Source organism: Streptomyces sp. JLSY215, from assembly GCF_059682825.1.
Genome location: NZ_CM185022.1, coordinates 2983696 through 3041366, shown reverse-complemented (window position 1 = coordinate 3041366; position 57671 = coordinate 2983696). Strand labels below are relative to the sequence as shown.

Annotated in this window: 43 protein-coding genes, 1 tRNA gene and 1 pseudogene (2 of these 45 only partly in view); 21 read left to right on the top strand and 24 right to left on the bottom strand. The window is 72.4% G+C overall.

Annotation, left to right across the window (positions count from 1 at the left end; genetic code table 11):
• Positions 1 to 1529, top strand: partial view of a tetratricopeptide repeat protein gene (locus tag AC5677_RS13600; RefSeq protein WP_497195297.1) — the 3' portion only. 715 nt of this gene lie to the left of the window's left edge; only the last 1529 of its 2244 coding nucleotides appear in the window; the start codon falls outside the window, past its left edge; the stop codon is at positions 1527 to 1529.
• Here the strand turns inward: AC5677_RS13600 and AC5677_RS13595 are convergent.
• Both AC5677_RS13595 and AC5677_RS13590 read right to left on the bottom strand, forming a co-directional pair.
• A complete protein-coding gene (locus AC5677_RS13595) occupies positions 1486 to 3378 on the bottom strand; it encodes a hypothetical protein (RefSeq protein WP_497195296.1) in 1893 nt (630 codons plus the stop codon). The genes AC5677_RS13600 and AC5677_RS13595 overlap by 44 nt on opposite strands.
• Positions 3379 to 3598: 220 nt before the next feature.
• Positions 3599 to 3674: transfer RNA gene (locus AC5677_RS13590), tRNA-Arg, on the bottom strand.
• A gap of 303 nt (positions 3675 to 3977) precedes the next feature.
• Between AC5677_RS13590 and AC5677_RS13585 the strand changes: the two genes are divergently transcribed.
• The 7 genes from AC5677_RS13585 to AC5677_RS13555 all read left to right on the top strand — a co-directional run bounded on the left by AC5677_RS13585 (position 3978) and on the right by AC5677_RS13555 (position 13300).
• Complete coding sequence (locus tag AC5677_RS13585; RefSeq protein ID WP_497195295.1) at positions 3978 to 5711, top strand: dynamin family protein; 1734 nt, start codon at positions 3978 to 3980, stop codon at positions 5709 to 5711.
• Positions 5712 to 5890: 179 nt separating this feature from the next.
• Positions 5891 to 7855 (top strand): GTPase, encoded by a 1965-nt coding sequence (locus AC5677_RS13580; RefSeq protein ID WP_497195294.1) that lies wholly within the window; start codon positions 5891 to 5893, stop codon positions 7853 to 7855.
• A 184-nt stretch (positions 7856 to 8039) separates the two neighbouring features.
• A complete protein-coding gene (locus tag AC5677_RS13575; RefSeq protein ID WP_497195293.1) occupies positions 8040 to 8516 on the top strand; it encodes a single-stranded DNA-binding protein in 477 nt (158 codons plus the stop codon).
• Positions 8517 to 8816: 300 nt separating this feature from the next.
• Positions 8817 to 10202, top strand: coding sequence for a Cys-Gln thioester bond-forming surface protein (locus AC5677_RS13570; RefSeq protein ID WP_497195292.1), 1386 nt, complete (start codon positions 8817 to 8819; stop codon positions 10200 to 10202).
• A gap of 262 nt (positions 10203 to 10464) precedes the next feature.
• Positions 10465 to 12129 (top strand): energy-dependent translational throttle protein EttA, encoded by a 1665-nt coding sequence (ettA, locus tag AC5677_RS13565; protein ID WP_497195291.1) that lies wholly within the window; start codon positions 10465 to 10467, stop codon positions 12127 to 12129.
• A gap of 5 nt (positions 12130 to 12134) precedes the next feature.
• Positions 12135 to 12569 carry an acyl-CoA thioesterase gene (locus AC5677_RS13560; protein WP_497195290.1) on the top strand — a complete coding sequence of 145 codons (435 nt, stop codon included), beginning with the start codon at positions 12135 to 12137 and terminating at the stop codon, positions 12567 to 12569.
• The gene (locus AC5677_RS13555; protein WP_497195289.1) at positions 12566 to 13300 is read left to right on the top strand and encodes a DUF8010 domain-containing protein; all 735 of its coding nucleotides are present in this window, start codon (positions 12566 to 12568) and stop codon (positions 13298 to 13300) included. Before AC5677_RS13560 ends, AC5677_RS13555 begins: the two co-directional genes overlap by 4 nt.
• Positions 13301 to 13360: 60 nt before the next feature.
• On the opposite strand, the gene AC5677_RS13550 is transcribed toward AC5677_RS13555, so the two are convergent.
• From AC5677_RS13550 to AC5677_RS13505, 10 genes and pseudogenes are all read right to left on the bottom strand, one after another.
• Entirely contained in the window at positions 13361 to 13765 is a 405-nt protein-coding gene (locus AC5677_RS13550) for a globin (RefSeq protein ID WP_497195288.1), read from the bottom strand.
• Between the two features lie 108 nt (positions 13766 to 13873).
• Positions 13874 to 15394: an FHA domain-containing protein gene (locus AC5677_RS13545; protein ID WP_497195287.1), complete on the bottom strand. Its 1521-nt coding sequence runs from the start codon at positions 15392 to 15394 to the stop codon at positions 13874 to 13876.
• A 103-nt stretch (positions 15395 to 15497) separates the two neighbouring features.
• Positions 15498 to 15660: pseudogene (locus tag AC5677_RS13540) on the bottom strand (hypothetical protein); the annotation flags it as partial.
• A gap of 91 nt (positions 15661 to 15751) precedes the next feature.
• Positions 15752 to 17458, bottom strand: a complete 1707-nt coding sequence (locus AC5677_RS13535) for an outer membrane protein assembly factor BamB family protein (protein ID WP_497195286.1) — start codon at positions 17456 to 17458, stop codon at positions 15752 to 15754.
• The gene (locus AC5677_RS13530; protein WP_497195285.1) at positions 17455 to 18867 is read right to left on the bottom strand and encodes a hypothetical protein; all 1413 of its coding nucleotides are present in this window, start codon (positions 18865 to 18867) and stop codon (positions 17455 to 17457) included. Before AC5677_RS13530 ends, AC5677_RS13535 begins: the two co-directional genes overlap by 4 nt.
• 544 nt (positions 18868 to 19411) lie before the next feature.
• Complete coding sequence (locus AC5677_RS13525) at positions 19412 to 20923, bottom strand: PP2C family protein-serine/threonine phosphatase (protein ID WP_497195284.1); 1512 nt, start codon at positions 20921 to 20923, stop codon at positions 19412 to 19414.
• A gap of 1 nt (position 20924) precedes the next feature.
• Positions 20925 to 23504: a serine/threonine-protein kinase gene (locus AC5677_RS13520; RefSeq protein WP_497195283.1), complete on the bottom strand. Its 2580-nt coding sequence runs from the start codon at positions 23502 to 23504 to the stop codon at positions 20925 to 20927.
• Positions 23501 to 24865, bottom strand: coding sequence for a hypothetical protein (locus AC5677_RS13515; RefSeq protein ID WP_497195282.1), 1365 nt, complete (start codon positions 24863 to 24865; stop codon positions 23501 to 23503). Before AC5677_RS13515 ends, AC5677_RS13520 begins: the two co-directional genes overlap by 4 nt.
• A 206-nt stretch (positions 24866 to 25071) precedes the next feature.
• Complete coding sequence (locus AC5677_RS13510; protein WP_497195281.1) at positions 25072 to 26109, bottom strand: glutamate ABC transporter substrate-binding protein; 1038 nt, start codon at positions 26107 to 26109, stop codon at positions 25072 to 25074.
• A 32-nt stretch (positions 26110 to 26141) separates the two neighbouring features.
• Positions 26142 to 27572: a GlnX family signal transduction membrane protein gene (locus AC5677_RS13505; protein WP_497195280.1), complete on the bottom strand. Its 1431-nt coding sequence runs from the start codon at positions 27570 to 27572 to the stop codon at positions 26142 to 26144.
• 478 nt (positions 27573 to 28050) lie between these two features.
• Here AC5677_RS13505 and AC5677_RS13500 point away from each other — a divergent pair, with 478 nt between their 5' ends.
• The 3 genes from AC5677_RS13500 (at position 28051) to AC5677_RS13490 (ending at position 30108) form a co-directional block, all read left to right on the top strand.
• On the top strand, positions 28051 to 28758 hold the full coding sequence (locus AC5677_RS13500; RefSeq protein ID WP_497195279.1) for a FadR/GntR family transcriptional regulator: 708 nt from the start codon (positions 28051 to 28053) through the stop codon (positions 28756 to 28758).
• A 158-nt stretch (positions 28759 to 28916) separates the two neighbouring features.
• Entirely contained in the window at positions 28917 to 29264 is a 348-nt protein-coding gene (locus AC5677_RS13495) for a hypothetical protein (protein ID WP_497195278.1), read from the top strand.
• A gap of 553 nt (positions 29265 to 29817) precedes the next feature.
• Complete coding sequence (locus tag AC5677_RS13490) at positions 29818 to 30108, top strand: hypothetical protein (protein ID WP_497195277.1); 291 nt, start codon at positions 29818 to 29820, stop codon at positions 30106 to 30108.
• A gap of 329 nt (positions 30109 to 30437) precedes the next feature.
• On the opposite strand, the gene AC5677_RS13485 is transcribed toward AC5677_RS13490, so the two are convergent.
• The 8 genes from AC5677_RS13485 to AC5677_RS13450 form a co-directional block, all read right to left on the bottom strand.
• Positions 30438 to 31430, bottom strand: a complete 993-nt coding sequence (locus tag AC5677_RS13485) for an N-acetylglucosamine kinase (protein ID WP_497195276.1) — start codon at positions 31428 to 31430, stop codon at positions 30438 to 30440.
• A complete protein-coding gene (locus tag AC5677_RS13480) occupies positions 31421 to 32674 on the bottom strand; it encodes a 6-phospho-beta-glucosidase (RefSeq protein ID WP_497195275.1) in 1254 nt (417 codons plus the stop codon). Before AC5677_RS13480 ends, AC5677_RS13485 begins: the two co-directional genes overlap by 10 nt.
• Positions 32675 to 32683: 9 nt before the next feature.
• A complete protein-coding gene (locus AC5677_RS13475; protein WP_497195274.1) occupies positions 32684 to 33586 on the bottom strand; it encodes a carbohydrate ABC transporter permease in 903 nt (300 codons plus the stop codon).
• Between the two features lie 6 nt (positions 33587 to 33592).
• Positions 33593 to 34549 (bottom strand): carbohydrate ABC transporter permease, encoded by a 957-nt coding sequence (locus tag AC5677_RS13470; protein ID WP_497195273.1) that lies wholly within the window; start codon positions 34547 to 34549, stop codon positions 33593 to 33595.
• A 12-nt stretch (positions 34550 to 34561) separates the two neighbouring features.
• A complete protein-coding gene (locus tag AC5677_RS13465; protein WP_497195272.1) occupies positions 34562 to 35902 on the bottom strand; it encodes an ABC transporter substrate-binding protein in 1341 nt (446 codons plus the stop codon).
• Between the two features lie 79 nt (positions 35903 to 35981).
• Positions 35982 to 37178 (bottom strand): ROK family transcriptional regulator, encoded by a 1197-nt coding sequence (locus tag AC5677_RS13460; RefSeq protein WP_497195271.1) that lies wholly within the window; start codon positions 37176 to 37178, stop codon positions 35982 to 35984.
• Positions 37179 to 37326: 148 nt separating this feature from the next.
• Positions 37327 to 37791, bottom strand: coding sequence for a hypothetical protein (locus tag AC5677_RS13455; RefSeq protein WP_497195270.1), 465 nt, complete (start codon positions 37789 to 37791; stop codon positions 37327 to 37329).
• A gap of 140 nt (positions 37792 to 37931) precedes the next feature.
• Entirely contained in the window at positions 37932 to 39017 is a 1086-nt protein-coding gene (locus AC5677_RS13450; protein WP_497195269.1) for a mechanosensitive ion channel family protein, read from the bottom strand.
• Positions 39018 to 39307: 290 nt separating this feature from the next.
• Between AC5677_RS13450 and AC5677_RS13445 the strand changes: the two genes are divergently transcribed.
• Positions 39308 to 39844 carry an HNH endonuclease gene (locus AC5677_RS13445; protein ID WP_018088296.1) on the top strand — a complete coding sequence of 179 codons (537 nt, stop codon included), beginning with the start codon at positions 39308 to 39310 and terminating at the stop codon, positions 39842 to 39844.
• A gap of 79 nt (positions 39845 to 39923) precedes the next feature.
• On the opposite strand, the gene AC5677_RS13440 is transcribed toward AC5677_RS13445, so the two are convergent.
• The gene (locus AC5677_RS13440) at positions 39924 to 42884 is read right to left on the bottom strand and encodes a glycoside hydrolase family 84 protein (protein ID WP_497195268.1); all 2961 of its coding nucleotides are present in this window, start codon (positions 42882 to 42884) and stop codon (positions 39924 to 39926) included.
• Between the two features lie 498 nt (positions 42885 to 43382).
• On the opposite strand from AC5677_RS13440, the gene AC5677_RS13435 reads away from it, so the two are divergent.
• The 7 genes from AC5677_RS13435 to alc all read left to right on the top strand — a co-directional run bounded on the left by AC5677_RS13435 (position 43383) and on the right by alc (position 50709).
• A complete protein-coding gene (locus tag AC5677_RS13435; RefSeq protein WP_497195267.1) occupies positions 43383 to 43652 on the top strand; it encodes a hypothetical protein in 270 nt (89 codons plus the stop codon).
• Between the two features lie 6 nt (positions 43653 to 43658).
• Positions 43659 to 45797 carry a 4-alpha-glucanotransferase gene (gene malQ, locus AC5677_RS13430; protein ID WP_497195266.1) on the top strand — a complete coding sequence of 713 codons (2139 nt, stop codon included), beginning with the start codon at positions 43659 to 43661 and terminating at the stop codon, positions 45795 to 45797.
• A gap of 126 nt (positions 45798 to 45923) precedes the next feature.
• On the top strand, positions 45924 to 46166 hold the full coding sequence (locus AC5677_RS13425) for a hypothetical protein (protein WP_497195265.1): 243 nt from the start codon (positions 45924 to 45926) through the stop codon (positions 46164 to 46166).
• Between the two features lie 272 nt (positions 46167 to 46438).
• Positions 46439 to 47419 (top strand): acyl-ACP desaturase, encoded by a 981-nt coding sequence (locus AC5677_RS13420; protein ID WP_497195264.1) that lies wholly within the window; start codon positions 46439 to 46441, stop codon positions 47417 to 47419.
• A 115-nt stretch (positions 47420 to 47534) separates the two neighbouring features.
• Entirely contained in the window at positions 47535 to 48467 is a 933-nt protein-coding gene (locus AC5677_RS13415) for a DMT family transporter (RefSeq protein ID WP_497195263.1), read from the top strand.
• 23 nt (positions 48468 to 48490) lie between these two features.
• Positions 48491 to 49438 carry a LysR family transcriptional regulator gene (locus AC5677_RS13410; RefSeq protein ID WP_497195262.1) on the top strand — a complete coding sequence of 316 codons (948 nt, stop codon included), beginning with the start codon at positions 48491 to 48493 and terminating at the stop codon, positions 49436 to 49438.
• 125 nt (positions 49439 to 49563) lie between these two features.
• Positions 49564 to 50709, top strand: coding sequence for an allantoicase (gene alc / locus AC5677_RS13405; RefSeq protein WP_497195261.1), 1146 nt, complete (start codon positions 49564 to 49566; stop codon positions 50707 to 50709).
• A gap of 145 nt (positions 50710 to 50854) precedes the next feature.
• Here the strand turns inward: alc and pepN are convergent, their stop codons facing one another.
• A complete protein-coding gene (gene pepN / locus AC5677_RS13400; protein WP_497195260.1) occupies positions 50855 to 53428 on the bottom strand; it encodes an aminopeptidase N in 2574 nt (857 codons plus the stop codon).
• A gap of 198 nt (positions 53429 to 53626) precedes the next feature.
• On the opposite strand from pepN, the gene AC5677_RS13395 reads away from it, so the two are divergent.
• Positions 53627 to 54172 carry a DUF1203 domain-containing protein gene (locus tag AC5677_RS13395; protein ID WP_497195259.1) on the top strand — a complete coding sequence of 182 codons (546 nt, stop codon included), beginning with the start codon at positions 53627 to 53629 and terminating at the stop codon, positions 54170 to 54172.
• A 144-nt stretch (positions 54173 to 54316) separates the two neighbouring features.
• Here AC5677_RS13395 and AC5677_RS13390 read toward each other — a convergent pair whose 3' ends face one another.
• A complete protein-coding gene (locus tag AC5677_RS13390; protein WP_497195258.1) occupies positions 54317 to 55348 on the bottom strand; it encodes an aspartate-semialdehyde dehydrogenase in 1032 nt (343 codons plus the stop codon).
• Positions 55349 to 55801: 453 nt separating this feature from the next.
• Here AC5677_RS13390 and AC5677_RS13385 point away from each other — a divergent pair, with 453 nt between their 5' ends.
• On the top strand, positions 55802 to 57544 hold the full coding sequence (locus AC5677_RS13385) for a TIGR03767 family metallophosphoesterase (protein ID WP_497195257.1): 1743 nt from the start codon (positions 55802 to 55804) through the stop codon (positions 57542 to 57544).
• Between the two features lie 20 nt (positions 57545 to 57564).
• Here the strand turns inward: AC5677_RS13385 and AC5677_RS13380 are convergent, their stop codons facing one another.
• Positions 57565 to 57671, bottom strand: partial view of a hypothetical protein gene (locus tag AC5677_RS13380; protein ID WP_497195256.1) — the 3' portion only. 913 nt of this gene lie beyond the right edge of the window; 107 of the gene's 1020 nt are visible here — the last part of the coding sequence; the start codon falls outside the window, past its right edge; the stop codon is at positions 57565 to 57567.

Genomic DNA, 57671 nt, shown 5'->3' with positions numbered 1-57671 from the left:
CCCGGCGGCCGCTGAGCGGTCTGGATGCGGTGCCGGTCGCCGTCGGTCCGCTGGCCGACAAGGATGCCCGCGCTCTGCTGGGCCGGCTCGCCGGGAAGGAAGCCCTGGCCGCGGCGAGGGCGGAGCTACCACGGGTGCTGACCAGGTGTGCCGGCTCCCCGTTCGCCCTGCGCGCCGCCGCCGTGCGGCTGACCGAGCCTCCCCGCCCGGCCCAGGAGCCCGCCATGCCTCCCCACAGCCCCGCCAACAACCCCGCCACCGCCCGCGACAGCGACCCCGCCACCGCTCCGGCCACCGACCCCACCAACGATCCGGCCACCGACCCGGCCAACGACCCTGTACGGAACGCCGCCGACGACGCCTACCAACAGCTGGAGGCCGGGGCCGCGCGGCTCTACCGGCTGCTGGCGCTGCGTCCGTGGCCCGCCATCGGTGCGGCATCGGCGGCCGCCATCGGCGGGCTCGGCGAACGGGAAGCCGAGGCACTGCTGGCCGAGTTGGCCGAGCGCCGGCTGCTGGAGACCACGGACACCGGCCGCTACCGCTTCCGTCCCTCCGTGCGACGGCACGCCGAAACGGCCGCCACCCGCGAGCACGGCATCGCCGCCTGCTCCGCCGCGGTATCGCGCGGCGTGGCCTGGGCCCTGCGCTTCGCGGTACGCGCCGACCGCGCCGTGCTCCCGCAGCGCTGGCACCTCGGCCCGCTGTACGCCCAGCTGGAGCAGGGCCCGTACGCGGGCCCCGGCGAGGCGCTGGCCGCACTCGGCGGCGAGCTGGGCCAGATCCTCGAAGCCGTCCGTGCGGCCGAGGAGTTCGAGGACCACGACGTGGTGGTCCAGCTGTGCGAGGCGCTGTGGTCGGTACAGCTCAAGGCGGGACGCCACGACGAGCTGCTGCCCGCACTGCGGGCCGGTACGCGCGCCGCCGACGCCCTCACCGACACCGCCGCGGACATCGCCTCGCCCGCCGCCTTCCGGATGGCCGGCCGGATGCACACCCAACTCGCGCTGGCCCTGGTGGAAGTGCGCCGGTACGAAGAAGCGGAATCGGAGCTGCTGGCCGCGGGCCGGGCCGAGGAGCGCGCCGGGCATCTCCGCGGCCGGGCCACCACCGTGGAGACCCTGGGCCTGCTACGGCTGCGCCAGTGGCGCTTCCAGGATGCCCATGAGCGGTTCGACGAGGCCGACGCCCTGCTGGCGGCCATCGGCGCGGAAGGTGAAGGGGCCGCCGATGTCCCGCGCGCCCGCGCGCTCCTGGAGCGCCATCGGGGCCGGGCCCTCCGGGGCCTGGGCCGCTGGACCGACTCCCAGGAGCGGCTGGAGCGGGCGCTGCGCTTCTTCCGCGACAGCGCCGAGGCGTACAACACCGCGCGTACCCTCACCGACCTCGCCGAGATGCATCTCGACGCCGGTGATCCTTCTGCCGCGCGCCCGCTGATCGATGAGGCGCTCTCCCTGCTCCGGGACGAGCGGGCGAGCTTCCACTTCAGCCATCTGGAGGGGTTGCGCCGGCGATGTGAAGCGGGGTGACCGTCACCTGGTGGGCGGTCCGGCCGGTGCGTACGGTCAACCCGCCCGCCACCAGACCGTCGAGCGCGGCACCGCCCGCCAGTGCGGCATACAGCGCGGAGGCGCAGGCGGCCGGGTCGGGGGCGGACGGCGCGCCGGTCAGCCGGAGCACCGCGCCCGCCCGGGTGCGCACCGTGCAGGCGTCGGGGCCCGTGATGTACGCCGCGAGCGCGCAGTGGGGCCACCGCGCCAGGACCTCCGCGCCCCAGCGCTCCGGCGGTCCCAGCCGGGGATCGTCGGCCGCCCCGTAGCGGAAGATCACATCGGCCGGCGCCACCGTGTCATGACCGGCCTGATCCTCGTGGACGGCCAGATGCGCCCCCCACCCCGCATCGCGCAAGCCGCCGTCCAGCTCATCCATCCCATCCAGCCCGACCATCTCATCCAGCTCGTCCAGCTGATCCGCCTCATCCGCCTTATCCGGCTCATCCGGCTCGTACGCGGGCTCGGCGAACCGGCGTATCGCGATACCGCCGTCCACCATCCGCCGGGTCAGGACCCGCAGCGGGGCGGTGCGCAGCGGCGGTTCGTAGGGCGGGAGGGGCAGCGGGGCGAGCACTGCGGGCTCCGGGGGTTCGGGTATCCCGATGAGGTCGTAGAACATCTCCCGCAGCAGCGCCGCGGACTTTCCGGGTACGGACGTGGTCAGTTCCGCGGGGCCCGGGAGGGGACGGTGCCGGGCAATCAGCGTCTCGATCTGCCGGGGCAGCGGCGCATGGGGAGCGAGGCGGGGGGCCGTGCGGACGAAGTCGGCCACCGGGGAGCGGGGGTCGAGCCCGGTGAACGGTGCGGCGCCCAGGAGGACGGGCGTGCCGAGGGCAGCCGCGTAGTACGTAACGGAGCCGTGGTCCCCGATGACCGCGTCGGCGGCGATCAGCGCCTGCCGCCAGCCCTCCAGGGGGTCCAGCAGGGTGAGACCGCCGCGCCGCGCGCGGTGCAGCCAGGCCCTGATCTGGCCGGGGCCGTGGCCGTGCCAGATGTTGGGATGCAGGACGGCGGCGAGACGGTATTCGTCGGCGGCGAGTTCGCCGGTCAGACGGGGGAGGAGGGCGGGGAGCAGGTCTTCGGCACCGCCGTCCCCGAAGAGCGAGTCGGGGTTCCAGGTGGAGTTGAGGACCAGCAGCCGCTGGCCGTCGCGGACGCCGAGCGTCCGGCGGAACCGGTCGCGGTGCGGCAGGGCGGCGAGCATCCGGTCGAAGCAGGGGTCCCCGGCGAGTACGGCAGTGGGGACGGCCGGCGGGCAGGCGGCGCGCAGGCGCGCCAGCTGTTCGGGGTGGGAGAGCACCATCGCATCCGCGATCGGAGTGCCGTCCTCCGCAAGCAGCCACTCCTCCGACATCCCGAACACCGGCGCATCGGCCTCTGCCTCAGGGCTTCCGGCTTCCGGCTTCCGGCTCCCGGCTCCCGGCTCCCGGCTCCCGGCTCCCGGCGTGGCCAGCGTCTTATTGTATCCAGCACCATGCGACAGAACGGCCAACTTGCCCTGAATAAGGTGCAGTTGACCACCGAAGCTCGCCGAAATGGCCAGGTCCACCGGCGTCCGCAACGCCTGCGCCCACGGCAGCAGCGGAACGCCGACCCCGGCCAGCAATTCCGCCACCCCGGCCTGGAACGGCGACGAGCCCGTACAGGTCGCCAGCATCTGCACCCGCAGGTCGTCGTGGAACAGCGGCAGTACGTCCAGCAGCCGGGTCGCCGATGTCACGTTGTGCACGACGAACAGCACCCGCCGACAGCGCCCCCGGGTGTCCCACCGCCCCGCCTCGGCCCCGACGGGCACCCGTATCCAGCCGTCCCGTCGCTCGCTCACCGCACCCCCTCGCCGCCCGCCCCGCCGGCGCGGCCTCTCCGGCCCGTCACGATAGCCACGGGCCGAGCGGACCACCCCGCGTCCCCCTCCCGCACGCCCCACCGAAACGCAACCGGCATCCGCTAACGCCCCTCACCGACGCATCCGCCAAGACGCCGCCACCGCTCCTACCGCCCCCTGACCAGCAGCAAAAAGACCCTCCCAAGGGGAGGGTCTGCTCTGGCGCCCCCGGCAGGACTCGAACCTGCGGCCAAGTGCTTAGAAGGCACCTGCTCTATCCACTGAGCTACGGGGGCCGGGCGGTGGACGTGGATCACGGACCGCGGACAAGGATAGGGGTCCGGGTGCCTCGTACCGGTTGCTTCACCTCCGTGGCACGTTGTGGAGGTTCGGTGAAGCGATCCCGATAATCGCAGGCAGGTACGAATCCTGCACCGCTTTTGCTGTCTCGCGCGCCGGGTGTTGTGCACTCGTTATGCCTGAGTCTCAGCTGTCTCGATCGTCTCATGGGTTACTCGTCCCGTTCTGTGCGGGTTCTTGTGGCGCGCACACAGGGCTATACGCTTCAAAAACCCAACGAAATTGGGCATTCTGCACATGTGGTGACCTTGGACGTACGACCCCGGCTCATCGACGCGCTGTCCGTACTGCGCGACCGCGTCGACGCCGCACGCTTTCCGCTGCCACTACGGGGGGCCGCTCGGGCCCGACGTAACAGGGCCGAACTGCTCGCCCAGCTCGACGACTATGTGATTCCCCGGCTGCGTTCGCCGCAGGCCCCGCTGCTCGCCGTGATCGGCGGGTCCACCGGGGCCGGCAAGTCGACGCTGGTCAATTCGCTGGTCGGGCGGCGGGTCTCGGAGGCCGGGGTACTGCGGCCGACGACGCGTACGCCGGTGCTGGTCTGTCATCCCGACGATCACCGCTGGTTCGCCGGGCAGCGGGTGCTGCCGCAGCTCACCCGGGTGTGGGTGCCGGGCCAGGACGGGGGAGAGGGCAGCGGGGCTCCCCGCAGGGCGCAGGGGGAGGGCGCGTTCGACTACGAGGACGCGGCGGGCGGGTACGGCGTCGAAGGTGCCGCGGGCGAGCAGGGGATGCCGACCGTGCGGATCGAGACGGATCCGGCGCTGCCCAGTGGGCTGGCGTTGCTGGACGCGCCGGACATCGATTCGCTGGTCGCCCGGAACCGGGAGCTGGCCGCGGAGCTGATCTGCGCGGCGGATGTGTGGGTGCTGGTCACCACGGCCGCACGGTATGCGGACGCGGTGCCCTGGCATCTGCTGCGTACGGCCAAGGAGTACGACGTCACGCTGGTGACGGTGCTGGACCGGGTGCCCCATCAGATCGTCACCGACATCTCCGCGCGCTACGCCGAACTCCTCCACCACGCCGGGCTCGGCCACGTCCCCCGGTTCACCATTCCCGAACTGCCCGAATCGGCCGGCGGTGGCAGCGGACTGCTGCCGGCCACGGCGGTCGCCGCGCTGCGGGACTGGCTGGAGCGGCACGCCCAGGATCCCCTCGCCCGCATCTGCGCCGCCGACCGTACGGCCTCCGGAGTGATCGCCTCGCTGCGCAGCCGGCTGCCGGCGCTGGCCTCGGCGGCCGCCGCCCAGCACGCCGCGGCGCTGCGGCTGACCGGCCGCGTCGAGGAGGCGTACGAGCGGGCCGCCGAGCGGGTACGACAGGAGGTCGCGGCCGGTGAGGTGCTGGCCGGCGACGCGCGGGCGCACTGGCGTGACCACGGGGCCGGCGGGCGGCCCGACGAGTTGCTGGACGCGCTGACACAGGGGCTGACGTCGTTGCTGGCCTGCGCCGTCGAGGAGGCGGACGAGCGGGCCGCGGAGGCGTGGCGGCGGGATCCGGCGGCGCGGGACCTCACGGCACCGGATCCCGCGGACGGCGGCGGAGCGGGCGAACGGCTCGGCGTGATCGTGCGGCGCTGGCGGCGTTGCCTGGAGGAGCTGGCCGAGGAGGAACGGGGCGAGGCGCGCGGCGGACCGGGCGGTGAGCGGGCGGGATCCGTGGATCCGGAGGAGTCGGCGGCCTTGCTGGCCACGGCGCTGCTCGGCGGCCGACGCGCCCGTACGGCCGGGGAAAATCTCGCCGACCTGCTGGGGGCCCAGGCCGCGTTGCGGCTGTGCGACCGCGGCAGCCGGCTGCTGGTGACGTACCTGGAGCGCGCCCTCGACGGTGAGCGCGAGCGGCGGCTGGCACCGCTGGAGCGGCTGGCCGTGCCGTCCGACCAGCAGGCCGAACTGATCGCCGCACTGTCCGTATTGCAGAGGGAGAAGGCGAGAGTGCGGGAGGCGGAGAGGGTGGTGTCGGGGTGAGGGAAACCCAGGCGGGTGCGGCGGACGGGGAAGGTGCGGAGAGCGCGGAGGGTGTGGTGGGTGCGGAGGGTGCGGGCGGGGCGGGGGAGGGGGCCGGTGGAGTTGAGGGGGCGCGTGGTGCTTGGGATGACGGACTGATTGCGCGGCGGGTGCAGGGCGGTGAAGGGGCGCGGCGGCGGGTGTTCAAGCCGCGCGCCGAGCCGCCGCGCGCCGTGGACCCCGCGCGGGACGCCGGCTGGGCGGCGGGCGCAGGGACGGGCGCGGGCAGCGGCGCGAACATCGACGGGGGCCGAGGCGCGAACATCGACGCGGACACCCCCGCCTACACGGACGCGGATACCGACACGGTCACGGACACGGACACGGACACGGACACGGACTTCGCCCTCGCCAGGGAAGTGGCAGCGGATTCCGCGCGGGTGGGCAATACAGGGGAGAGGTCGGGCGGCGTGCGGAGCGGGGCGTACGAGCGGGTGGCGGAGCGGCCCAGGGGTGCGCGGACGGCCGAGCTGCGCGCCCGGCTCGATGCCCTGCGGGAGCTGATCGCGCTGTCCCGGACGCGGCTCGACGGGGAGGCGCTGGACGAGGCGGGGCGGGTGCTGGACGCGGCGCGGGAGCGCTACCGGCTCTCCGGGCAGCACACCGTGGTCGCCATCGCCGGGGCCACCGGGAGCGGTAAGTCGTCGCTGTTCAACGCGCTGGCGGGAGCGAGCCGTTCGCAGGTCGGGGCGCGGCGGCCGACGACCTCGGAGGCGGTGGCCTGCGTCTGGCCGGGCGGGCCGCCGGGCGCGGAAGGACTGCTGGACCGCCTGGGCGTGCCCGACCGGCGGCGCAACCTGGCGCTGGACGGCACCCCCGAGCTGCGCGGACTGATCCTGCTCGACCTGCCCGACCACGACTCCTCGGACACCGGGAACCGCGCCCAGGTGGACCGGATGCTGAAGCTGGTGGACGCGGTCATCTGGGTGGTCGACCCGGAGAAGTACGCGGACGGCGTACTGCACGAGCGGTATCTGCGACCGCTGGCGGGCTACGCCGAGGTCATGTTCGTCGTCCTCAACCAGGTGGACCGGCTGCCCGGGGACGCCGCGGACCAGGTGGTGGACGATCTGCGGCGCCTGCTGGACGAGGACGGGCTGGCGCTCGGCGAGCACGGGGAGCCCGGTGCGGCGGTGCTCGCGCTGTCCGCCGCGACCGGCAGCGGGGTGACCGAACTGCGCGATGCGCTGGGCCAGTTCGTTGCGGAGCGGGGTGCTGCGGACCGGCGGCTGGCGGCGGATGTGGACGCGGCGGCCGAGCGGCTGCGGTCGGTGTATGTGGCGCAGAGCCGGGTCGCGCTGACGGAACGGGCCCGCGCGGAGTTCGAGGACCGGCTGGCGGACGCGGTCGGCGCGGTCGCCACCGGCCGCGCCGTGGAACGCGACTGGCTGCGGCACGCGGACCGGGCCTGCGGCTCACCCTGGTCCCGGCTGCGCAGGAAAGGGCGACAGGAGCGCGGGGGCGGGCAGCGGCCGGACGCCACGGCCGCCGCCCGTTCGGTGGCCCGTCAGGGACGGCAGCGGCAACCGGGCGCTGCCGGGGCGTACGCCGGTAACCAGACGGACGGCCGGGCGGCGGCACGGCCGGTGGTGGAACAGGCCGTGCGCACGGTGGCGGGCGAGGCGGCGCACGGGCTGCCGGCGCCCTGGGCCCATGCGGTGCGCGAGGCGGCCGGCCGGGGCGCGGCGGGCCTGCCACAGGCGCTGGACAAGGTGACGGCCGACGCCGAGCAGTCCCTGCGGGGCGGGCCGGCCGGGCGGCCGCGGTGGTGGACGGTGGCCGCCGCACTCCAGGGGCTGCTGCTCGTCCTGCAGGTCGTCGGCGTGCTGTCGCTGCTGGGTGTGGCGGCCGGTGTGGTCGATCCGGAGGCGTGGTTCTCCGCGCTGCTGCCCGCGGTCATCGGGTCGGTGGGCGGCCCGGCGCTGGCGTGGCTGTGCCGGCTGGCGGCACGCGGCCCGGCCCGGCGGTACGGGCAGGAGGCCGAGCGGCGGCTGCGGAACGCGGCGGCCGGATGCGGCCGGGCCAGGGTCCTGGAACCGGTCGCGGCCGAGCTGTTGCGCTACCGCGAGGTGCGCGAACAGTACGCGGTGGCGTCGGGCGCATAGGGCCCGACCTGGCCGACGCCCTCTTCCGGGTGGCCGAGTTGTCCACAGCCGCGCCGTCGTCCACAGCCCTCCGCGGCGCCCGCCGATTCCGTGCAGCATGGGATCCAGGCGCCGGCGAGCGCGCGGAGGGACCCTGTGGAGCGTGGCAGACGCGCCAGGGCGGAAACGGGACGGGGGCGGTCCGGTGAACGACACGATGGTGACGCTGGTGGGAAATGCCGCGACGGCGGTGGAACACCGGACGACGACGGCCGGGGTGCCGGTGGCGAGGTTCCGGCTGGCGACGACGGTCCGGCGCTACGACCGGACGCGGGAATGCTGGACGGACGGGGAGACGAGTTTCTACACCGTCCGGTCCTGGCGCGGCCTCGCCGACAATGTCGCCGCATCCGTCGCGGTCGGCGAACCTCTCGTGGTGCAGGGCAGATTGCGCGTACGGGAAGGGGAGCAGCCGCCCGAGCGGGGCGGGCAGCGCTGGTTCTCGGCGGAGGTCGACGCCGTCGCGATCGGCCACGATCTCGCCCGCGGCACCGCCGCGTTCCGCCGGATCACACGGGCGCGTACGGACCCGGTGCCACCCCGGCACAGGGCGCCGGAAGAGCCCCCGGACGCCGGCCCGGCTCCCGATGTGCCCAATCCTTTCCAGGAATGGACCGCCTGAGAAACCGTCAGTGCTATCGCACAAGAAGCGCCATCAGCGCCACCCGCGCCCTTGCTTGCCCACTACTGCCCCGATTGGTCCCGGAGATTTATCGATAGCGCAAGGCAGGGATGCCTGGTGTCGGTAACGATTGTGATTCGGATCGGTTATGGGATGCCATTCCTGGGGACCGTGATGCGCCTGCTCCATAGGATCCGACGAGTACTCACGGGGGCTGACTAGTTCGGCTGTTGAGTCCTTCGGGATCTTTCCGGCGAGGCACCTTCCCCCATTCGACCGCCTCGCCCAGAGGGGAAATTCATGCTTGCGATGAAAAGGCGGGGCGCAGCCCGTCTTGCCGCTGCGGTCGTGGCCTCCGGGCTGCTCGCGGCGAGTGCGATAGCCACCGCCGGGACCGCCGCGGCGGATGACACACCCCCCGCGCAGGGCGGCGCCACGGCGACGCTCGGCGGTCTCAAGACCTTCGACCAGGCGATCGTGCACGCCGACGGGCAGGACCAGCGCGTCGGTGCGGGGCTCTTCGAGATGTCGGTCGACAACGGCGGCACGCTGCAGACGTACTGCATCGACATCCACAACCCGACCCAGCAGCAGGCGAAGTACCAGGAAGTGCCCTGGAGCGCCTCGTCGCTGCACAACAACGCGGACGCCGGCAAGATCCGCTGGATCCTGCAGAACTCCTACCCCCAGGTGAACGACCTGGCCGCGCTCGCCTCCAAGGCGCACGCGGGCAACCTCACCGAGAACACCGCCGCGGCCGGCACCCAGGTCGCGATCTGGCGCTTCTCCGACCACGTCAAGGTCGACGCGGCCGACCCGGCGGCCGAGAAGCTCGCCGACTATCTGGAGAAGGCCGCACAGAACCTCGCCGAGCCCAAGGCCTCGCTGACCCTGGACCCGCCGGCCGTCTCCGGCAAGTCCGGCAGCAAGCTCGGCCCGGTCACCGTGCACACCAACGCCGACAGCGTCACGGTCTCCCCGGCCGCCGACCTCCCGGCCGGTGTGAAGGTCGTCGGCAAGGACGGCAAGCCCGTCACCAGCGCCGCCGACGGCACCCAGCTGTTCTTCGACGTGCCCAAGGGCGCCGCCGACGGCAGCACCTCGCTGACCGCCCAGGCCGCCACCAAGGTCCCGGTCGGCCGCGCCTTCACCGGCATCGGCGAGCACGCCAAGAGCCAGACGCAGATCCTGGCCGGCTCCAGCGAGTCGACGGTCTCCGCGGCCGCCACGGTCTCCTGGAAGAAGCAGGGCGCCATCCCGGCGATCACCGCCGAGAAGAACTGCGCCAAGGGTGGCGTCGACGTCACGGCCAGCAACAAGGGCGATGAGGCGTTCCGCTTCCAGCTCTCGGGCAAGGACTACGAGGTCGCCCCGGGCAAGTCGCAGACCGTGACCGTCCCGGTGGCCGAGGACCAGCCGTACGAGATCACGATCACGGGCGCCGGCGGCTTCAAGAAGACCTTCTCCGGCGTCCTGGACTGCAAGACCGCCGGCAGCGGCGGCGCCTCGCCCGCCCCCAAGCCCACCCCCGCCACGGGCGCCACCACCGGCGGCCACGGCACCGACCTCGCCGAGACCGGTTCCAGCAACGCCACCCCGGTGATCGCGGGCATCGCGGTCGCCCTGGTCCTGGTCGGCGGCGGCGCGGTGTTCTTCCTCCGCAAGAAGAAGGCCGGCGCCCAGTGACACCACGTGTCACCGAGCGCTGACGCCCGGCGACCACCGTGCCCTCACGCCGTGAGCGGACGGTAGCCACCCAGGCATCCCGCGGCCCCGGAGCGCAGTCACGCTCCGGGGCCGCGGGCGTACTCGTTTCCTTCCGGGCACGGCTGTACGGCAAGATGGGTGTATCTGCCCTCGCACGGCCGCGCCGCATCACGGACCGGGCGGCGGAGCGCATACAGACCTGACAGATCCCTGATAGATCCAAACTGCCGGACGGTTTCTCTTGGCTGAGTACATCTACACGATGCGCAAGACGCGCAAGGCGCACGGCGACAAGGTCATCCTTGATGACGTGACGCTGAGCTTCCTGCCGGGCGCAAAGATCGGTGTCGTGGGTCCCAACGGCGCCGGTAAGTCCACGGTGCTGAAGATCATGGCCGGTCTTGAGCAGCCGTCGAACGGCGACGCGTTCCTCTCCCCGGGCTACACCGTCGGCATGCTCCTGCAGGAGCCGCCGCTCGACGAGTCCAAGACCGTGCTGCAGAACGTGCAGGACGGCGCCGCCGAGATCATGGGCAAGCTCCACCGCTTCAACGAGGTCGCCGAGCTGATGGCGACCGACTACAGCGACGCGCTGATGGAGGAGATGGGCAAGCTCCAGGAAGACCTCGACCACGCCAACGCGTGGGACCTGGACACCCAGCTCGAGCAGGCCATGGACGCGCTGGGCTGCCCGCCCGGCGACTGGCCGGTCACCAACCTCTCCGGTGGTGAGCGCCGCCGCGTCGCGCTGTGCAAGCTGCTGCTGGAGGCCCCCGACCTGCTGCTCCTCGACGAGCCCACCAACCACCTGGACGCCGAGTCCGTGCAGTGGCTGGAGCAGCACCTCGCCAAGTACCCCGGCACCGTCGTCGCCGTCACCCACGACCGGTACTTCCTCGACAACGTCGCCGAGTGGATCCTGGAGCTGGACCGCGGCCGCGCCCACCCCTACCCGGGCAACTACTCCACCTACCTCGACACCAAGCAGACCCGTCTCAAGGTCGAGGGCCAGAAGGACGCCAAGCGCGCCAAGCGCCTCAAGGAAGAGCTGGAGTGGGTCCGCTCCAACGCCAAGGGGCGGCAGGCCAAGTCCAAGGCCCGTCTGGCACGTTACGAGGAAATGGCCGCCGAGGCCGACAAGATGCGGAAGCTGGACTTCGAGGAGATCCAGATCCCGCCGGGCCCGCGCCTGGGCAGCATCGTCGTCGAGGTCGAGAAGCTCAACAAGGCCTTCGGCGAGAAGGTCCTCATCGACGACCTGAGCTTCACCCTGCCGCGCAACGGCATCGTCGGCATCATCGGCCCCAACGGCGCCGGCAAGACCACGCTGTTCAAGATGCTGCAGGGCCTGGAGACCGCGGACTCCGGCGACATCAAGGTCGGCGAGACCGTCAAGATCTCCTACGTCGACCAGAGCCGCGAGAACATCGACCCCAAGAAGACCCTGTGGGCCGTGGTCTCCGACGAGCTGGACTACATCAACGTCGGCCACGTGGAGATGCCCTCGCGGGCGTATGTCTCCGCGTTCGGCTTCAAGGGCCCGGACCAGCAGAAGCCGGCCGGTGTGCTCTCCGGCGGTGAGCGCAACCGCCTCAACCTCGCGCTCACCCTCAAGCAGGGCGGCAACCTCCTCCTCCTCGACGAGCCGACCAACGACCTCGACGTCGAGACCCTGTCGTCGCTGGAGAACGCGCTGCTGGAGTTCCCGGGCTGCGCCGTGGTCGTCTCCCACGACCGCTGGTTCCTCGACCGCGTCGCCACGCACATCCTGGCGTACGAGGGCGACTCCAAGTGGTTCTGGTTCGAGGGCAACTTCGAGTCGTACGAGAAGAACAAGATCGAGCGCCTCGGTGCGGACGCGGCCCGCCCGCACCGCGCGACGTACAAGAAGCTGACCCGGGGCTGACCGCCGTGCGACACCTCTACTCCTGCCCCCTGCGCTGGTCGGACATGGACGCGTTCGGCCATGTCAACAACGCGGTGTTCGTCCGCTACCTCGAAGAGGCGCGGATCGACTTCATGCGCCGGCTGGCGCCGGGGGACGGCAGCCCGTCGTTCACGGGCGGATCGGTTGTCGCGCGGCACGAGATCGACTACGTACGGCAGCTGGTGCACCGGCACTCCCCGGTGTCCATCGAGCTGTGGGTGACGAAGATCAGTGCCGCGTCGATGACGATCGCGTACGAGGTCAAGGACGAAGAGACCCTCTACCTGAGGGCCTCGACCGTCGTCGTGCCGTTCGACTTCGCGCAGGAGCGCCCCCGCCGCATCACCGCGGAGGAGAAGGCGATCCTCAAGGAGTTCCTGGACGACGCCTCGCATCAGGAGGGGGCCGTCGCCCGATGACGGCACTGCGTCTGGCCGATGCCGGGGAGGCGGCGGATCTCGCCGCCTTCCTCGGCCGGCTGATCCACTACGACCGTGCGGCCGCGGTACGGCTCCAGGCCCGCGGCGGGGTGCTCGCCGTCTTCGGCCGCCCGCCGTCCTTCGAGGTGCTGGCCATCCGTACGGCACGGCTCGCCGACGAGACGGTCACCCTGGACGTCACGGTCTCGGCCGGTGAACTCCTCGAAGGCGTCGAGGCGTCGGCGGAGGGCGTGCTGAGCGTGCCCGCCGCCGTCACCGGCCCGCCATGGGCCGGACTGCTGCCGCCCCGCAGCGGCTGGCGACGGGTACCGGGGCTGCCGGCGCCCGAGGCCCTGCTGCGCGCGGTGGCCGGCGCGGTCGCCGAATTCCGCACCCGCGACGCGGAGCTGCCCCCGCAGCACCGCACCCGCAGCGAACGGGACCGTATCGGCCGGGAGATCTGGTCGCGGACCCTGGGGGACACCCACCTGCCGCTGCGCGCCGCGCACGCCGCGCAGTCGCTGGGTTTCCTGCGGCCCGCGCGCTCGGCGGCGTTCGCCGGCGGGGCCGCCGCGCACGGCTCCCTCGCCTCGCGGCCCGAGCACGGGCCGTCCCTGCTCGCCGCGTCCGGCTGGCTGCGGCTGAGCACCCCCTACGGATCGATCGCCGTACGGACCGGCGGCCCGGCCGGGCTGACCGGACTGTCGGGAATCTCGGTCACTCCGGTCTGAGGGCCCCACCCGCCCTGCGCGCCCCGGCCCGTCGGCGGCCGGCCGGCCGCCGGTCCGGCGTCAGTCCGCGGTGTTGACCATCGAGGCGGCCGCGTAGGTGAGGTAGTTCCACAGCGTCGTCTCCTGTTCCTCGGTGAGGTCGAGGGAGTCGACGGCATCGCGCATATGCCGCAGCCAGGCGTCGTGCGCGGCCCGGTCGACGGTGAACGGCGCGTGCCGCATCCGCAGCCGGGGATGGCCGCGGCCGTCGCTGTAGGTACGGGGACCGCCCCAGTACTGCATCAGGAACAGCGCGAGCCGCTCCTCGGCCGGACCCAGATCCTCTTCTGGGTACATCGGCCGCAGCAGCGGGTCCTCGGCGACGCCCTGATAGAAGCGGTGCACCAGCCGACGGAAGGTCTGCTCGCCACCGACCTGTTCGTAGAAGGTCTGCTCCTGAAGCGTGCCGCGCGGAATCTTGTTCACCCGTCCATGGTGTCAGACGCGGCGGCCCAGGACTCAGGGCGGAGGACAGCGGACGCAATGCGGGGGCGTGACCCGTTGGCCACGCCCCCGCATCCGGTGCTCCGCGGGTCAGCCCCGGCGGATGGTCAGCGTCGTCCAGGCACCGACATGCACCCGGTCGCCGTCATGCAGCGGCACCGGCACATATGGCTGGATCGGGTCCTCGGCGAGGTTGACCGTCGTGCCGTTGGTGGAGTTCTGGTCCACCACCGCCCAGCTGCCGTCCTGCTGCTGCACCAGCAGCGCGTGCTGGTGCGAGACGCCCGGGTCCTCCGGCGGGCGGCCCAGATCGACGTCCGGGGCCTCACCGGTGCTGTTGCGGCGTCGGCCGATCGCGATCTGGCCGTTGGTGAGCGGGAGCACCTGCTCGGGGGAGTACGAGGGCAGGTTGAGCCCGGCCGCCTCCGGGCCGCTGCGGCCCATCATCGCCATGAAGTACTCGCGGTCCGGCGCGATGGCGACGACCCAGCCGTCGCCCACGACCGGGGCCGGACCCTGCGGCGGCGCCGCGGGACCCGGGCCGCCGTTCCACTGCTGCTCGGGCGGCGGTCCCTGCTGCGGCTGCTGCGGGTCGTACGGGCCGGGCTGCTGCTCGAACGGCTGCGGCTGCTGCGGGTCGTAGGGACCCGGCTGCTGCGGCGGGAACGGCGCGGGCGGCTGCTGCTGCTCGAACGGGGCCTGGGGGCCGGGCGCCGGCGGTGCCATCGGCGGGGCCGCGGCCTGCTGCGCGCCCGGGGGGTTCAGCGTCCAGTCGTCGCCCTGCTGCGGCGGCGGGGGACCGGGCCGGCCGGGGCCGGGCATGCCGGGGCCGGGCATACCGGGCGGCGGGCCCTGCTGCGGCTGCTGCGGGTCGTACGGGCCGGGCTGCTGCTCGAACGGCTGCGGCTGCTCGAACGGCTGTGGCTGCTCGAACGGCTGCGGCTGCGGCTGCTGCGGTGCGGGCGGCGGGAAGCCGTAGCCGCCCTGGCCGCCCTGCGTACCGGGACCCGGGCCGGGGCCGGGCGCCGGCGGCGGGAAGCCGTAGCCGCCCTGCGTGCCGGGGCCGGGCATACCGGGCGGTGGGGCGAAGGACGCCGGGGACGTCGTGGAATGGGTCAGGAAGTTGTAGCGGCAGTTCTCACAGAACGGCGCATTCGCCTCCCGCGGCGTACCGCACTGCGGGCACGGCTCGGGCCGCGCGGACGGGTCGGGGCCGGACATACCGGGGCCGGGCATACCGGGGCCGGGCATACCGGGGCCGGGCATGCCGGGGCCGGGCGCACCCGGGCCGGGCATGCCCGGCGGCGGTGGGAAGCCGTAGCCGCCCTGCGTGCCGGGACCCGGGGCGGGGCCGGGGCCGGGCGCCGGCGGCGGGAAGCCGTAGCCGCCCTGCGTACCGGGGCCGGGCGCATCGGGGCCGGGCATACCGGGCGGCGGGCCCTGCTGCTGGGGCGGCGGCGGTCCGGGCTGGCCGGTGGGCTGGCTGGGCGGCGTGTTCAGGAACCCCGCAGGCAGGGAGGGCGGCGGAGGGACAGCGCCCGCCATCCTGTGGCCGCACACCTCGCACCAGTCTTCGGCCACCGATTGGTGACCGTTCGGGCAGGTCGGCATGTCGGTTCTTCCCCCTCCGTACCTTTACTTCCGGTCGCACTTCTCAGTACAGGTTGGTAATTATCGGTACTGGTAGTGAGCTGTTTTTCGGTTAATTCTTCGGCTATTGCGTCATGCGAACGGTTTCCGTCCTGCGCGTCCCGAGAGTCATCTGGTCCGCGTCGGACACCTTCGCCTTCAGTCGCACAGTACCGGTCGCCGCATCGACGGCGCCCACCCACCTTCGCAAGGAGTTTCGTAGTGTCCGCCTTTCCCGAGTTGCGGGCATAGGGCGTCTGATATCCGATACGCCACACAACGCCGCCGCCGCGCCCACCGCAAAGGGCGGGCACGGCGGCGTGTGGGTGCCGAGCGGAGCTACTGGGGCTGCGACATCCGGAGCGCGATGATGCCGTACGACTCCAACGGGTTGAACGTCCGGTCGGGGATGGCCGTCAGGTACATCGTGTCGTCACGCACCGTGGGCATGAGGTGGAGGCTGATGCCGTCGGCGACTCTCTCCGGATACTCGACGAGAGTGCGCGGGGTACCGGTCTTGGGGTTGTACTCGACGAGCTCGGGGCCCTTGTCATTGCCGTTGATGCGCACGTAGGCGAGTATCTTGCCGCCGTCCGTGCCCGGCAGCAGGTGGTAGTCCTTCGACTTGTCCGGCTTGGTCTTCCACAGCAGCTTGCCGCTGTCGAGGTCGTAGGCGGCCAGCAGGTTCTCGCTGTTGCCTTCCACCACGCTCATGACGAAGGTCTTGCCGAAGGCCGCGGCCTCCGCCCACGGCGACCCGTCCGGACTGTGGGTCTGCACGTATTTGGCGGGCTCCTTGGGGGAGAAACGGCTGTGGATCTTGCCCGTCTCCTTGTCCAGGCTGATCAGCCCCATGTCCTGGCGGTTCAGCTGCAGCACGATCGGGTCCGTGCTGACGACCTGACCGGTGACCATCCCGGCGTCGAGCTCGTCCTTGCTCTCGGGCTGGAAGGTGTGGGTCCACATGGCCTCGCCGGTCTCGGGATCGACCCGGGAGACCTCGTCGTACGGCACACCGAGCACCCGCTTGGTGTGGCAGGCGCGTACCCGGATCAGGACCTTGCCGCCGGTGAACGAAGGAGTGTCGCACTTGGCGGTGGGCGCCGTTTTCCACATCAAGGAACCGTCGGAGGCCTTGAGCGCCTGCATGCCGCCGAAACCCTGCGAGATCACGGCGCCGCCGGAGCGGGTGAAGAAGGCCGTCTTCCAGGGAAGTTCGACGCCACCGGGCTTGAACCGGTCGTCGGCGCCCGGCTTGGGCTTGGGCTTGGGCTGCTTCTTGAGCTCCTTGGTCCACAGCTGCTTGCCGGTGTTGAGGTCGTACGCGGCGATGTTGTTGCAGGCCTTGTTGTCACCGAACCCGATGATCCCGATGTCACCGTCCGACTGACGCGGCGCGGAGCAGGCGACGTTGCTGTCACCCGGAAGCGGCGTCGCCCACAGGCGCTTGCCCGTGGCGAGGTCGTACGCCTTCACACCGTCGGGAAGGGCCTGAATGAGGGTCTTGTCGGTGGTCCAGGTGCCGTCGAGCTGCTGGACGGTCTCGCCGGGAGGCATCTTGCCCTTGTAACCGGGCTGCGACCACAGCACGTTCTCGTCCACGGACGGCGACAGCAGGAACCAGGCGCCGGCACCGGCACCGCCCAGCACCAGGAGCGCCACGACCAGCAGCAGGATCAGGCCGGTCTTGCCCTTCTTCGCCGGGGATGCAGGGGCCGGAGCGCCGTACGGGGCGGCCTGGCCGGGGTATGGGCCATGCGCCGCGGGCGGTGGCGGGGGCTGCTGGCCTCCGCCGTACTGCTGCTGGCCCGGAGGCGGTACGGCGCCGTATCCCTGGGGAGGCGCGGCCGCCTGCTGCGGGTAGCCGTATCCCTGCTGCGGCTGCTGCTGCGGAGGGAACTGCTGCTGTTGCGGAGGGAACTGCTGCTGCGGCTGTTGCTGGGGAGCCTGCGGCGGTGCGGCCTTCTGCCAATTCACCGCGCCGGAGCCCGGGGGCGGATTCTGCGGCGGCCCGCCGGGCGGGCCGGGGATGCCGTTGCCCGTCATCGGACCACGCTCCTCACGTACTTGGCCCAGCTGCTCTCGAACGCGGCGCCGCTCTGGCCCGTGGCCGTCTGCAACTGCTGGTCCAGCTTCTTGGGGTTCTGGTAGTGGTCCGCCACGAACTTCAGGACTGCTGCCTCGCCGCCCTTCTTCTCGATGTACTTCATGACGAGATAGCTCAGGGAGTAGTCCATGCCGACGGTGTGCGGATAAGAGCCGAACTCGTCCTCGGCATCCGGCAGCTTGTTGTCGAATTTCCGGCCCTGGAACGCGTATCGCATCTTGTCCGCGCCCGCCTTCGGGTCGAAGTGGAAGGCGACGTACTCGGCGAATCCCTCTTCCACCCAATTGCGCGGGCCGCCCTTGGCCCCCGAGAGGAAGCTGTGGTTGCCCTTGTCGATCGGCTGCACCATGGCATGCGCGATCTCATGGTGGGAGAGCTGTGCCACTCCGCGCTGCCAGTCGCTGTCCTTGAAATAGCCCGAGCTGGCGTCGATCTTGATCCGGGCGCCACCAAACGTCGGCCTGTCCCCCAAATCCTCATACGGCCCGGTGTACATCGGCATGGGTATGCTCATCCCCGCGTCCCAGCCGACGTCCTTCTGGTCGCTCGTGTACAGCGTTTTGTACTTCTTGCGATCGGGCTCCACGATCACGGCGAACGACTTGGGCGTCGTCGCCGTGGTCGGCGGGTTCGCGCCCCAGTACGCCACGTCGTCGGCGGCCGCCTTTTCGATGGTTGGGGCGACCCGGCTCAGCTGGGCCGCGTTCTTGTTGTCGCCGATGATGACCGAATGCGGCTGACTCTTGACGATCATGTCGTCATAGGCATCCCACGGTGCGGGGTAAAAGACATACCCCTTCGCCCCGTAAGCGGACGGTGATCCGCCCACCTTCGTGATGGACGGTTTGTCGCTCTTCGATTTCCGCTTGACGATCCATCGGTACCATTCGGAAACCGGCTGGACATCCACATTCTTGATCTTGTGGACGAAAGCCACATCGAGTGCGACCGTCGCACCGTCCCCGTAATCGTCGTCGCCCGTGCCGGTCTGCTTCTTGACGCGATACCCGACTTCGGCGAACGGCACCTTGACCAGGTTCTTGAAGATCTTCTTCTGCTTTGTGCGCGCGGCGCCCGAGAACGGGGCGAGGAAGGCATCCTCGTCAGAGTTGATCAGGGCCTTGGTCCGCCCGTCCAGCAGCTTGGATATGTCAGCTTCGCTGAGCAACTGCCCCTTGGACCCGTCTCCGCCGGCGGCCGTGGGCAGCTCTTCGTCGCCCATGCCCTTGACGATCGCCACTCCGCCGATGCCGAGGACCGCCAGCACGGCAAGGACGACCACGCCGATGACCGCGCGCTTCAGCCCCTTGTTGTCATCGCCGGACGGCGGGGGCGGCGGGGGCGGCATCTGTGGACCGCCGCCCTGCGGCTGCCAGGGCTGCGCCGCGTACGGGCCGCCCTGGGGTGCCGGGCCCTGACCCGGAGGCGCATAAGGAGACATGGGGGGCGGGCCTGGAGGCTGGGACGGCGGGGGCGCCTGTCCGTACGCGTTGCTGCCGCCCGGCCCTCCGGGCTGCGGAGGGTACGACATCTGCTTCCTTTCGGACACGGATTGGTGGCACGGCGCCGAACTGCTGCGCACGCGGGCAGACCTGGAGACACCTTCCGCGCGGACGTCGGCCGGGCCGAGCGCCGCGCGGGAGTTGAGGCCGGCAGTCGTCGGCACATGATTGGGTGCCGCGTCCGAGTGCCGCAGGCACACCACTGGCCACCATCGTCAAGCGACTCGCGACCACTCCCCGTTACTGCTGCCGCGTATTTTACAAGCGAGGTACGCGCTGGTCAGCCCTGGGGCGAGACTGCCTGCTATATGCCAGATATACGTGTGTTGGGGTGCTGCCGGGGGAGGAGGGGCGGCCGTCACGGAGTCCCGGCCGCCCGGGGCCGTCGTCCTACCCGCCCGCGGGCGGTGCGAACGGCACCACCGCCACCGTGACGTTGTCGTGGCCCCCGCCGTCGAGGGCGTACGTGACCAGCGTCCGCGCGGCATCCAGCGGCCGGGTGGGCGCATCGACCGGCAGCACGGCGGCCATCTGCGCGGCGGATTCGGCGTAGTTCCACAGGCCGTCCGTGCACACCACCACCACGCCGGGGCCGTCCGGTTTGAACGTCACCGTGTGCGGCTCGACCTCGTATGCGTCCGCGCCGAGCCAGCCCGTGATGGCGTGCGCCCGCTCGTCGGCGTTCGCCTCCGCCTCGGACATCAGGTTGTTGGCGACCATTTGCGCGGCCCAGGAGTCGTCCTCGGTGAGCCGGGCCGGGGGCGCCGTGCGGTCGTTGGGGATCCAGTACGCGCGGCTGTCGCCGACCCAGCCGACCGTCAGGAGCCCGCCGCCGATCGCCGAGCCGACGAACGTGCAGGCCGGGGCGTTCTGCTGACGGTGCTCGTCATGGGCGAGGGACGGGTCGTCGGCCAGCGCGTCGACCGCCGCCGAGGCCGCCATGATGGCGTCGTGCATCGCCTGCTGGGGATGCGTGCCGTGCGGCAGCGACGCCCGCAGCGCCTCGCCCGCGGCCTCGGACGCCGCCTGGGACGCCTCGTCCGGCCGGGTCGCCGAGGAGACGCCGTCGCAGACCACCGCGACCACGGCGGGCGAACCGTCCGGCAGGGTCATGGAACGCAGGGCGAAGAAGTCCTCGTTGCGGTGGTGGCGGTGCCCGCGGTCGCTGACGGCCGCGAAGCCCGCCAGCTCCCGCTCCATGTGGTCGCGGTTACGGGGCTGGGCGCGGCCGCAGTGGTCGCAGTAGCCGTCGGCGTCCAGGGCGCCGGCGTGGCAGGACGCGCAGAGCTGGAGCGTGTCGGCGGGCGGCTCGGAGGTCTCGTCGGGGGAGGCCTCGGGGGTCTTGGGGACCTCGGGGGCCTGCGGGGCGTCCTCGGCGGTGTCGCCGGCCGCCCCTCCCGCCGGCGCTCCCCTCTCTTCTCCCGTCACCTCTCCCGCTTCCTCTCCCGCTTCCTCTCCGGCTTTCCCTGCGGCCTTCGCTCCAGCTTTCTCGGCGGCCTTCGCTCCGGCTTTCTCGGCGGCCGCCCCGCCGGACGCCGCACCGGGAGCCCGCGCCGCTCCGGCGGCACCCGCCGCGGCATCGGCCACCACCTCGTACCCGGCGACACGGGGATCGACGGGCCGGTCGCCGGGACCACCCGGAAGCGGACCCCCGGCACCCGGATCGCCCGCCCCCGAAATCTCCTCGAACGGAATCCGCGTTGTCGGATCCGGCGGCGGCGGCCCGGCCGGCACCGCCTGCGGCACCCCGACCGTCGGCGCGTACGAGGGCGGCGGCGGGACCGCCCCGTACCCCGAAGCGGCGGGCACCGCTTGGTCCGCGCCACACCGTCCGCAGAAATTGTCCCCCGCATCGAGCGGCTCCGCGCAGCTCCGGCAGCGGGACGGCCCAGTCACACCCATGTCACACCCACGTCCTGGGGCGGAAACGGTTGGCCCGTTCCACCAGCTCGATCCTTTCCTCGCCACGCTGCGCCAGCCGCGCCAGCAGGCGGTACGACCTCTCCAGCCCGAACCGCAGGCCGCGCTCGTCCAGCGCACAGCCGAGCAGCGGCGGCCGCCGTGCAGCGTCGGGCGGGGCACCGTGGCTACCGGAGAGTACCCAGTCCAGGGCGCTGCCCAGTACCTCGGTCGTCAGTTGTTCGCGGCGCCCGGCGTCCAGTCCGAATTCCGCGAGCCCCGCGACCTGTTGGGCGGCCGCCCGAAGATCATCGAGCAGCGGGTCCGCCGGCGGGCGCTGCCGCAGCCGGGCGCGGACCGCCGCGATCCGCGCCGCGGTCCAGTGAATGGACGACTCCGGTACGGACTCCAGCGCCTCGACCGCTCCGCCGCGGTCCCCCGCCGCCAGCCGCACCCGGGCGAGCCCGAACGCCGCGCTGACAAAGCCGCGATCGGCCGTCCACACCAGCCGGTAGCACTCCGCGGCGGTGTCCCACTGCCCCAGCAGCTCCGCGCTCACGGCGAGCGCCAGCTTCGGCGCCGGCTCGCCGGGGAACGCGTCGTAGACCGCGTCGAAGGACAGCGCGGCGCCCTCACGGTCCCCCACGGCCAGCGACACCAGCCCCCGGTACCACCCCACCCGCCAGTCGCCGCCCCACCGCGCACCCGGCTCCGACACGAGGGCATCCAGCAGCCCCCGCGCGGCCGGGCCGTCCCCCGTCTCCAGGCGGGCCCGCAGCTCGCGCAGCCGCAGCTCCGGCGAGTCGCCGGGCGCCGAACGCAGCGCGGGCAGCAGCTCGGCCGGGGCGAGGGTCAGCAGACCGGCCAGGAAACCGGCGTTGGGATCGCCCGGATCCACCCGCGGCACCGGCAGCGCAAGGGCGGCACCCGCGGTGTCCAGGGGCCGCAGCACGGGCCCGCCGGGCGCCACGGCCCGCCCCGCCGGCGCCCGCCCCCGCGCACCCAGCAGCGAACCCGCCCCCTCCGCCGCCACCAACTCCGTGTCCACCACGCGCAGTTCCGGCCCGAACAGCTGCGAGGGCGCCGGCCGCGGCTCGCCCGACTGAAGCGCCACCACCTCCCGCAGCACACCCGTCAGCTGCTCCGCCATCTCCTCCGCGGACGCGAAGCGGCGCGCCCGGTCCGGATCGGTGGCCCGCACCAGCAGCCGGTAGAAGGACTCGTACGTGCGGAACACCTCGATGTGCTCCGGGTCCGGGAGGCAGTCCGCGAAGACGTTCGTATAGCCCTGGAAGTCGAAGGTGAGAACGGCCAGCGTGCGGGCGACGGTGTAAAGGTCGGAGGCCACCGAAGGGCCCAGCTCGGCTATCTCCGGCGCCTGAAAGCCGATCGTGCCGTAGATCGGGCTCCGGTCGTCGTCCATCCGGCGCACCGCGCCCATGTCGATCAGCTTGAGCTGGTCGTTCTGCTGGATGGCGTTGTCGACCTTGAAATCGCAGTACAGGAGGTTGCGGCGGTGCAGATCACCGAGCGCCGCCAGCGCCTCGATGCCGTACGCGCAGGCCTGCTCCACCGGCAGCGGATCGCGCCGCCCCTGGGGCGTACGCCGCTCGTTGGCGATGTCCTTGAGCGACTTCCCGCCGACGTACTCCATGACGATGTAGCCGTCCAGGCTGCCCGTCGCCTGGTCGAGATGCTCCACGAAGTTGTAGATCCGCACGATGTTGGCGTGCTCGATCTCGGCGAGGAACCGCCGCTCGGACACCGCGACCGCCAGCGCCTCCTCGTCGCCGGTGTCCAGCAGGCCCTTGAGCACCACCCACCGGTCGGCGACCGCACGGTCGATGGCGAGATAGATCCACCCGAGCCCGCCGTGCGCCAGACATCCGACGACCTCGTACTGGCCGTGCACCATGTCACCGGGGCGCAGCTTGGGCGCGAAGCTGTACGGATGGCCGCACTTGGTGCAGAACCCTTCCGTACGGCCCGGATCCTCGCCGCGCGTCCGCCCCACCGGCGCCCCGCAGTCGCCACGGCTGCAGAACCGCTTCCGCTCCGGGACCTCCGGGTGCTCCAGTACGGCGGCGCCCGGATCGGGCCGCGGCACCTGCGGCATCGCCACCAGACCCGCACCCAGCCGCCCGCGCGCCGACCCCGCCGACCCCGACGATCCCGACGGCCTCGATGCCCCCGACGCCGCGGAGCCCGCGCCGCCGTCCGTGCCGCGCACCGACACCGAGGCGGCCGGCGCCGGCATGGCCCGCGTCGCCTCGCCGCCGCCGCCGTCGTCGTCACCGTCACGGGCACCGTCATCGCCGTGACCGGCGGCACCGAGGGCGAGCGACCGCGACGGCCGGCCGGAGCCGGAACGGACCGCGCCGGACCCCCGGGGCGCGGGCAACGAACCGTCCCCGCCCGCCGGCACCCGCCCCGTCAGCGCCGTGGGCGGCGACGACAGCAGCCCGTCCGCCGAGACCACCGGGGCCAGCCCGCAGACGTCGCAGTACAGCTCGCCGCCGCCGACGTCCTCGTACCGCCCCGTGCAGTCCGGCCGCTGGCAGCGGTCGTTGGCCCCCTCCGTCACACGTCCCCCCTGCCATCCGGCCGCTCCCGGTCCCGCAGCTCCGGCACCAGCACCTCGGCCGCCGCCTGCTGATAACGCCACACCGCCTGCTCGGCCGCCCGCAGATCACACGGTGCGCTCCACAGCATCCGGCGGGCCGCGTCGTACCGCTCCAGCAGCAGCGGATCCCCGGCCATGCCGTGCCGGGCGACCTTCGCCTTGTACGCGTCCAGCCGCCCGCGCAGCTCGGCCCGCACGGCCAGCGGAGCGGTCACCGCCGTCAACGACTCACGGGCACGGTGGAGTTCGTCCTCCGCCTGCTCCTCCAGGCTCTCCAGCAGCGGCGACAGCCGGTGCCACTGCGCCCGCCTCCGGTAGTCCGCGGCCGCCGCCAACTGCTCGTGCAGCGCCGTCGACGGGCCGCTGACCGCCGGCACCTCGGACGCGGCGATCTTCGCCAGCACCTCGCCGCGGGCCTGCCGCGCCTCCGTCAGCGTGCGATCGGCCCGCGAGAGCACATCGCGCAGCTGCATCAGCCGCCGCTCCGCGTCCTGCCGGACGTCCAGCACCGCCTCGATCTCCCGCCGGACGTCCTCCAGGGCGCGCGCCGCGCGGTCGTAGCGCCCGGTGTCCGGACGGCCGCCACCGGGCGCGGCACTGCCCGTCGACGACGACACCCAGAACGCCAGCGGATCGGCGATCACATGGCCGCGCAGCCGCGCCAGCTCGTCCGTGATCCGCTCCAGATCGTCACCCGCCGGATGCTCACCGGGACGCACCCCCACCGAGTGCGCCAGCGAACGCGTCCGCCGCAGCTCGGCCGCCAGCAGATCTATCCGGGCCGGCAGCGCCGACCACACCGCGTCCGCGGCGACGATCACATCGAGCGACCCCGCGTACAGGCCGTTGATCCGGGCGACGAGCTCCGCCAGCGTCAGCCGCTCGCCCGGCCCGGCCGGCCCGCCCTCGCGGCCGCCCTCCGCCTCGTCGTCCGCCGAGGCCTCCCCGGACACCGTCACCCCGGACACCGTCACCCCGGCGTACAACAGCTCCGACAGTTCCACCAGATCCCCGGGCGACGGCCACTGGCGCCGCGCCCGCAGCTGCCGCGCCGACGCCAACGCCTCGGTGTAGGTATCGAAAAGCGACCACAGGACCGTGATGGACCGCTCCGTGGCGGCCCAGCGCTCCTTGGTGGTGCCGGACAGATCGGCGCCCTCCAGCAGCCGGCGTCCCGCATGATCCTGCAACGCCAGCAGCGACGTCTCTATCGCCTCGTACTCGGCACCGAGCCGGGCCAGGGCGCGATCCACCTCCTCCCGGTCCAGCACCGGGGCAGGATGCCTCCCCGTGGAACCGGGGCAGGGCCCAGGGACCCCCATTGATCACCTCTCCAATACGCATACGGCGCACGGTGGTTGGCGCGCCTGGATCGCTCGGTGGACTGCTCCCTCCCCTCCTTCCCCCCATAGTGACGGCAACCGCCGCTCCTTGGGGCGATCTACCGCGGCCGCCGCCCCGGCCCGCCGCCTCCGGCGCCGCGCGCCGCCTCGCCCTGTACGCGCCTCCGGGCCGCCGTACGCGCGCCTCAGTCGCTGTATTCCGGCGCCGGCGGCCCCGATATCCCCGGCAGATCGGCCCGCAGCCACGTCCGGTACGACCGCATCCAGGGGCTGTCGGCACCCCCGCCGCCCCGGTAGTCGTCCAGCACCTTGTTGACCCGCCGCACCAGATCCGTGTCGTCCTTGTTCATCGCCACGCCGTACGGCTCGTCCGTGAACGGCCTGCCCTTCAGCTCCACCGTCGGATCCTGCGCCGCCTGCGCCGCGGCCAGCGCATTGTCCGTCACCACCGCGTCCGCCTGCCCGAGCTGCAGCCGCACCAGACAGTCGAGCTGATTGGCCACCGTCAGCACCTTCGCGCCGTGCCGCTGCTTCATCAGCTCCGACTCACCCGTCGAACCCGCCGCCGTACACACCCGCTTGCCCCGCAGCGAATCGTCGAACGCCGTCACCGACGACCGCTTGGGCGCCAGCACCTGCTGCCCGCCCTGGAAGTACGCCGTCGAGAACGCCACCTGCTCCTTGCGCGCGCAGTTGATCGTCATCGTCCGCACCACCATGTCCACCGTGCGCTTCCGCAGCGCCGGGATCCGCTGATTGGTCGGCACCGCCTGGAAGACGACCTTGGCGTCCGGCCCCAGGATGTCCTCGGCGATCGCCCGCGCCAGATCGATGTCGAACCCCTTGAGCCGGCCCGTGCCGGGATCGCGGTACCCCCAGCGGTACGTGTTCTGGTCCACCCCCACGACCAGCTGGCCCTTCTTCTTGATCCGCGCCACCGCCGGCCCGTCGTCCGGCGACGGCCGCAGGCTCTGCGCGGCGTTCTCCGCCGTACACCGCGCCCCGTCGGGCGCCGCCTGCGACGTCCAGGGACCCGCCGCGCGATGCACGGCCCGCTCCCCGCCCGCCGGAGCACCCTCGAGCCCCTCACCGCCCAACGCGGGCACCAGCACCGCCGCGGCCACCGCCATCACCCCCACGCCCGCCGCAACGGGAGCCAGCGCGGCACGCAGATTCACCAGGACCCGCGCGCGCCTCCGCCGGCCCTCGTCACCCGGCCTCATGTCCCCATCACCAGGCCTCCTCACCAGGCTCCTCACCGGTACTCCGACAGCCTGCGCGCCACACCCAGCACCGCACCCACCGCGCCGAGCACCGCCAGCACCCCGGCCCCGACCGCCAGCCCGCCGAGCGCCGCCCGCCCGCCGTCCGCCGCCGACCGGAACTCCGTCTGCTCATGCGCCAGCGCCCGCCGCAACGCGGCATCCACCCGGTCGAAGGACTCCCGGGTCGGCCGGTCCCCGCCGATCACCTTGGCCAGCGCCCGGTCGTAGTCACCCCTGACGTCCGCCGCACGGGCCTCGGCATGCCGCGCCTGCCACTGCCGGACATCCGTCAGCGCATCCCGCACCGGCCGCCGCCCCGCCTCGTCGTCCGCCAGCGCCAGGGCCGTCCCCAGCCTGCTGCCGGCCGACGCGGCCCCCCGTGCGCCCGCGCCCACCAGGTCCTTCATTCCCGTACGGAAGCCCGCCTCGTAGAAATCCTGCTGACCGCCGGTCAGCACCGCCCCCCGCGCCACCAGCGTCAGATTCTCGTCCCCGCGCGCCTGCAGCGAATCGATCCGCGCCTCATTGAGCACCCGCAGCGAGCGCGCCCCGCTCTCATACGAATCGCTCAGGCCCGACCGCGCCATCACATGCCCCGCCACCAGCCACATCAGCACGGCCACCGACGCCGCCGTCGCCGCCACCAGCCCCCTGTTGAAAACCCGGTTCGTCCGCCGGTAATTCCGCCGCTGCGCCCACCCCAGCGCCCCGATGGCCGACACCCCGACCGCCAGTGCCCACCACGGCCGGGCCTTTGCCGCGGCGTAGTCCGCCGCCAGCCGGTCGTTCTCCGCGTCGTACAACGCGCGGGCGGCGGGCAGGAGTTCCGTCCGCATCCGCTCGTTGGCGTACCGCAGGTAGGCACCACCGAGCGGCAGCCCCAGCCGGTTGTTGGTCCGCGCCGTCTCGACCAGTCCCGCATACCGCGGCAGGGCGCTGTTCAGCTTGGCTATCTGCGCATCGGCCCCGTCCGAACCCCGGGTGTTCGCCGACGCCCTGACCAGCAGCCGCGCGGCCGTTGCGAGATCGGCGGCGTAGCGGTCACGGGTCGCCCGGCTCTCCTGCCCGCCGGCCAGAAACCCCCCGGCGGCCGTCGTGTCCGCGTCCGCCAGCGACCGGTAGATGTTCGCCGCATCCGCACTCAGCGGCTGGCTGCGCTCCACGACGTCGTCCGCGGCCGCCGCCCGGTCGGACATCTGCCAGGCCGTGACCCCGCCGAACATCAGCACCAGCAGCGCGAGCGCGGCACCGATCATCCGCAGCCGGCCCGGCTCGGTCGTCGCCGCGGCACGCAGCTCGTCCAGCCCGTCGGCCCATGCCGTACGGCGCCCGGCCCCGGGCTCCGGACGGCCGCCGGCCGGCGCGCCCGCGGCGGCCGAAGGGGCCCCCGAGCCCGCCGCAACGGACTCCTCTGACGACACGGACGACACAGACGACACGGATGACGTGGACGATACGGACGACGTTGACGACGTTGACGACACAGAACCTCCCCCTCGGTCGTCGCCGGGCCCGGCCCTCGCGTGCGGCGCCGGTGGGAGCGCTCACGAGAACTGGTGCACGGGCAGCAGTATGTCCGCAGCCGCGGACAACCACACCGCGATTGACCCGATCTTGTGCGTATCGCGCCCCACGCCGCCCCGGCTCCCGGGCCCCCGCCTCCCCGGCCCCGCCGTCGGCCCGGCCGGCACTAGAGTTGCTCCTGACACGGCCGGACGCCGGATGCCGGAGGTCAGGGCAACGGCATCGGGCACCGGACTCGGGAAACCGGATTCGGGAAACCGACAAGGGGATCCCGGCATCGGGCACCGCACCCGCGGCCGATGACCCGGCGACCTGTGACCTGTGACCTGTGACCTGAGACCTGCCACCGCCGGTCCGTCACCCCGGACCTGCCTCATGGAGAGTGATCGAGTGGAAGCGGTGCGCAAGGGCAGGGTGTCGCTGGTGGAGACCGCGACCGACGAGATCCGCGACCAGATCGTGACGGGCGCCTGGCCGGTGGGCAGCCGTATCCCGCCCGAAAGCGCGCTCTCCGAGACCCTGGGCGTCAGCCGCGCCTCGGTACGCGAAGCCGTCCGCTCCCTCGTCCACTCCGGTCTCCTCGAACCCCGGCAGGGCGACGGCACCTTCGTGATCTCCGACGACGACAGCGCCGTGGCCCTCCGCCGCCGCCTGGAACGCGCCGAACTCACCCATGTCACCCAGGTCCGCCAAGGCCTCGACGTCGTCGCCGCGCGCCAGGCCGCCAAGCACCGTACGGACGCACAACTCGCCGGAATCGAGGCCGCCCTGGCCCGCCGCCGCGCCGCGCTCGCCGCCCACGACAGCGACGCCTTCACCGCCGCCGACGCCGAGTTCCACATCCTGGTCGCCGAGGCCGGCGACAACCCCGTACTCGCCGACATCTACCGCTCCCTCAGCGCCGCCCTCCGCGCGGAACTGCGCCGGGCCGCCTGCCTCGACACCGCCACCGCGGCCCCGACCGACCCGCACGCCCGCCTCGTCGACGCGATCCGCGCCCAGGACCCGCAGGCGGCCGTGGACGCCGCGGTCCTCCTGCTCGCCGGGCATGTACGGGACCTCGCCCTCCCGCTGGACGACTGACCGGCCGCGGCGCGTACGGCCTCTCGCACGCCCCCCGTTTCGCTCCCGCGCGCCGCTGTCCGACACGCCTCGCACTGACTACTCTAAGTGACGAAGCTGCTTCATCGAGTCGGTGACCGGCGCGGCTTGCCCCGCGCCCGGCGTATCGGAGGCCCCTCATGCGACGCATCACACAACTCCTCAGACCCCTTGCCGCCGCGACGACAACCGGCTCCGCCGCCCCCGGCCACACCCCACCGGCCAGCGGCTTCCTCACCATCGGCGCCACGACCTACATCGACCCCAGCGGTCACTATCCGATCGACCATCCCCGGGACGGCGGCCCCGCCCTCGTCATCAACGACACCGACCACTACGTCACGGTCGTCACGGAACGCGACCGCGGCCCCAGCCGCGGCCACGATCCCACCCGCGTCGCCGACATCGTGCTCGTCCCGGGCGGCCGCACGGAAACACACCGCGGACACAGCGTTCAGGTGGGGTGGGCGCGCGTGATGGGCGGGTGAGGGGCGGGGTGGGTGTGGGGTGAGTGTGGGGTAGGCGGGTCGCTGCGGTGGGTCGGGGCGAGTGGTGGCTGAGCCGCGTCCCATCGGTGGCCGCTGTCGCCCGCCGTTCGCCGACTGTCGCCCGTCGGTGGCCACCCGCCGACCGCTGGTGATCGGCCGTCACCCGTCGCTCGTCGGCAGCCGATCGGCAGTGATCGGCTGCTGGTGGCCGGCTGCTGGTGGCTGGTGGCCGGTGGCCGGTGGCCGGTGGCCGGTGACTGGTGGTTGATGGGTGAAGGGTGCTGGGCGGCGGGTGATGGGTGATGGGTGGCGGGTGCGGCGGTAGGGAGTGGGGTGGGGGTGGGGGGGGGAGGGCCCCGGGGCCCCAAGGCGCTTCCTGCGGGCGTTCAGGAGTGCGGCACGTGGCAGGACCGAGGACCGCCGCACCGTGTGCCGATCGCGGACTACCCGTCCATCGGGTGCATTTCGGTTCAATGGGGCGTACTGGAAAGGGTCCTCGTGCATGTCTTTGCTGAAACGTGAACTCACCTACCCCTGAAGAACGGAGCAAAGCATGCGTATCCGAACTCTCCTCGCGACCGCCCTCCTGGCCTCCACCGCGGTACTCGGCAGCGCGGGCATGGCCGCAGCGGACGACGACGGGAGCCGCAGCTCGACGCCCGGATTGGGGGGCGGCACCGTCGCGGACAACATGTGGGACAGCGGCAGTGGTAGCGGCAGCGGCAATGGCAGCGGCATGCCCGGCGGCATGCTCGATGGCGCAGGCAGTGGCTTCAACGGTTCCGGCAGTGACTTCGGCGGCAGCGCCGGCACCGGCGTCTTCGGTTCCACCAGCTTTCGCTGATGACCCACGCCCCGCCGCGCGCCAGGTGAGACCGGGCGCGCGGCGGGGCATCCGAGCGGGGACACCGCACGGCGCAGCGGCGCCGACCCGAAGGGAACGCCCGCCGTCCCCACATGCTCAACCGGACCGGACGCGGCCGGACGGGGAGCAGCCAAGCCGGGACCGGCCGGACCGGCCGGACCGGGACCAGCCGGACCCTGGTCGGCCAAGCCGAGATCAGCCGATCCAGAGCCGGCCGATCCAGAGCTAGCCGATCCAGAGCTAGCCGATCCAGAGCCGGCCGAACCAAGACCGCCCGCCCCGATGATCCAGATCCACCAAGCGACCCCCTACCCCCAGGTCGCCCGGAGCCGCTCGTACGCCCCCGCATCCGCCCCCGCGTCCGCCCCCGCCCGGTCCAGCGCGTGCAGGGCCGCGCCCAGGACCGGGGGTGCGCTCACCACACGGGGTACGGCCTTCGGGGCGCGCTCCGTGAGGAGTTGGGTGATGCGGTCGTCGAGCAGTGGGTGACGGGCCGCCAGGACGCCGCCGCCCAGGACGACCGGCGTGGGCTCGGCGAGGAGGTCCAAGCGGCTCAGGGCGACCGTCGCCAGGAGGACGACTTCCTCCGCCTGGCGGGCCACGATGCTGCGGGCGACGGTGTCCCCGGCCGCGGCGACGCCGAACAGCACCGGTGCGAGCTCGTGACGCCGGCGGTCGGGGATGCCCCGCAGATGGAGCGCCTCGATCAGCTCCTGCATGGTGGTCAGGCCGAAGTGGGCGGGGAGCGCGCGTGCCAGGTCGCTCGGCTCGCCGCGTCCGTCCTCGGCGCGGGCCGCGAACCACAGGGCCTCGTCGGCGAGATGGGAACCGCCGCCCCAGTCGCCGGAGATCCGCCCGACGGAGGGGAAGCGGGCGGTGGCCCCGTTGCGGCCGACCCCCACGGCGTTGATGCCCGCCCCGCACACCACGGCGACCCCGACCCGCTCCCCGGCGTCCGGCAGACCCGCCCGTAGCAACGCGAAGGTGTCATTGCCGACGGTCACCGTGCGGGCCCAGCCGCGGCCGGCAATCTCCGCGGTCAGACCGGCCTCCTCGACGGGGAGATCGGCGTTGGCGAGGTACGCCGAGAGATGATCGACCGGGCCCGCCGTCCCCGCCTGCGCCAGGGCGGATGCGATCAGCGGCGCGAAGACGTCCACCGCCCGCCCGACGCCCACCGCCGGCGGCCGGAACCCGTCGCCCCGGGCGGTCCCCAGCACCCTGCCGTCCGCGGTCACCAGCGCCACATCCGTCTTGCTGTTGCCCGCGTCGATGGCGAGCGCCGTACGGGTCAGGCCCACGTGAGGTGCTCCCGGTTGTGCGCGATCAGTGCGTCGGTGAGCCGGTCGGCGTAGCGGGTCTGGCCGATGAGGGGGTGGGCGAGCAGCGCGGCGAAGACCCGGTCCCGTCCGCCCTTCAGCGCCGCGTCCAGGGCGAGGTGTTCGTAGGCGGTGACGTTGGCGATCAGCCCGGAGTACAGCGGTTCCAGGGGGCGTACCGGAAGCGGTGCCGCGCCCGTTCCGTCCACCGCCGCCGGCGCCTCGATCACCGCGTCGTCGGGGAGAAAGGGCAGGGTGCCGTTGTTGAACGCGTTGACGATCTGGACGTCGCCGGTGTCGCGGAGCAGCGAGGAGGTCAGTGCCACCGCCGCCTCCGAGTAGTACGCGCCGCCGCGCTTGCCGAGCAGCTCCGGTTTCTCGTCCAGGGCGGGATCGCCGTACATGGCCAGCAGCTGCCGTTCGAGGGCCGCGACCTCCGCCGCACGGGAGGGTTTGCTGCGCAGCTCCCGTACGACGTCGTCGTGTTGGTAGTAGTAGCGCAGGTAATAGGAGGGCACGACGCCGAGGCGGTCCAGCAGGGAGCGCGGCATGTGCAGGTCGTCGGCGACGGCGTCGCCGTGTGCGGCGAGCAGCTGGGGCAGGACGTCCTCGCCGCCGACGCGTACGGCCCGTTCCCAGGTGAGGTGGTTGAGGCCGATGTGTTCGAGCTCGACGTCCTCCGGGGCCACGCCCAGCAGTTTCGCGAACTTCCGCTGGAAGCCGATCGCGACATTGCACAGGCCGACGGCCTTGTGGCCGTGGGTGAGCAGTGCGCGCGTCACGATGCCGACGGGGTTGGTGAAGTCCACGATCCAGGCGCCGGGGTTGCGGCGCCGTACGCGCTCGGCGATGTCGAGGACGACGGGGACGGTGCGCAGCGCCTTGGCGAGCCCGCCCGCCCCGGTGGTCTCCTGGCCGACGCAGCCGCACTCCAGCGGCCAGGTCTCGTCCTGGTTGCGGGCGTCCTGCCCGCCGACGCGCAGTTGCAGGAGTACGGCATCGGCGCCGTCGACGCCGCTGTCGAGGTCGCCGGTCCAGGAGATGCGGCCCCCGTGGCCCTGCCGGGCGAAGATCCGCCGGGCCAGGCCGCCCACCAGCTCCAGCCGGTCGGCGGCCGGGTCGATGAGGACGAGTTCGTCCACGGGCAGGGCCGTGCGCAACCGTGCGAAGCCGTCGATGAGTTCGGGGGTGTAGGTCGAGCCGCCGCCGACCACTGCGAGCTTCATATGTCTGGATCAGCCCTTCACTCCGGTGAGCGTGACGCCTTCGACGAAGGCCTTCTGTGCGAAGAAGAAGACGAGGATGACCGGCGCCATGACCAGCAGCGTCGCGGCCATGGTGAGGTTCCAGTTGACGCTGTGGGCGCTCTTGAACGACTCCAGGCCGTACGAGAGCGTCCAGGAAGCGGGGTTCTGGGCGGCGTAGATCTGCGGGCCGAAGTAGTCGTTCCAGCAGAAGAAGAACTGGAAGAGGGCCACGGCGGCGATGCCCGGCCGGGCCATCGGGACGACGATGCGCAGCAGGGCGCGTACCTCGCCGCAGCCGTCGACCCTGGCGGATTCGACGTACTCGCGGGGGATGGTGAGCAGGAACTGGCGCAGGAGAAAGATGGAGTAGGCGTCGCCGAAGGCCATGGGGATGATCAGGGGCCACAGCGATCCGGACAGATGGAGCTGCTGGGCCCAGACGAGATACATGGGAATGACGATGACCTGGGGTGGCAGCAGCATCGTCGAGATGACCAGGATCATGGCCGTGCGGCGGCCGCGGAAGCGGAACGTGGCGAGGGCGTGGGCCACCGGGACGGCCGAGCACACCGTGAAGAGGGTGCCCAGTCCCGCGTACATCAGGGAGTTCTTCCACCAGTCCAGGAAGCCGGGTGTGCCGAAGACCGTGAGGTAGTTGGACCAGTGCCATTCGGCCGGCCACAGCTCGCCGCTCATCGCCTGGTCGTCGCCCATCACGGACGTCAGGAAGACGAACACGAAGGGCAGGACGAAGAAGAGGGCGGCGGCGACGGCCAGGGCGTGGACGGCGATCCAGTGCAGCAGTCGCGTGCGCCGGGCGCGTGCCGCGGGGCCGCGGCCGGCGGTGGCGGTCGGTGCCGGTGTGCTCGGGGCGTTCAGGGTGGTGGTCATGCCGGTTCAGTCCTCCGCCGGGAGCAGGCCCGCGCGCTTGCGCATCAGCAGGCCGGTGACGGCCATCGCGATGACGAAGAGCACGAGGGAGAGCGCGCAGGCCGCGCCGGTGTTGAAGTTCTGGAAGCCGAGGGAGTAGACGAGCTGGGGGACGGTCAGGGTGGAGTGGTCCGGGTAGCCGGGCTGGATGACGCTGCCGGGCCCGAGGGAGACGCCGGAGGCGAGCTTCCCGGCGACCAGGGCCTGCGTGTAGTACTGCATGGTCTGTACGACGCCGGTGACCACCGCGAACATCACGATCGGGGTGATCGACGGCCAGGTGACGTACCGGAACTTCCCCCAGGCGCCCGCGCCGTCCAGCTCCGCGGCCTCGTACTGCTCCCTGGGGACGTCCAGCAGCGCCGCCATGAAGATCACCATCAGGTCGCCGATGCCCCACAGGGACAGCAGGACCAGCGACGGTTTGGCCCAGTGGGGGTCGTTGAACCAGGAGGGCGCCGGGATGCCGGCCGCGCCGAGGAGGTCGTTGACGGGCCCGGTGCCGGGGTTGAGCAGGAAGACGAACGCGACGGTGGCGGCCACCGGCGGCGCCAGATACGGCAGATAGAACGCCGTACGGAAGAAGCCGGCCCCGGTTTTGATCTTGGTGACGAGCAGGCCGATGCCCAGCCCGAAGACGACCCGCAGTGCGACCATCACGGTCACCAGCCACAGGGTGTTCTCCAGCGCGGGCCCGAACAGCGGCATCTGTGTCAGCACATATTTCCAGTTCCGCAGCCCCACGAAATCCGGTGGCTCGATCTGGTTGTAGTGCATGAAGGAGAAATAGACGGTGGCGACCAGCGGATAGCCGAAGAAGACCGAGAAGCCGGCCAGCCACGGTGAGAGAAAGCCGAGGGTGCGCAGCCGCTCGCGGTTCCGTTTGCGCCGCAGCGCGGGCGCCGGTGCGGGGGTGAATGCCATGGCGGCTCTCCGTCAGTTCTCGGACTGGAGGTTGTCGGCGTCGATCTGCGCATCGAGCCCGCGCAGGCCCTTGTCGAGATCAGGGACCTTTCCGGCCTCGACGTCGTACGAGAAGTCCTGCAGCGCGACGATGTACTGCCCGCCGTTGTCGGACGGCGGCAGAGCGGCGCTGCGCGGATTCCTGGCGATGTCGAGGAACGTACGGAAAGCCGGATCGGCGTCCAGTTTCGGCGATTTCAGCGCGGCGTTCGTCGACGGCACGTTGTGGATCGCATTGGCGAACCGCACCACCTGATCCGTGTCCGTGGTCAGGAACTTCACCAGCTCCCATGCCGCGTTCTGGTGCCGGCTGCTGTGGGCGATGCCGACGACCGTACCCGTCAGATAGCCCCGCCCGTAGGTATCCGCCTGGTCGTCCGGTACCGGCATCGGTGCCGTCCCCCAGGCGAACGGGGCTTTGTGGTCCTTGAGCATCAGCCCTCGCCATTCGCCGTCCATATGCATCGCCAGCTGCTGCTTCAGAAAGGCGTTCTGCGAGGACATCTCGTCGCCGAACCGGGTACGGAATGCCTCCAGCGCCTCGTAGCCGCCCTGTGCTTCGACGAGTGCGCGGGCGGCGGCGAAGAACTGTTTCGTCCGCGGTTCCTTGGCGAGCGCCGCTTTGCCGTGCCGGTCGAAGTAGGTCGGACCCCATTGCGCGAACATCCGGTCCGGGCTGTTCAGGTAGAGCCGGAAGTTGGGCATGAAGCCCACTCTTCGGTAGGAGCCGTCGGCGTTCCGCTCGGTGAGTTTCGCGGCGTCCCGGGTCAGTTCCGACATCGTCCGCGGCGGCCGGGTGATCCCGGCCTTCTTGAAGGCGTCCTTGTTGTAGTACAGCCCGTAGGCATCGGCGAGCAGCGGCAGGGCGCACTGCTTTCCCTCATAACTCGTGTAGTCGAGGAACGACTTGGGGAAGGTCTTTCTCTTGTCCGGCCCCGTCTTCTTCATGAAGGGGTCGAGATCCGCCCACATTCCCGATGAGCAGTACTGGCCCACATTGCTGGTGGTGAACGACGACACCACATCCGGTGCCTCGTCCCCGCCGGCCCGCAGCGCCTGGTTCACGGTCTCGTCGGTGACATTGGAGACCGTCTTCACCGTGATGTTGGGGTGGAGTTCCCGGAATCGGGCGATGCTGTCGTCGAGGGCCCGCACCTCGCCGGGCTGGGACCAGCCGTGCCAGAAGGTGAGCGTCACCGGTCGCGTCGGATCGTCCCGGTCGCTGCCGGTGCTCGGATTGGCGCATCCCGAAAGGAACAGCCCGGCACCGGCCAGTGCCAGGGAGAGCCGGACGCGCAGGGACGGGTGCGGCATGGCGGACTTCCTTCACGGCTGGGGGAGCGGAAAGGCGAAGGGCCGACGGTGCGGGGCTGCGGGATCCCCGGCCCGGACGTCACCCGGTGTGGAACACCGCATCGCGTGCCTCGGCGAGCGCCGTCCGCAGCGCGCCGATGAGAATCGGATGGCCGGCGATATCGCTGAGGCGCAGTTCCGGCCGCGGCAGCGCCAGCCCGGTGAACTCCTCCTCGACCAGCGCCCGAAGCTCCTCCCCGCCGGCCTGCGGCACCTCACCGGAGAGCACGACCAGCTGCGGGTCGACCACCGCGACGACCGCCGCCAGCCCGGTGGCCAGGCGCCTGGCCACCTCCGCGCGCACATCGTCGCGCGCCAGCGCCTCCTCGACCGTACGGGCTTCGGGCGTGCCGTACTCCCGCGCCAGAGCCACCACGCTCGGCGATCCGACCAGCCGCTGGAACCCGCCGCCGGCATCCGGCCGCGCGGCGCTGCGGTCGCCGCCCCGGGACAGCGGGGCCCCGGGCAGCGGCATGTACCCGATCTCGCCCGCGCCCCCGGTGGCGCCGCGCAGCAGCTGTCCGCCCAGCACGATGGCCGCGCCGACCCCCTCGTCGACCCACACCAGTACGAAGTCGTCGAAGTCCTGCGCCGCGCCGTCGTGCTGTTCGGCGACGGCCGCCAGGTTCACGTCGTTCTCGATGACGACCGGCGTGCCCAGCACCTCCGCCAGTTCGTCCTTCAGGGACGGCGAGTGCCAGCCCGGCAGATGCGGCGCGTACCGCAGCTCGCCGGTCTCCGGGTCCAGCGCGCCGGGGGTGCCGATCACCGCGCCGTGCAGCTGTTCCCGCCCCAGCCCGGCCTTGGCCAGTGCCCCGTCGACGGCCGTCGCCACCAGCCGCGCGGTCCGGTGTGCCGCGGCTTTGCCGACGGCATCGGTGCCGACCCGCGCCTCGCCGAGCACGTGGCCGGTGATGTCGGCGACGGCCGCGGTGATGCCCAGCGGGTCCACGGCGAGCGCGGCGACATGTGCGGCCACCGGGTTGATCTCGTACAGCTGCGCATTGGGCCCCGGCCGTCCGGTGACGTTCCCGGTCGTCCGCACCAGCCCGGCCGCCTCCAGCCGCGCCAGGAGCTGCGAGGCGGTCGGTTTCGACAGTCCGGTCAGTTCCCCGATCTGGGTGCGCGTCAGCGGCCCCTGGGACACGAGCAGATCGAGCGCGGCCCGGTCGTTCATCGCCCGCAGTACCCGCGGTGTGCCCGGGGTCCCGTGGGGTCCCCGTCCTGCTGTGGCCATGGCCGTTCCCCCGTCTTCTGGGCGGCTTCCGCGCGACCCGGTGTCTGTTAGGAAACTTTCCAATCGGTGTGGAGGAAGGTAGGTCGCGGGCCGGGGCCTCGTCAATGGGTGCGACGCGGTGAGTTGGTGTACGGCATCGCGCGCCGGCTCAGGGGCCCCAGACCGCCCGGAGGTCCGCGGCGCCGACCCTGAGGGTGGCCCCGGCGAGCGCGATCTCGTGCCGGCAGCCGTCGCCTTCGGGGAGGATCTCGTCCATCAGCACCCGGTACCGCTCGGGCTCGGCCCCCATGAGGCGGGTCGAGCTGTCCCGGACCAGCTCGAAATGCGTCACCCCGGAATAGGTGATCCGCAGCGGGTGATCGTGCTTGAACCGGTTCGGGGAGAAGGTGATCTCGAGATCGTCGGCCTCCTTGACGGGAACCGAGACCGATGCGAGTTCGAGGTCCTTGGTGCAGGTGGTGCTGGAGAAGCTGTAGTGGCCCGGATCGGTGGCGAATGCGCGGGCGCCGGCGGGGAGGGCGGCGCTCAGTGCGGGCAGCGCGGCGAGGTAGGGACGAGGATCCGTCCAGTATCCGGCCCATTCGGCATCGAGTTCGGCAACGACGTATTTCATGCGGGACATTGTCGCCGGGTCGCCGGTAGCGGATACGGGCAGCGGCTGTGCGCTGCGGGGCGGGCCGGCACGGCAAAGGCCCCCGGTACCGCGGAAGACCGCGGTACCGGGGGCCTCGTGGCGTATGCGGCCCGGCCGGGCTACTTCCCCATCTTCGGCGCGGACAGCGGCTCCGTGGCCACCGACTGCGGGGAGAGGGGATTGTTGAGCGCCGACGGGGCGGCCATACCGGCGGCCGGGTCGACGGGCTCCTCCTCTTCCTCCTCGGGGACCGGGCGGGGTGCGAGGTGGATGCCGGCGTCGTCGAGGGCGTGCTTGATGCGCCAGCGCAGTTCGCGTTCGATGCCGATGGCCTTGCCGGGCATGGTCTTGGCCGACACACCGATGGTGACGGTGTCGAGGTGGACCTCGCTCAGGCCCAGGACCTGGACCGGCTCCCACAGCATCTCGTTCCACGGCTCGGCCTTGGACATCTCCTCGCCGGCGGCGGTGATGGTGTCCCGTGCGCGCCGCAGATCCTGGTCGGCGGCGACCACCACGTCCACGCTGGCCGTCGACCAGCCCTGGCTGAGGTTGCCGATCCGCTTGACCTCGCCGTTGCGGATGTACCAGATGGCGCCGTTGGGGCCGCGCAGCTTGGTGACCCGCAGGCCGACCTCGATGACCGTGCCGGTGGCCACGCCCGCGTCGATCTCGTCGCCGACGCCGTACTGGTCCTCGAGGATCATGAAGACGCCGGAGAGGAAGTCGGTGACGAGGTTGCGGGCGCCGAAACCGATCGCCACACCGGCCACACCGGCGCTCGCCAGCAGCGGCGCCAGGTTGATGTTCAGTACGGAGAGCACCGTCAGGGCCGCGGTACCCATGATCACGAAGGAGGCGACGCTGCGCAGGACCGAGCCGATGGCCTCGGAGCGCTGGCGGCGCCGTTCGGCGTTGACGAGCAGGCCGCCGAGCGCGGTGCCCTGGGCGGCGGCCGCGGTGCGGTTCATCCGCTCGATGAGCTTGGTGATGGTGCGGCGTATCACATGCCGCAGCACCACCGCGATCACGATGATCAGCAAGATCTGCAGGCCGGACGCGACCCACGTCCCCCAGTTCTCCTCCACCCAGCCGGCGGCGTTGGTGGCCTTCTGGGTGGCCTCGTCGAGCGAGGCGGAACCGGTTGCGCCGGGCGTCGCGGCGCCCAGGGGCGTGGTGGCGGCCGTCGTAGCGGACCAGTACACAGCAGAACCTTCCGTGTGGGACAGCAGACCCGGGCCTCGGCGGGGTCTCCGCGAACCGGGCAGACCAACCACACTAACGGGGCAACGGATGGGGTCCGTGCCCCTGTTCGAGTCTGGAGGGTCCCAGGACGGCCGGAAAGAGGTCCTTGTGGAGGGAAGTGCGGGGGTGTGGTCGAAAACACCTCCGGCCCGTTACTCGGTCATGGTGGCGCTCCGACCAGGCACCGGGGGACACTGGACGAGATCGTCCCGGCGCGAGCCACGCGCCGCCGGCGTACAAGGAGGCACCCGTGCCGCATGTCCTGGTCCTCAACGCGTCGTACGAGCCGCTCGGCGTCGTACCGCTCCGCCGTGCGCTCATCCTCGTACTCAATGAGAAAGCTGTGAGTCTCGAGGAATCCGGCGCCCTGATGCACAGCGCAACCCGCGTGATACCCGCTCCGAGCGTGGTCCGCTTGAAGCGGTTTGTGCGGGTGCCCTTTCGTGGCCCCGTGCCCCTGACCCGCCGGGCGCTGTTCGCCCGTGACGGCGGGCGCTGTATGTACTGCGGTGGCGTCGCAACCAGCGTCGACCACGTCATCCCGCGCAGCCGGGGAGGTCAGCACACCTGGGAGAATGTGGTCGCCGCGTGCCGCCGCTGCAACCACGTCAAGGCCGACCGCCATGTCGCCGAGATCGGCTGGCGGCTGCGCCATCAGCCCGCCCCGCCGTCCGGACTGGCGTGGCGGATCATCGGCACCGGCCATCGCGATCCGCGCTGGCTGCCGTATTTGCAGCCGTACGGCGCGGACGACGCGCTGGCCCGGATCGACGCCGTATCGGCGTAGATCCGGGTTTTTTGCACGAGCGGCCGCGTCCCGCCCCGGGCCGCGGCCGCTCGTGCATCACGGCCGTGCGGTTCCTCGGCTACCGGTCCACCGCGTACGCCTCCACCGACCACAGCGAATACCCGAAGCGGGTCGCCCGCTTCTCCCCCTGGATGCGGACGTAGCGGGTGTCCTCGGCGTCCATCCGCACGGACTCGCGGCCGCCCTTGCCGTCCCTGACCACGGCCGCGGTCCGCCACCTGCGGCCGTCCGGTGAGACCTGGACGCGGTAGCGGGCGGCGTGGGCGTCCTGCCAGTTCAGGACGACCTCGCCCAGACGGGTGGCCCGCGGCAGCGGGAACTGCAGCCAGGCGCCGTCCTCGGCGGGGGAGGACCAACGGGTTCCCGGGTCGCCGTCGGTGGCGGCCGAGGCGGGGAAGTCGGCGGTCTCGTCCCCGGACGAGGTGGCCGCGGCGCCGCGCGCCAGATCCGGGCCGCCGGTGCGCGGATAGGCCCGTACGGTCAGCGTCTGGTGCCGGCCGGCATAGGTGACGGGGATCTCGTACGACCCGGACGGGGCGTCCTCGGGGACGTCCACCGCGATACGGACCGTGGCCGTGCCGCCGCGCGGTGCGGTGACCTGCCGCGGCGCATGCACGGTGAAGCCCCGGGGCGCCTTGACCGTCAGCTTCTCCCGAACCGCGCCGGGGCGGCGGGAGAAGATGAGGGCGTCCACCGTGGCCCGGCCGCCCGTATGCGCGTCCGACTCCTTGCGGGACAGCTCCAGGCCGGCCTCCGGGGTGTCCCCGAACCAGGGGGTGACGGCGTGCACGGACGGCGCGTCGGCCGCCGTGGGCCAGGACAGCCGTACGGCGTCGGCGCGCAGGCCGCGGGTACGGGCCTCGGTCCAGCCGGTGGCGGAGAGCCGCTCCAGGCGGCGCCAGCCCTCGCCGGGGACGTGTGCCTCCAGGGAGACGGCGCCCGCCGAGTGGCCCGGCTCGGTCAGCGCGGTGACCGCGGTGAGCGGGCGGGCCCGCTCGAAGGGGACCGTCAGGGAGGTGGGGTCGGCGCCTTCGGTGGGCCGCGGCGCGCCGGGCCGCACCCCGGTCCAGGCGTCGGCCTCGGTCATCGTCCGCTCGAGGAACGGCGCGAGCACCCCCTTGCCGACCGTCGCCGGGCTCCGCCCGATCTCCTTGCGCAGCCGCTGGGTGGTGCGCTGGGCGGCCCAGGCGGCGTCGCCGTCGCCCCGCGCCTGCGCCATCAGGGTGTCGACGGCCGCCTCGCCCGCCCAGCCGTAGCGGCCCAACTGCTCGGCCCAGGGGCCCACTTCGGCCGCCAGCTCAGGAGCCAGGTGCGCCTGCGCGGTGCTCATGGTGCGGAACGCGGCCCGCAGCGCCCCGGCCGCCTCGGCGAGGCCCTCGTCCTCGCCGGGCCGGCCGTGGTTGACGGCGCTCTCGCGGGCCTTCCAGAAGCGGTCCATGAGGGGCCGCAGGGCGGCCGACTCGTCGGCGCCCAGGACGGAGGAGGCGTCGTTCGAGGCGAGTGCGCGCAGCGCGGCGCGGGCCCGCCGGTCGTCGCCCGCCAGGTCGTCGATGGCCGCGTCCCAGGATTCCGCGGGGCGGTAGGCGTGCGGGTTCCAGGCGTAGTCGGCGGCCGTGAAGAGGGGGATGCGCGACGCCACCGGCTGCTCCATGGCGTTGGCGAGCAGCGCCGCGGAGCCGGTGGCGACGGCCGGTTCGCGGCCGCTGTAGGGGCCGAGGAAGATCCGGTCCTGGGCGTAGTCGTTGACCGGGTAGTTGTCCATCGTGACCAGGGGGTGGCCGAACACCTGGCGGGCGGTGGACAGTTCACCGCCGGTGATGGTGCGCGGGATCACGCCGACGCCGGTCCAGGCCACCTCGACCCGGTCGCCGAGCGCCCCGGCCAGCGCCTCGCGATAGGCCGTGGAGCCGTCCTGGTAGTACTCGGTCGGCATCAGCGACAGCGGCGCGGAGTGCGGATGGCGCTCGGCGAGATGGTCGGCGAGCGCGCCCGCGACCTCGGCCTGTGCCTTGGCGGCGGCCTGTGGCCCCTTGCCGAAGGCGTCCTCGTCGGCGTCGCAGTGCCATTCGCTGTAGCTGACGTCCTGGAACTGCAGCTGGAAGGAGCGCACCCCCAGCGCCCACATCGCGTCCACCTTGCGCCGCAGCGCCCGCAGGTCCTCCTCGGACGACATGCACATGGCCTGGCCGGGGGCGATCGCCCAGCCCAGCGTGACGTGGTTGGCGCGGGCCCGCTCCGCCAGCTCCCGGAAATCGGCGCGCTGCTCCGCCGGGTAGGGGTCGCGCCACCGGGCCTGGCGGTAGGGGTCGTCGCCCGGTGCGTAGAGGTAGCGGTTCTGCTTGGTGCGGCCCATGAAGTCGAGCTGGGAGAGACGCTGCGCCTGGCTCCAGGGCTGCCCGAAGAACCCCTCGGTGGTGCCCCGTACGGCCGTGCCGGGCCAGTCCCGTACGACGACCGACGCCAGCTGCCGGCGGCCGTCCGCTCCCCGGGTCACCAGCTGCCGCAGCGTCTGCGCGGCGTGGAAGAGGCCGTCCGGGCCGACGCCGTCCAGCGCGACCGTGTCGCGGCCGCGGACCTGGCCGACGGCGAGGCGGTAGCCGCCGGCGGGCAGATCCCCGCGGGCGGGCACCTTCAGCGCCCGCAGCGCGTCCCCGGCCGGCGCCCCGCCGACGTAGAGCACGGGCCCGGCGGCGGGCGGCCGCTCACCCGGTGCCACCTCGTGCACCTTCCGTACGCCCGCCGCCCGCAGCAGGCCGCGCACCGCGTCCAGGGTGTACGGATCGGTGTCCGGCGCCGCCACGAGCGCCGCCTCGCCGCCCAGCGGTACGGCGGCGGACAGCTCCCGCATCGACTGGGGGCGCGGCCACACGGCAGGGGGCGGGCCCGCGTCCGCCGGCCGGTCCGGCCGGTCGGGGGCGCCGCGGGGGGCGTCCGAAGGGTGCGCCGCCGCCTGGGCGCCGGGTGCCCCGCCGAGCAGCCCCGAGACGACCGCGGCGGCCAGCGCGGTGGTCCCCGCCACGCGCGCGCCGGCGCCCGCGCCGTTCCTGTTCGTCCTACCGACTCTTCCGACGCCCCACACGCCCCGGACCCGCACGGCCGCTCCTCGTCCCGTCATCTGCGCGCCGGTCTGCACCGGCCCCCCTGTGTGCCGCGATGTCCGTTCGGACAGACCTTCGGCTGGAGCCCACCATTGTGTCGGTAAGGGTGTCAACCGGGCGGCGGGGGTCCCCTGTTCCCGGTGGGTTTGGGGGAGTGCGTCCCGCGAAGGCCGTGACGTGCGGGTCGCGGGAGAGGCCCGGCGGCACGGGCCGGCCGCCCGCCGTGAGCCCCGCGCCCGCAGAACTTCCGCGCCGATGCCCCGTTTGTCAGGACTCTCTGCGTCATCCGCACGCCCCCGCCGCGAAATCGCCTGCGGATGCGCTGTGAGGTGAGTCACGTTTAGTGTGGAAAAGCGTCTGCCGTCGTGTCGAGTGGGTAGGGCAGACCCTGTCCCATTACCGATGAACGGGAGGCCCTCGTGGCCGCATCCGCTCAGCTTCTGCTTGATGCGCTGTCCGCCAAACCGGGCGACGCGCCGATGGAACCCGATGTCTTCCTCGGGGTCACGGACCCCGACGCGGGCCTGGACGGTTCCGGATCGTTCAGCTTCGCCGAGCCGCCGCTCACCAGCGAGCCGCCGCTCGCCGACGCCGCGCCGCTGACCAGCGAGGTGCCGATCTCCGCCGAGCTGCCGCTGACCAGCGAGCCGACGGCCACCGGTCTGGGCACGGAGTCCATGGAGGTCTGAGGACCCATGGGCCGCACGCGGCTCGCCCGGCTGCACGGCATCGCCACGTGCTACGAACCTTCGCCGGGCACCACCCTCCACATCGGCGACGACACCGTTGTCGCCGTGCTCGCCGCCTTAGGGGTCGATGCCTCGACGCCCGACGCCGTACGCGCCGCCCTGGCCGCGTACGAGGAGGCGGCGGCCCGCAGCCTGCTCCCCGCCACCGTCGTCGCCCGCCCCGGCCGGCCGCCCGACCTCGGCGGCATGCCCGAGGGCACCGTTCTGCGGGTGGCGACCGAGGACGGCCCGGCCATGGACGGGCCCCGGGATCCGGCGGCGTCCGGACCCCCGGCCCTCCCCGCGGACCTCCCGCTGGGAGTCCACACCCTCCATGCGCACACCCCCGACGGCCGCACCGCCCGCGCCCGGCTGATCGTCGCCCCCGACCGGGTCCCCGCCCCGCCCGGCCGCAGCCACGGCTTCATGGTCCAGCTCTACTCCCTCCTCTCCCGCCACTCCTGGGGCATGGGCGACCTCGGTGACCTCGCCGACCTCGCCGCCTGGTCCGGCCGCACCCTGGGCACCGGCTTCGTCCAGCTCAACCCGCTGCACGCGGCCGTCCCCGGCCCGCCCACCGACCCCTCGCCCTACCGCCCCTCCTCGCGCCGCTTCCCCGACCCGGTCCATCTGCGGATCCCCCATATCCCGGAGTACGCCCTGCTGTCCGGCGCCGCCCGCGCCCGCGCCGACGAACTGGCCGCCCGTGCCGACGCGCTGCGCGCGGACGTCCTCGAACGCGGCGCGCTGATCGACCGGGACGCCGTCTGGGCCCTGAAACGCGAGGCCCTGGAGCTGGTGTACGCGGTCCCGCTCTCACCGGGACGGCGCGCCACCTACTGCGACTTCCTCGCCGAACAGGGCACCCCCCTGGAGGACCACGCCACCTGGTGCGCCCTCGCCGAGCTGCACGGCCCCGACTGGCACGCCTGGCCCGCCCCGCTGCGCGACCCGCGCTCCGCGGTCACCGCCCGGCTGCGCGCCCGGCTCCTGGACCGCATCGACTTCCACTGCCGCCTCGCCTGGCTCACCGACCAGCAGCTGGCCGCCGCGCAGCGCGCCGCACGGGACGCCGGGATGGGCATCGGCCTCGTCCATGACCTCGCCGTCGGCGTCCACCCCGCCGGCGCCGACACCTGGGCGCAGCAGGACGCCTTCGCCGCGGGCATGTCCATCGGCGCGCCGCCCGACGCCTTCAACGCCCGCGGCCAGGACTGGGGCCTGCCGCCCTGGCGCCCGGACGCCCTGGCCGCCGCCGGCTATGCCCCGTACCGCGATCTGCTGCGCGGTCTGCTGCGGCACGCCGGGGCACTGCGCATCGACCACGTCATGGGCCTGTTCCGGCTGTGGTGGGTGCCGCAGGGCCGGCCGCCGACGGAGGGCGCCTACGTCCGCTACGACGGCGAGGCGATGCTCTCGCTGCTGGCCCTGGAGGCGCACCGCGCGGGCGCCTCGGTGATCGGGGAGGACCTGGGCACCGTCGAGCCGGGCGTCCGGACCGCGCTGGCCGAGCGGGGGGTGCTGGGCACGTCCGTGCTGTGGTTCGAGCGGGACTACCGGGACGCCGCGACGGCGGACGACGCGGAGGGTGAGGGCGCTGCCGAGGGTGAGGGCGCTGCCGACGGCGAGGCCCGCATCCTCGCGCCCGAGGAGTGGCGCGAGAGCTGCCTGGCCACCGTCACCACCCATGACCTGCCGACCACCGCCGCCCGGCTCGCGGGCGAGGACGTCGCCCTGCGCGAACGCCTCGGCCTCCTCGCCGGCCCGCCGGAGCGCGAACGCACCCGCGCCAGGAGCGAACTCGCCGAATGGCTCCGCGAGTTGGCGCTGCGCGGCCTGCTCCCCGAGGGCCCGGCCGACGAGGAGGCGGCGGTCCGGGCCGTGCACCGCTTTCTGCTGCGCACCCCCGCGCGGCTGGTCGGGGTGTGGCTCCCGGACGCGGTGGGCGACCGCCGCCCGCAGAACCTCCCCGGTACATGGGACGAGTACCCGAACTGGCGCCTGCCGATCGCGGGCCCCGACGGCCGCCCGCAGACCCTGGAAGAACTGGCCGCATCGCCCCGACTGCACGCGCTGATGCGGGAGCTGTCGAACGGGCACCGCTGACCCGGGGGCCCGCGCACCCGTATCGGGCCGGTCGCGTGGCGCCGCGGCCCGTCCCCGGCCCGCTGACCGGAACACCTGTGCCACCCCGGACGCGCGGGGCCGCGGGCCGTCCGCTACGTTGAGGTCGTGAGCAACAAGGTCAAGAAGAACGCCCTGCGCGCCGGAACCATCACGGCCGGCACCGCGCTGATGCTGCTGATGTCGTCCCCCGCGTTCGCGGTGGCCATCCCTGACGACGGTGACGACCCGGGTCCGGGCCTGAACGTGATCGAGACGCTCGGCCTCTACGTCGCCGCACCCATCGTGCTCTTCCTTGTCATCGCCGGGCTGGTCATCGCCGGCGACAAGTCCCGCAAGCAGGCCCCGTAGGGCCGACGCAGGGGGCGCGCGATCGCCCCAGTGACGCCGTGAGGGCGCCCACCGGTTCATACGAACCGGTGGGCGCCCTTTTGTATGCCCCATGACAGCGGGAGGCGTTTCCGCAGGTGAAAAAGGGGTTGCGGGGCGGCTATCGGGCGGTTTTCCACCGATTTGTGGAGGGGGCCACGTTTAACTGAACCCAACCTACGATGACGTAACCTACGGCTCCGTAGGTCCCCGCCTACGGTCCCGTAGGTTTCGTCGTCCCCCGGAGTTCCCCCGTGACCATCGCCCCCGCCCGCCATGCAGGAGAGCGCGGCCAGGCCGCCTGGACCGACGCCCAGCTGCTCTACGCGCTCGAAGAGGTCGTCGAGAAAGAGCTCAACCGGCACCTGAAGGTCGCCAAGGAATGGATGCCGCACGAGTACGTGCCGTGGAGCGACGGCCGGAACTTCGACGGCGTGATGGGCGGCGAGGCCTGGTCCCCCGAGCAGTCCAAGGTCACCGACATCGGCCGGATCGCGCTGGTGGTCAACCTCCTGACCGAGGACAACCTCCCCAGCTACCACCACGAGATCGCCACGCTCTTCGGCCGCGACGGCGCCTGGGGCACCTGGGTGCACCGCTGGACCGCGGAAGAGGGCCGGCACGGCATCGTGATGCGCGACTACCTGCTCACCAGCCGCGCCGTCGACCCGGTCGAGCTGGAGCGGTTCCGGATGGCGCACATGTCGGAGGGCTTCGAGTCCGACAACTCGCACAGCATGCTCCACTCGGTGGCGTACGTCGCCTTCCAGGAGCTGGCCACCCGCATCTCGCACCGCAACACCGGCCACCACTCCGGCGACCCCGTCTGCGACCGGATGCTCGCCCGGATCGCCACCGACGAGAACCTGCACATGGTCTTCTACCGGAACCTGCTCGGCGCGGCCTTCGAGATGGCGCCCGACCAGACGATGTGCGCCGTGCGCGACGTCGTCACCGGCTTCCGGATGCCCGGCCACGGCATGCCCGGCTTCGAGCGCGCCGCCGCCCGGATGGCCATCGGCGGCATCTACAACCTCCGCATCCACCACGACGACGTGCTGCAGCCCGTGCTGCGCTTCCTCAAGGTGCTGGAGATCGGCGGCCTGGGGCCCGCCGGGCTGCGCGCCCAGGAAGAGCTGGGGCTGTTCATGAACGGCCTGGACGGACAGGCGCGGAAGTTCGACGAGCGCCAGGCGGCCATCCAGGCCCGGCGGGCCGCCAAGGCGGCGTCCTGAGACGGGCGTCACATCGTTCAGTTCAACTGAACGATCTCGGTAAAATTATTCGCTGGACCTGATGTTTGATGGGCTGCCACGGTGGATCCCGCACACCACCGAGGGAGAGGAAACCGTGGCAGTCCTGGAGAGGGTCCGCGCACACCGCACCACACCGAAGAAGGACGGCCGGGCCTCGTCCGCCGGCCTGGCGCTCGCCTTGACCGCGACCGTCATCTGGTCCGGCAACTTCGTCATCGCCCGCGCCCTGCACGACACCGTGCCACCCGTCCAGACCGCCTTCTGGCGCTGGATCATCGCGCTGCTCGCGGTCGCCCCGCTCGCCCTGCCCGAGGTCCGCCGCCAGTGGCCGGTCATCCGCCGGCACCTCGGCTTCCTGACGCTGGCCGCGCTGCTCGGCGTCACCCTCTTCAACACCCTCATCTACCAGGCGGGGCGCAGCACCTCGGCCACCAACATGGCCATGATCGCGGCCGCCTCACCTGCCATGATCGCCCTGTTCGCCCGGGGCGGTGAGAAGCTCGGCGCACGGCGGATCGCCGGGATGGTGATCGCGCTGGCGGGCGTGGTGACGCTGGTCGGCAAGGGCTCGCCGGCCGCCGTACTGCGGCTGGACCTCGCGCCCGGAGACCTGTGGATGGTGGCCGCCACCGCCACCTTCGCCGGCTACAGCGCGCTGTTGCGCCGCCGCCCCGAGCAGATCGGCGGCCTGTCGTTCCTGTTCATGACCTTTGCGCTGGGAGCGGCGATGCTGGCCCCCGCGTACGGCGTCAGCCTCGCCCTCCAGGGCGGCTTCGAGCCGGGCGCCGGGACCGTCGGCCCGCTCCTCTACATCGGGATCTTCTCGTCCGCCGTCGCCTACTTCACCTGGAACAAGGCCATCGCGCTGGTGGGCGCCACCCGTGCCGGGGTCATCTACTACCTCCAGCCGGTCTGCGTCGCGCTGCTGTCGTTCGCGGCGCTCGGCGAGGAGGTGGGCGCCGTCCAGGTGGTCTGCATGATCCTGATCGTCGCGGGGGTCGCGCTCGGCGCCGGGAGCAGACGCTGACCGGGTACGCATACGCTGCCCGCATGGCCGACTGGGACATCAAGAAGCTGCGTATCCTGCGCACACTCCAAGAGCTGGGCACGGTCACCGCGACCGCCGAGGCGCTGCACATGACGCCCTCGGCGGTCTCCCAGCAGCTGACCGGGCTCGCCCGGCAGCTCGGGGTCACGCTCCTGGAGGCGCAGGGGCGGCGGGTGCGGCTGACCGACGCCGCGCAGCTGGTGCTGCGGCACGCCGAGGCGGTCTTCGCCCAGCTCGAACGGGCGGATGCGGAGCTGCTCGGCTACCTCCAGGGAGAGGCCGGCCAGGTGCGGGTCGGCGCCTTCTCCACGGCCATCCCCGCGCTGGTGGTGCCCGCCGTACAGGAGCTGCGCCGGACGCATCCGGGCCTGGCCGTGGTCGTACGGGAGGCCGAGGCGGAGGCCGCGTACGAGCTGCTCGCCGAGGGCAGCGTCGATCTCGCGCTGTCGCTGGCCGCCCATGCGCCCACCCCGCGTGACCCGAAGTTCAGCCGGGTCTCGCTGCTGGCCGATCCGCTGGACGTGGCGCTGCCGGCCGGTCATCCGCTGGCGGCCGAGCCGGGGCTGCGGCTGGCGGACCTGGCGAACGAGCCCTGGATCTTCGGCAGCAGCGGTCCCTGGTCGCAGATCACCACCACCGCGTGCGAGAGCGCCGGGTTCGTGCCCGAGCAGGCGCATGCCGCCGCGGACTGGGGCGCGATCCTGGCGATGGTCGCGGCGGGGATGGGGGTGGCGCTGGTGCCCCGGATGGCGATGGCGGGCGGCGCCGGTGCCCACGGGGAGCGGGGCGGCGGCGTCGCCCTGCGGGTGCTGCACGCCGATCAGCCGCGCCGGCATGTGGTGGCGGCGGCCCGGCGCGGTTCCGAAGGGGCGCCGGGGCTGTCCCGGGTGCTGGCGGCGCTGCGGCAGGCGGCGGCGGGCCAGGCGCAGGGCGAAGCTCACGTCCGCTGACGGTTTAAACCGCCACTACCTTTCAATTCTGCTGAACATAGCCCTCAAGAACTTTCGATGGACCTGGGGGTTCCAGCTCTGCGACCGTGGAGCGGTCCGCACCCCCTCCCCACCGAAGGGCAACGATGACCGCCACCCCGGCCGCCGACTCCACTGATCCGCACGCCAACGACGCCAGCCCCTACGGTGGCGGAGACCCCTACGCCGACTACCGCGGCGGGGACTTCCCCTTCACCTCGCTGGTCGACCTCGCCGACCGCCGCTTCGGCGCCGGGGTCATCGCCGCGAACGACGAGTTCTTCGCCGAGCGCGAGAATCTGCTGAAGCCGAACCCGGCGGTCTTCGACCCCGAGCACTTCGGCCACAAGGGCAAGATCATGGACGGCTGGGAGACCCGGCGCCGCCGCGGCGCCGACGGCGACCACCCCTTCCCGACCGACGACGAGCACGACTGGGCGCTGATCCGTCTCGCCGCCCCCGGCGTGATCCGCGGCGTCATCGTCGACACCGCCCACTTCCGTGGCAACTACCCCCAGCAGGTCACCGTCGAGGCGACGTCCCTGCCCGGCAGCCCCAGCCCCGAGGACCTCCTCGCCGCCGACGTGAAGTGGGAGGAGCTCGTCCCGCGCACGCCGGTCCGCGGCCACGCCGCCAACGGCTTCGAGGTCACCGCCGAGCGCCGCTTCACCCACCTCCGCCTCAAGCAGCACCCCGACGGCGGCATAGCCCGCCTGCGGGTCTACGGCGAGGTCGTACCGGACCCGGAGTGGCTGGACGTCCTCGGCACCCTCGACCTGGCCTCCGTCATGCACGGCGGCACCGTCGAGGACGCCTCGGACCGCTTCTACTCCTCGCCCACCCAGATCATCCAGCCCGACCTCTCCCGCAAGATGGACGACGGCTGGGAGAACCGCCGCCGCCGGGTCAAGGGCACCAACGACTGGGTCCGCTTCCGGCTCGCCGCACAGGGCGAGATCCGCGCCGTCGAGATCGACACCGCGTACCTCAAGGGCAACTCGGCGGGCTGGGCGGCCCTGAGCGGCTGCAACGGCGACCCCGCCGACGAGTCCTCCTGGTTCGAGATCCTGCCGAAGACGAAGCTCCAGCCGGACACCCCGCACCGCTTCAAGCTGCCCGGGTCCGTCACGGCCACCCACGTACGGCTCGACGTCTTCCCCGACGGCGGCCTCGCCCGGATGCGCGTCCACGGCACGCTCACCGAAGCCGGCCGCGCCGAACTCGGCCGCCGCTTCACCGAGCTCAACGGCTGACGCACCCTCTTTCGCCGGGCCCCGTGGAGGGGACGGGACCCGGCGAACCCTCCCCCGAGCTCTCAAGGAGCAGGGGACCCCCATCACGCCCGGCAGACGGCAACGCAACTGGCGCCCGTCCGCCGGGCGTTCCCATGGGGGACGATCAGGCGGCCGCGTCCGCCGCCTGCGCCTTCAGCGCCCGCTCGATGCCCGACCGGGACTCGGTCACCAGGCGGCGCAGCGCCGGGCTCGGCCCGGCCGAGGCCAGCCAGGCGTCCGTGGCGTCCAGGGTCTCCTGGGAGACCTGCAGCGCCGGGTAGAGCCCGACCGCGATCTGCTGCGCCATCTCGTGGCTGCGCGCGTCCCACACGCTCTTGACCACGTCGAAGTACTTCGCGGTGTAGGGCGCCAGCAGTTCGCGCTGATCGGTCTGGACGAAGCCGCCGATGACGGCCTCCTGGACGGCGTTGGGGAGCGTGTCGGACTCCACGACCGAGCCCCAGGCTTCCGCCTTGGCCTCCGCCGTCGGCCGCGCCGCGCGGGCTGTGGCCGCATGCCGCTCGCCCGCCGAGGTCTTGTCCCGCTCCAGCTCCGCGGCGATGGCCTTCTCGTCCGCGCGCCCGGTGCCGGCCAGCCGCTGCAGCAGCGACCACCGCAGCTCGGTGTCCACCACCAGCCCCGCCACCTCTTCGGTGCCGTCCAGCAGGCCCTGCAGCAGGTCGAGCTGGTCGCCCGTACGGGCCGCGGCGGCGAACGCGCGGGCCCAGGCCAGCTGGTGGTCGCCGCCGGGCGCGGCCGCCTTCAGCTGCTCCAGCGCGAACTCCGTCCAGGCCGCCAGGCCCGTCTCGCGCCACGCGGGGGCCGCGTACAGGTCCAGCGCCAGCTTCACCTGACGGTGCAGCGACTGGACCACGCCGATGTCCGACTCCTTGCCGATGCCGGACATCACCAGCGACAGATAGTCGCGGGTGGGGAGTTCGGCGTCCCGCGTCATGTCCCATGCCGACGCCCACGACAGCGCGCGCGGCAGCGACTCGGTGAAGTCGCCGAGGTGCTCGGTGACGACCTTCAGCGACTCCTCGTCCAGGCGGACCTTGGCGTACGACAGGTCGTCGTCGTTGAGGAGGATGACGGCCGGCCGCGCCGCGCCCACCAGCTGCGGCACCTCGGTCAGCTCACCGTCCACGTCCAGCTCGATGCGGCTGGTGCGGACGAGCTTGCCGTCCTGGTGGTCGTAGCAGCCGATCGCGATCCGGTGCGGGCGCAGGACGGGCTCGCCCTTCGCGCCGGCCGGCAGCGCCGGGGCCTCCTGCCGCACCGCGAACGCGGTGACGGTGCCGTCGGCGGCCACCTCGATCTCCGGCCGCAGAATGTTGATGCCCGCCGTCTCCAGCCACTTCTTCGACCAGGTCTTCAGGTCGCGGCCGGAGGTCTCCTCCAGCGCGCCCAGCAGGTCGCTCAGCCGGGTGTTCCCGAACGCGTGCGCCTTGAAATAGGCCTGCACGCCCTGGAAGAACTCCTCCATGCCGACATACGCCACGAGCTGCTTGAGGACCGAGGCGCCCTTGGCATACGTGATGCCGTCGAAGTTCACCAGCACATCGTCGAGATCGCGGATCTCGGCCATGATCGGGTGGGTGGACGGCAGCTGGTCCTGCCGGTACGCCCAGGTCTTCATGGAGTTGGCGAACGTCGTCCACGAGTGCGGCCACTTCGAGCCCGGGGCGTAGGCCTGGCAGGCGATCGAGGTGTAGGTGGCGAACGACTCGTTCAGCCACAGGTCGTTCCACCACTCCATGGTGACCAGGTCGCCGAACCACATGTGCGCCAGCTCGTGCAGGATCGTCTCCGCACGCACCTCGTACGCCGCGTCCGTCACCTTCGAGCGGAAGACGTACTGGTCGCGGATGGTCACCGCGCCCGCGTTCTCCATCGCGCCGGCGTTGAACTCCGGCACGAAGAGCTGGTCGTACTTCGCGAACGGGTAGGCGTAGTCGAACTTCTCCTGGAACCACTCGAAGCCCTGCCGGGTGACCTCGAAGATCGCGTCCGCGTCGAGGTGGTCGGCCAGCGAGGGACGGCAGTAGATGCCCAGCGGGACGCTGGTCCCGTCCTTCTCGTAGGTGCTGTGCACGCTGTGGTACGGGCCCACGATCAGCGCGGTGATGTAGGTGGAGATGCGCGGCGTGGGCTCGAAGCGCCATACGGTCCCCTCGGCGCCGCCGGGCTCGGGGGTCGGCGAGTTGGAGATCACCGTCCAGCCCGTGGGCGCCTTCACGGTGAACTGGAACGTCGCCTTCAGGTCGGGCTGCTCGAAAGAGGCGAACACCCGGCGCGCATCCGGCACCTCGAACTGCGTGTAAAGGTAGGCCTGCTGGTCCACCGGGTCGACGAACCGGTGCAGCCCCTCACCGGTGTTGGTGTACGCGCAGTCGGCGACGACCGTCAGCTCATTGCGTCCCGCCCGCAGCCCCGCCAGCGCGATCCGCGAATCCTTGAACACCGCGGCCGCATCCAGCGCTTCACCGTTGAGCACGACGTCGTGCACGGTCGGCGCGACCAGATCGATGAAGGTCTCCGCGCCCGCCTCGGCCGCGTCGAAGCGCACCGTCGTGGTGGACCGGTAGACACCGCCCTCTTGCGCACCGGAGAGGTCGAGATCGATCTCGTACGCGTCCACGCTCAGCAGCCGCGCCCGCTGCTGCGCCTCGTCGCGGGTCAGATTCGTGCCAGGCACCCGGCCATCTCCTTCGCATTCGTCATCGCATCGGACTCTTCGGCCATCCTTCCACGGAGCGGGTCACCTGATCGTGGGCGGTGCCGACGATCATGGGTCCGGGGCCGGGACCGCCGCTCCGTGCGGGCCGGGCCCGGTGGCCGACGCGACGTCCGAAAGCCGCCAGCAACCGCCCGGCCGACGCCTCACTCTGGACGCATGATCAAGCACATCTCTGCCTCCCCCCTCCGCTACGCCCCCCGGCCCATCACCCCCACCGCTCTCCAGGAGCTCCAGGTCGTCGACGACGCCGGCCGCCCGCCGGAGCCCTTCACCGCGCGCGAGGACGGCATCCCGGTGGACTGCGTCGGCTCCCCGCTCCGCTGCTGTCTGCGGGTGGTCGAGCCGGGTGACCGGATCGCGCTGGTCTCGTACGCCCCGCTGCGCCGCTGGGCGGCGGCCACCGGGGCCGACCCCGGCGCGTACGGCGAGGTCGGCCCGGTGTTCATCCACGCCGAGGAGTGCGCGGGGCCGGACCCGGACGCCGCCGGGTATCCGTTCGCCGACCCCGGGGAGTTCCGGACGATGCGCCGCTACAACGCCGCGGGCCAGATCGTCGGCGGGCGGCTCATCGAGGTCCCGCAGGAGGCCTCCGACAGGTACGACGCGGGCTTCGAGGAGGCCTTCGCCGACCCGGAGGTGGCGCTGGTGCACGTCCGGGCCGTGGAGTACGGCTGCTTCCAGTTCGAGGTGCGCCGCCCCTGAGCCGGGCCCTGCGGTGCCGTGAAAGCGGCGAGGGCCCGTACGGAGTCTCGTACGGGCCCTCGCCGGGCACATCAGCCATCAATTGAGCAACCCACACGGCGAGCAACCACCTCCGCGAGAGCGGCGGCGGTTCAGCCGCAGAAGTCAGCCGCGCAGCTCCGCGGCGACCAGCTCCGCGATCTGGACGGCGTTCAGCGCGGCGCCCTTGCGGAGGTTGTCGTTGGAGACGAACAGCGACAGGCCGTTCTCGGCGGTCTCGTCCGCGCGGATGCGGCCCACGAAGGACGCGTCCTGGCCGGCCGCCTCGAGCGGGGTCGGCACGTCGGAGAGGGTGACGCCGGGGGCGCCGGCCAGCAGCTCCTGGGCGCGGGCGGGGCTCAGCGGACGCGCGAAGCGGGCGTTGACCTGGAGGGAGTGGCCGGTGAAGACGGGGACCCGGACGCAGGTGCCGGACACCTTCAGGTCCGGGATCTCCAGGATCTTGCGGCTCTCGTTGCGGAGCTTCTGCTCCTCGTCGGTCTCGTTCAGACCGTCGTCGACGATGGAGCCGGCCATCGGCAGCACATTGAAGGCGATCGGCGCGACGTAGGTGTCGGGCTCGGGGAACTCCACCGCGCCGCCGTCGTGCACCAGCTTGGTGGCGTCCTGGTCGATGACCTTACGGGCCTGCCCCTCCAGCTCCGCCACACCGGCGAGGCCGCTGCCGGACACCGCCTGGTAGGTGGCGACGACCAGCGAGACGAGGCCGGCCTCGTCGTGCAGCGGGCGCAGCACCGGCATCGCGGCCATCGTCGTGCAGTTCGGGTTGGCGATGATGCCCTTGGGGCGGTCCGTGATCGCCTGCGGGTTCACCTCGGAGACGACGAGGGGGACCTCGGGGTCACGGCGCCAGGCCGAGGAGTTGTCGATCACTACCGGGCCGGCGTCGGCGACCTTCTCCGCCAGCGCCTTGGAGGTGGCGCCACCGGCCGAGAAGAGCACGATGTCCAGGGCCGAGTAGTCGGCGGTGGCCGCGTCCTCGACGGTGATCTCGGTGTCCTGCCAGGGCAGCGTGCGTCCGGCGGACCGGGCCGAAGCGAACAGGCGCAGCTGCTCGACCGGGAAGTTCCGCTCGGCGAGAATGCCCCGCATCACGCCGCCGACCTGTCCGGTGGCTCCGACGATTCCGATCCTCATGGGACTCCTTCTTTCCGACCTGATGGAGATGTCTGCTGGGAACACCTGCTCAGTAGTGCTCCCATCATGTGTGTGAACCCCGTCGCCTTGTCCAATCCGTTCCATTCCGTGGAGCGTGGGCAGGCTGGTCAGGATCGGGTCGGATACGGCCGGACGGGCGGCCGCAGCCACGGAGAGTCAGGGTCGGCGGCGGACGGTGACGGCGCCCGAGGGGGATGGGGCCGGGCGGGTTACCCCGGTACATGAACACCGGATGACCGTCATGCGTTGCCGGGGGCCGGGCGCGATGGCCGTCCGATGACGGCGACGGCGGTGGGTGATCCCTGTGCGGTGATGGGCAAACGGCGTTGCGGTGCCGTTCACTCCCAGGTCATTCCCGATGCCAACGATCCCAGGTGACAGGGCAGTTGTGCTGCCCGGCCGCCTTCGCGTTCGCACCCGGGGAGTCCGCGCATGTCCCGCATACGGTCCGCAGCCACCCTCGACCGCCGTACCTTCCTCGCCGCCACCGGTGCCGTCGGCGCCGCCACCGGGCTCGGGCTCACCCTCGGCCTCGGTGGCGACCGCCCCGCCGCGGCCGCCACCGTCACCCCGGGCCCGGCCCCCGTCGCCCCCGGCCCGGTGTCCGCCCCCGCCGTCCCGCACGGCCCGTACACCAAGGGCACCACCCTGGGGAGCGTCGCCGCCCCCCGCGGCACCTCCGGCTACCGCCGGCTCGCCGACGGCCCCGCCTGGGACCGGGTCGTCCGCGCCGAGCTGGCCGGCGCCCACGCCGGGCGCGACCGCCGCCGCACCGCCCTGGCGTCCTTCGTCCAGTTCACCGACCTGCATCTGGTCGACGTGCAGAGCCCGCTGCGCTACGAGTACCTGCGCGCCGAGACCGCGAGCGCCTGGCGGCCGCAGGAGGCGCTCTCCGTCGCCGGGGTGATCTCGCTGATCGAGCGGGTCAACGCGCTGCCGGGCGGGCCCGCCACCGGCGCCCCGCTGTCCTTCGTGATGACCACCGGGGACAACACCGACAACAACTCCAAGCTGGAACTGGAGTGGTTCCTGACGGCCATGAGCGGCGGCCGGATCACCCCCAACTCCGGCAACCCGCGCCGCTACGAAGGCGTCCAGGACAGCGGCCTGACCCTCTACTGGCAGCCGGACAGCGCCCTGCGCGACGCCGACAAGAAGCTGGGCTTCCCGCGCCTGGACGGGTTCCTCGACGCCGCGATCCGCACCGTCCACAGCCCGGGGCTGCGGCTGCCCTGGTACTCCACGGTCGGCAACCACGACTCGCTGCCCGGCGGCTGCTACGCGCCCGGCGACCCCTTCTGGACCGAGATCGCCACCGGCGGCCGCAAGCTGGAGACGCTGCCCGCCGCCGAGGCCGCGAAGGTGTGGAAGGCGGTCAAGAACGGCCTCGACCCCAAGGGGGAGGACTTCAAGCGGCTGCTCAAGGCGCATACGAAGCAGACCCGCCCGGTCACCCCCGACGAGCGCCGCGCCCCCTTCACCCGCGCCGAGTACCTCAAGGCCCACCTCGACCCGGCCCGCACCGGCCCCGGCCCGCACGGCCACGGCTACACCGCCGCCCATCTCGCCGAGAACCGGATGTACTACACCTTCCCGGTCTCCGACCACGTCCTGGGCATCAGCCTGGACACCACCGACCCCGGCGGCCACTACACCGGCTCCATAGGCGACGGCCAGCTGCGCTGGCTCAAGCGGGTGCTGCAGGAGGAGAAGAAGGGCGCCGGCCGGCACGTCCTGGTCTTCAGCCACCACACCAGCAAAACCATGAACAACACCCGGCCCGACCCGGCCCACCCGCACGAGAAGCGGCACGGCGGCGCGGAGCTGGTCGAGCTGCTGGCCGCCCACCCCGCCGTCGTCGGCTGGATCAACGGCCACAGCCACAAGAACGACATCACCGCGCACGGCAGCTTCTGGGAGGTGTCCACCGCCTCGCACATCGACTTCCCGCAGCTGGCCCGGGTCATCGAGCTGGTGGACAACCACGACGGCACGCTGTCGCTGTTCACGACGCTGGTCGAGTCGGCGGCCCCGCACCGTACGGACTTCACCGACCTCTCCCAGACGGGTCTGGCGGCCCTCTACCGGGAGCTGTCGTTCAATGCGCCGCAGGCCCGTACGGACCTGGCGGGTACGGCCCGGGACCGCAACGTGGAGCTGCTGCTGAAGCGTTGACCGGCAGGCTCCGGGCCCCGTCAACGCGGCAGCACGACCACATACGCGCTCGGCTCCCGGTCGGCGGACGCCATCAGGGCCGTACGGACCACCGCGGCCTGCTGGCCGGGGGCATCGCGCAGGGTGC

Bases quoted from the DNA above. Each gene is read 5' to 3' on its own strand.
- AC5677_RS13570 (WP_497195292.1), top strand. From the start codon at position 8,817: ATGCTTGCGATGAAAAGGCGGGGCGCAGCCCGTCTTGCCGCTGCGGTC.
- AC5677_RS13555 (WP_497195289.1), top strand. From the start codon at position 12,566: ATGACGGCACTGCGTCTGGCCGATGCCGGGGAGGCGGCGGATCTCGCC.
- AC5677_RS13545 (WP_497195287.1), bottom strand. From the start codon at position 15,394: ATGCCGACCTGCCCGAACGGTCACCAATCGGTGGCCGAAGACTGGTGC.
- AC5677_RS13535 (WP_497195286.1), bottom strand. From the start codon at position 17,458: ATGACGGGCAACGGCATCCCCGGCCCGCCCGGCGGGCCGCCGCAGAAT.
- AC5677_RS13530 (WP_497195285.1), bottom strand. From the start codon at position 18,867: ATGCCGCCCCCGCCGCCCCCGCCGTCCGGCGATGACAACAAGGGGCTG.
- AC5677_RS13525 (WP_497195284.1), bottom strand. From the start codon at position 20,923: ATGGGTGTGACTGGGCCGTCCCGCTGCCGGAGCTGCGCGGAGCCGCTC.
- AC5677_RS13515 (WP_497195282.1), bottom strand. From the start codon at position 24,865: ATGGGGGTCCCTGGGCCCTGCCCCGGTTCCACGGGGAGGCATCCTGCC.
- AC5677_RS13510 (WP_497195281.1), bottom strand. From the start codon at position 26,109: ATGAGGCCGGGTGACGAGGGCCGGCGGAGGCGCGCGCGGGTCCTGGTG.
- AC5677_RS13500 (WP_497195279.1), top strand. From the start codon at position 28,051: ATGGAGAGTGATCGAGTGGAAGCGGTGCGCAAGGGCAGGGTGTCGCTG.
- AC5677_RS13495 (WP_497195278.1), top strand. From the start codon at position 28,917: ATGCGACGCATCACACAACTCCTCAGACCCCTTGCCGCCGCGACGACA.
- AC5677_RS13490 (WP_497195277.1), top strand. From the start codon at position 29,818: ATGCGTATCCGAACTCTCCTCGCGACCGCCCTCCTGGCCTCCACCGCG.
- AC5677_RS13480 (WP_497195275.1), bottom strand. From the start codon at position 32,674: ATGAAGCTCGCAGTGGTCGGCGGCGGCTCGACCTACACCCCCGAACTC.
- AC5677_RS13475 (WP_497195274.1), bottom strand. From the start codon at position 33,586: ATGACCACCACCCTGAACGCCCCGAGCACACCGGCACCGACCGCCACC.
- AC5677_RS13470 (WP_497195273.1), bottom strand. From the start codon at position 34,549: ATGGCATTCACCCCCGCACCGGCGCCCGCGCTGCGGCGCAAACGGAAC.
- AC5677_RS13465 (WP_497195272.1), bottom strand. From the start codon at position 35,902: ATGCCGCACCCGTCCCTGCGCGTCCGGCTCTCCCTGGCACTGGCCGGT.
- AC5677_RS13460 (WP_497195271.1), bottom strand. From the start codon at position 37,178: ATGGCCACAGCAGGACGGGGACCCCACGGGACCCCGGGCACACCGCGG.
- AC5677_RS13455 (WP_497195270.1), bottom strand. From the start codon at position 37,791: ATGAAATACGTCGTTGCCGAACTCGATGCCGAATGGGCCGGATACTGG.
- malQ (WP_497195266.1), top strand. From the start codon at position 43,659: ATGGGCCGCACGCGGCTCGCCCGGCTGCACGGCATCGCCACGTGCTAC.
- AC5677_RS13410 (WP_497195262.1), top strand. From the start codon at position 48,491: ATGGCCGACTGGGACATCAAGAAGCTGCGTATCCTGCGCACACTCCAA.
- alc (WP_497195261.1), top strand. From the start codon at position 49,564: ATGACCGCCACCCCGGCCGCCGACTCCACTGATCCGCACGCCAACGAC.
- AC5677_RS13395 (WP_497195259.1), top strand. From the start codon at position 53,627: ATGATCAAGCACATCTCTGCCTCCCCCCTCCGCTACGCCCCCCGGCCC.
- AC5677_RS13390 (WP_497195258.1), bottom strand. From the start codon at position 55,348: ATGAGGATCGGAATCGTCGGAGCCACCGGACAGGTCGGCGGCGTGATG.
- AC5677_RS13385 (WP_497195257.1), top strand. From the start codon at position 55,802: ATGTCCCGCATACGGTCCGCAGCCACCCTCGACCGCCGTACCTTCCTC.